General features: G+C 55.4%; 51 protein-coding genes and 1 other annotated feature (1 of these 52 running past the window's edge). Of the genes, 13 read left to right on the top strand and 38 right to left on the bottom strand.

Annotated elements, in window-relative coordinates; genetic code table 11:
- From rpe to QMG93_RS14930, 17 genes are all read right to left on the bottom strand, one after another.
- On the bottom strand, positions 1–481 hold the 5' portion of the coding sequence (rpe, locus tag QMG93_RS15010) for a ribulose-phosphate 3-epimerase (RefSeq protein ID WP_281937763.1). 188 nt of this gene lie to the left of the window's left edge; 481 of the gene's 669 nt are visible here — the first part of the coding sequence; it begins with the start codon at positions 479–481; its stop codon lies beyond the left edge, outside the window.
- Position 482: 1 nt separating this feature from the next.
- Complete coding sequence (gene rsgA / locus QMG93_RS15005; RefSeq protein ID WP_281937761.1) at positions 483–1,394, bottom strand: ribosome small subunit-dependent GTPase A; 912 nt, start codon at positions 1,392–1,394, stop codon at positions 483–485.
- The gene (pknB, locus tag QMG93_RS15000; protein WP_281937759.1) at positions 1,394–3,598 is read right to left on the bottom strand and encodes a Stk1 family PASTA domain-containing Ser/Thr kinase; all 2,205 of its coding nucleotides are present in this window, start codon (positions 3,596–3,598) and stop codon (positions 1,394–1,396) included. Before pknB ends, rsgA begins: the two co-directional genes overlap by 1 nt.
- A 7-nt stretch (positions 3,599–3,605) precedes the next feature.
- Positions 3,606–4,376 (bottom strand): Stp1/IreP family PP2C-type Ser/Thr phosphatase, encoded by a 771-nt coding sequence (locus QMG93_RS14995; protein WP_281938109.1) that lies wholly within the window; start codon positions 4,374–4,376, stop codon positions 3,606–3,608.
- A gap of 8 nt (positions 4,377–4,384) precedes the next feature.
- A complete protein-coding gene (gene rlmN, locus QMG93_RS14990) occupies positions 4,385–5,470 on the bottom strand; it encodes a 23S rRNA (adenine(2503)-C(2))-methyltransferase RlmN (RefSeq protein WP_281937757.1) in 1,086 nt (361 codons plus the stop codon).
- Between the two features lie 93 nt (positions 5,471–5,563).
- A complete protein-coding gene (rsmB, locus tag QMG93_RS14985; RefSeq protein ID WP_281937755.1) occupies positions 5,564–7,048 on the bottom strand; it encodes a 16S rRNA (cytosine(967)-C(5))-methyltransferase RsmB in 1,485 nt (494 codons plus the stop codon).
- 25 nt (positions 7,049–7,073) lie between these two features.
- Complete coding sequence (fmt, locus tag QMG93_RS14980) at positions 7,074–8,030, bottom strand: methionyl-tRNA formyltransferase (protein WP_281937754.1); 957 nt, start codon at positions 8,028–8,030, stop codon at positions 7,074–7,076.
- Positions 8,027–8,509, bottom strand: a complete 483-nt coding sequence (gene def / locus QMG93_RS14975; protein WP_036688883.1) for a peptide deformylase — start codon at positions 8,507–8,509, stop codon at positions 8,027–8,029. The genes fmt and def overlap by 4 nt, the downstream gene beginning before the upstream one ends.
- A gap of 96 nt (positions 8,510–8,605) precedes the next feature.
- On the bottom strand, positions 8,606–11,110 hold the full coding sequence (priA, locus tag QMG93_RS14970) for a primosomal protein N' (protein ID WP_281937751.1): 2,505 nt from the start codon (positions 11,108–11,110) through the stop codon (positions 8,606–8,608).
- Positions 11,111–11,117: 7 nt separating this feature from the next.
- Positions 11,118–12,323 (bottom strand): bifunctional phosphopantothenoylcysteine decarboxylase/phosphopantothenate--cysteine ligase CoaBC, encoded by a 1,206-nt coding sequence (coaBC, locus tag QMG93_RS14965; RefSeq protein WP_281937749.1) that lies wholly within the window; start codon positions 12,321–12,323, stop codon positions 11,118–11,120.
- 75 nt (positions 12,324–12,398) lie between these two features.
- On the bottom strand, positions 12,399–12,614 hold the full coding sequence (gene rpoZ / locus QMG93_RS14960) for a DNA-directed RNA polymerase subunit omega (protein WP_054974465.1): 216 nt from the start codon (positions 12,612–12,614) through the stop codon (positions 12,399–12,401).
- 1 nt (position 12,615) lies between these two features.
- Positions 12,616–13,257, bottom strand: coding sequence for a guanylate kinase (gmk, locus tag QMG93_RS14955; protein WP_281937747.1), 642 nt, complete (start codon positions 13,255–13,257; stop codon positions 12,616–12,618).
- Positions 13,247–13,507 carry an extracellular matrix/biofilm regulator RemA gene (gene remA / locus QMG93_RS14950; protein WP_009672664.1) on the bottom strand — a complete coding sequence of 87 codons (261 nt, stop codon included), beginning with the start codon at positions 13,505–13,507 and terminating at the stop codon, positions 13,247–13,249. Before remA ends, gmk begins: the two co-directional genes overlap by 11 nt.
- Positions 13,508–13,777: 270 nt before the next feature.
- A complete protein-coding gene (locus tag QMG93_RS14945; RefSeq protein ID WP_281937745.1) occupies positions 13,778–14,659 on the bottom strand; it encodes a YicC/YloC family endoribonuclease in 882 nt (293 codons plus the stop codon).
- 29 nt (positions 14,660–14,688) lie between these two features.
- Positions 14,689–16,584, bottom strand: coding sequence for a bifunctional homocysteine S-methyltransferase/methylenetetrahydrofolate reductase (locus QMG93_RS14940; protein WP_281938108.1), 1,896 nt, complete (start codon positions 16,582–16,584; stop codon positions 14,689–14,691).
- A 32-nt stretch (positions 16,585–16,616) separates the two neighbouring features.
- Complete coding sequence (dapF, locus tag QMG93_RS14935) at positions 16,617–17,453, bottom strand: diaminopimelate epimerase (RefSeq protein ID WP_281937744.1); 837 nt, start codon at positions 17,451–17,453, stop codon at positions 16,617–16,619.
- A gap of 149 nt (positions 17,454–17,602) precedes the next feature.
- Positions 17,603–20,395 (bottom strand): calcium-translocating P-type ATPase, SERCA-type, encoded by a 2,793-nt coding sequence (locus QMG93_RS14930; RefSeq protein ID WP_281937743.1) that lies wholly within the window; start codon positions 20,393–20,395, stop codon positions 17,603–17,605.
- 191 nt (positions 20,396–20,586) lie between these two features.
- Here QMG93_RS14930 and QMG93_RS14925 point away from each other — a divergent pair, with 191 nt between their 5' ends.
- From QMG93_RS14925 to QMG93_RS14915, 3 genes are all read left to right on the top strand, one after another.
- Positions 20,587–21,222 carry a TetR/AcrR family transcriptional regulator gene (locus QMG93_RS14925; RefSeq protein WP_281937741.1) on the top strand — a complete coding sequence of 212 codons (636 nt, stop codon included), beginning with the start codon at positions 20,587–20,589 and terminating at the stop codon, positions 21,220–21,222.
- A 6-nt stretch (positions 21,223–21,228) separates the two neighbouring features.
- Positions 21,229–21,735 (top strand): hypothetical protein, encoded by a 507-nt coding sequence (locus tag QMG93_RS14920; RefSeq protein WP_281937740.1) that lies wholly within the window; start codon positions 21,229–21,231, stop codon positions 21,733–21,735.
- A 155-nt stretch (positions 21,736–21,890) separates the two neighbouring features.
- Entirely contained in the window at positions 21,891–23,660 is a 1,770-nt protein-coding gene (locus QMG93_RS14915) for an NFACT family protein (protein WP_281937738.1), read from the top strand.
- Positions 23,661–23,721: 61 nt separating this feature from the next.
- Here the strand turns inward: QMG93_RS14915 and QMG93_RS14910 are convergent, their stop codons facing one another.
- The 6 genes from QMG93_RS14910 to QMG93_RS14885 all read right to left on the bottom strand — a co-directional run bounded on the left by QMG93_RS14910 (position 23,722) and on the right by QMG93_RS14885 (position 30,885).
- Complete coding sequence (locus QMG93_RS14910; RefSeq protein WP_281937736.1) at positions 23,722–26,799, bottom strand: CheR family methyltransferase; 3,078 nt, start codon at positions 26,797–26,799, stop codon at positions 23,722–23,724.
- 217 nt (positions 26,800–27,016) lie between these two features.
- On the bottom strand, positions 27,017–27,883 hold the full coding sequence (gene galU, locus QMG93_RS14905) for a UTP--glucose-1-phosphate uridylyltransferase GalU (RefSeq protein ID WP_281937734.1): 867 nt from the start codon (positions 27,881–27,883) through the stop codon (positions 27,017–27,019).
- Positions 27,880–28,728 (bottom strand): PHP domain-containing protein, encoded by an 849-nt coding sequence (locus tag QMG93_RS14900; protein WP_281937732.1) that lies wholly within the window; start codon positions 28,726–28,728, stop codon positions 27,880–27,882. Before QMG93_RS14900 ends, galU begins: the two co-directional genes overlap by 4 nt.
- A 38-nt stretch (positions 28,729–28,766) precedes the next feature.
- Positions 28,767–29,678: a selenium metabolism-associated LysR family transcriptional regulator gene (locus QMG93_RS14895; protein WP_281937730.1), complete on the bottom strand. Its 912-nt coding sequence runs from the start codon at positions 29,676–29,678 to the stop codon at positions 28,767–28,769.
- Between the two features lie 273 nt (positions 29,679–29,951).
- Positions 29,952–30,392 (bottom strand): hypothetical protein, encoded by a 441-nt coding sequence (locus QMG93_RS14890; protein WP_281937727.1) that lies wholly within the window; start codon positions 30,390–30,392, stop codon positions 29,952–29,954.
- A gap of 226 nt (positions 30,393–30,618) precedes the next feature.
- Entirely contained in the window at positions 30,619–30,885 is a 267-nt protein-coding gene (locus tag QMG93_RS14885; RefSeq protein ID WP_010498293.1) for a YlbG family protein, read from the bottom strand.
- 53 nt (positions 30,886–30,938) lie between these two features.
- Between QMG93_RS14885 and QMG93_RS14880 the strand changes: the two genes are divergently transcribed.
- A complete protein-coding gene (locus tag QMG93_RS14880; RefSeq protein WP_281937725.1) occupies positions 30,939–31,958 on the top strand; it encodes an asparaginase in 1,020 nt (339 codons plus the stop codon).
- 41 nt (positions 31,959–31,999) lie between these two features.
- Here QMG93_RS14880 and QMG93_RS14875 read toward each other — a convergent pair whose 3' ends face one another.
- From QMG93_RS14875 to QMG93_RS14865, 3 genes are all read right to left on the bottom strand, one after another.
- Positions 32,000–32,446 carry a YlbF family regulator gene (locus QMG93_RS14875; protein WP_281937724.1) on the bottom strand — a complete coding sequence of 149 codons (447 nt, stop codon included), beginning with the start codon at positions 32,444–32,446 and terminating at the stop codon, positions 32,000–32,002.
- Between the two features lie 89 nt (positions 32,447–32,535).
- The gene (locus QMG93_RS14870) at positions 32,536–34,587 is read right to left on the bottom strand and encodes a helicase-associated domain-containing protein (protein ID WP_281937723.1); all 2,052 of its coding nucleotides are present in this window, start codon (positions 34,585–34,587) and stop codon (positions 32,536–32,538) included.
- Positions 34,584–36,278: a DNA repair helicase XPB gene (locus QMG93_RS14865; protein WP_281937722.1), complete on the bottom strand. Its 1,695-nt coding sequence runs from the start codon at positions 36,276–36,278 to the stop codon at positions 34,584–34,586. Before QMG93_RS14865 ends, QMG93_RS14870 begins: the two co-directional genes overlap by 4 nt.
- A gap of 171 nt (positions 36,279–36,449) precedes the next feature.
- On the opposite strand from QMG93_RS14865, the gene QMG93_RS14860 reads away from it, so the two are divergent.
- Together QMG93_RS14860 and QMG93_RS14855 are read left to right on the top strand one after the other, a co-directional pair.
- Positions 36,450–36,728: a thermonuclease family protein gene (locus QMG93_RS14860; protein ID WP_281937720.1), complete on the top strand. Its 279-nt coding sequence runs from the start codon at positions 36,450–36,452 to the stop codon at positions 36,726–36,728.
- Positions 36,729–36,760: 32 nt separating this feature from the next.
- Positions 36,761–36,997 (top strand): thermonuclease family protein, encoded by a 237-nt coding sequence (locus QMG93_RS14855; RefSeq protein WP_281938107.1) that lies wholly within the window; start codon positions 36,761–36,763, stop codon positions 36,995–36,997.
- A gap of 87 nt (positions 36,998–37,084) precedes the next feature.
- Here the strand turns inward: QMG93_RS14855 and QMG93_RS14850 are convergent, their stop codons facing one another.
- The 3 genes from QMG93_RS14850 to QMG93_RS14840 all read right to left on the bottom strand — a co-directional run bounded on the left by QMG93_RS14850 (position 37,085) and on the right by QMG93_RS14840 (position 40,139).
- Positions 37,085–38,251 carry a Gfo/Idh/MocA family protein gene (locus QMG93_RS14850; protein WP_281937718.1) on the bottom strand — a complete coding sequence of 389 codons (1,167 nt, stop codon included), beginning with the start codon at positions 38,249–38,251 and terminating at the stop codon, positions 37,085–37,087.
- Positions 38,252–38,387: 136 nt separating this feature from the next.
- The gene (locus tag QMG93_RS14845) at positions 38,388–38,825 is read right to left on the bottom strand and encodes a CBS domain-containing protein (protein WP_216796892.1); all 438 of its coding nucleotides are present in this window, start codon (positions 38,823–38,825) and stop codon (positions 38,388–38,390) included.
- A gap of 126 nt (positions 38,826–38,951) precedes the next feature.
- Positions 38,952–40,139: a M20 metallopeptidase family protein gene (locus QMG93_RS14840; RefSeq protein ID WP_281937713.1), complete on the bottom strand. Its 1,188-nt coding sequence runs from the start codon at positions 40,137–40,139 to the stop codon at positions 38,952–38,954.
- Between the two features lie 245 nt (positions 40,140–40,384).
- On the opposite strand from QMG93_RS14840, the gene QMG93_RS14835 reads away from it, so the two are divergent.
- Positions 40,385–40,732 carry a YugN family protein gene (locus tag QMG93_RS14835; RefSeq protein ID WP_281937711.1) on the top strand — a complete coding sequence of 116 codons (348 nt, stop codon included), beginning with the start codon at positions 40,385–40,387 and terminating at the stop codon, positions 40,730–40,732.
- 13 nt (positions 40,733–40,745) lie between these two features.
- Positions 40,746–41,891, top strand: coding sequence for a putative lipid II flippase FtsW (ftsW, locus tag QMG93_RS14830; protein ID WP_281937710.1), 1,146 nt, complete (start codon positions 40,746–40,748; stop codon positions 41,889–41,891).
- A gap of 21 nt (positions 41,892–41,912) precedes the next feature.
- Here ftsW and QMG93_RS14825 read toward each other — a convergent pair whose 3' ends face one another.
- Complete coding sequence (locus QMG93_RS14825) at positions 41,913–42,302, bottom strand: Asp23/Gls24 family envelope stress response protein (RefSeq protein ID WP_281937709.1); 390 nt, start codon at positions 42,300–42,302, stop codon at positions 41,913–41,915.
- A gap of 155 nt (positions 42,303–42,457) precedes the next feature.
- Positions 42,458–43,243, bottom strand: coding sequence for an SDR family oxidoreductase (locus QMG93_RS14820; protein WP_281937707.1), 786 nt, complete (start codon positions 43,241–43,243; stop codon positions 42,458–42,460).
- Positions 43,244–43,345: 102 nt separating this feature from the next.
- Here QMG93_RS14820 and cax point away from each other — a divergent pair, with 102 nt between their 5' ends.
- Positions 43,346–44,398, top strand: a complete 1,053-nt coding sequence (gene cax / locus QMG93_RS14815; RefSeq protein WP_281937705.1) for a calcium/proton exchanger — start codon at positions 43,346–43,348, stop codon at positions 44,396–44,398.
- 45 nt (positions 44,399–44,443) lie between these two features.
- Here the strand turns inward: cax and QMG93_RS14810 are convergent, their stop codons facing one another.
- From QMG93_RS14810 to QMG93_RS14795, 4 genes are all read right to left on the bottom strand, one after another.
- The gene (locus QMG93_RS14810) at positions 44,444–44,731 is read right to left on the bottom strand and encodes a YlaN family protein (protein WP_281937703.1); all 288 of its coding nucleotides are present in this window, start codon (positions 44,729–44,731) and stop codon (positions 44,444–44,446) included.
- 241 nt (positions 44,732–44,972) lie between these two features.
- Positions 44,973–45,221 carry an HPr family phosphocarrier protein gene (locus QMG93_RS14805; protein ID WP_010498192.1) on the bottom strand — a complete coding sequence of 83 codons (249 nt, stop codon included), beginning with the start codon at positions 45,219–45,221 and terminating at the stop codon, positions 44,973–44,975.
- A 100-nt stretch (positions 45,222–45,321) separates the two neighbouring features.
- A complete protein-coding gene (locus tag QMG93_RS14800) occupies positions 45,322–46,440 on the bottom strand; it encodes an aminopeptidase (protein WP_281937700.1) in 1,119 nt (372 codons plus the stop codon).
- A gap of 30 nt (positions 46,441–46,470) precedes the next feature.
- Positions 46,471–47,058, bottom strand: coding sequence for a TVP38/TMEM64 family protein (locus QMG93_RS14795; RefSeq protein ID WP_281937698.1), 588 nt, complete (start codon positions 47,056–47,058; stop codon positions 46,471–46,473).
- Between the two features lie 366 nt (positions 47,059–47,424).
- Here QMG93_RS14795 and rpsD point away from each other — a divergent pair, with 366 nt between their 5' ends.
- Positions 47,425–48,024: a 30S ribosomal protein S4 gene (gene rpsD / locus QMG93_RS14790; protein ID WP_281937695.1), complete on the top strand. Its 600-nt coding sequence runs from the start codon at positions 47,425–47,427 to the stop codon at positions 48,022–48,024.
- Positions 48,025–48,278: 254 nt separating this feature from the next.
- Here the strand turns inward: rpsD and QMG93_RS14785 are convergent, their stop codons facing one another.
- Together QMG93_RS14785 and tyrS are read right to left on the bottom strand one after the other, a co-directional pair.
- Positions 48,279–48,572: a hypothetical protein gene (locus QMG93_RS14785; protein WP_163768020.1), complete on the bottom strand. Its 294-nt coding sequence runs from the start codon at positions 48,570–48,572 to the stop codon at positions 48,279–48,281.
- A gap of 175 nt (positions 48,573–48,747) precedes the next feature.
- The gene (tyrS, locus tag QMG93_RS14780; RefSeq protein WP_281937690.1) at positions 48,748–50,004 is read right to left on the bottom strand and encodes a tyrosine--tRNA ligase; all 1,257 of its coding nucleotides are present in this window, start codon (positions 50,002–50,004) and stop codon (positions 48,748–48,750) included.
- Between the two features lie 56 nt (positions 50,005–50,060).
- Positions 50,061–50,362 (bottom strand) — a binding site (T-box leader).
- A 188-nt stretch (positions 50,363–50,550) separates the two neighbouring features.
- Between tyrS and QMG93_RS14775 the strand changes: the two genes are divergently transcribed.
- A complete protein-coding gene (locus tag QMG93_RS14775) occupies positions 50,551–53,742 on the top strand; it encodes a transglycosylase domain-containing protein (RefSeq protein ID WP_281937688.1) in 3,192 nt (1,063 codons plus the stop codon).
- A 140-nt stretch (positions 53,743–53,882) separates the two neighbouring features.
- Here the strand turns inward: QMG93_RS14775 and acsA are convergent, their stop codons facing one another.
- Positions 53,883–55,607 carry an acetate--CoA ligase gene (acsA, locus tag QMG93_RS14770; RefSeq protein ID WP_281937686.1) on the bottom strand — a complete coding sequence of 575 codons (1,725 nt, stop codon included), beginning with the start codon at positions 55,605–55,607 and terminating at the stop codon, positions 53,883–53,885.
- A 148-nt stretch (positions 55,608–55,755) separates the two neighbouring features.
- Between acsA and QMG93_RS14765 the strand changes: the two genes are divergently transcribed.
- Both QMG93_RS14765 and QMG93_RS14760 read left to right on the top strand, forming a co-directional pair.
- On the top strand, positions 55,756–56,388 hold the full coding sequence (locus QMG93_RS14765) for a GNAT family N-acetyltransferase (protein ID WP_281937684.1): 633 nt from the start codon (positions 55,756–55,758) through the stop codon (positions 56,386–56,388).
- 16 nt (positions 56,389–56,404) lie between these two features.
- On the top strand, positions 56,405–57,583 hold the full coding sequence (locus tag QMG93_RS14760; protein WP_281937682.1) for an acetoin utilization protein AcuC: 1,179 nt from the start codon (positions 56,405–56,407) through the stop codon (positions 57,581–57,583).
- Positions 57,584–57,671: the final 88 nt, after the last annotated feature.

Genomic DNA, 57,671 nt, shown 5'->3' with positions numbered 1-57,671 from the left:
GAAGCCCGGCGATTTTGGGCAGCACCGCGGAGATAAACTTTTGCCCGCCGAAGCCGGGGTTAACCGTCATCAGCAGCACGTAGTCGAGCAGACCTTCTTCAAGCACATACTCCAGGGCATGGAGCGAAGTGGCCGGATTCAGCACGACGCCGGCCTTCACGCCCTGCTCCTTAATATAGTGAAGTGTTCGGTGCAGATGGACGCATGCCTCGGCATGAACCGATATAAGGTCAGCGCCGGCCTGAACGAACGAGGCGATGTAGCGGTCCGGCTGCTCGATCATCAGATGCACGTCGAGCGGCAATTTCGTTATCGGACGGATCGCCTCCACCACCAGCGGTCCGATTGTAATATTCGGCACGAAATGTCCGTCCATCACGTCGACGTGAATCCAATCGGCCCCGCCGCGCTCGACGTCGGCAATTTCTTCGCCCAGCTTGGCAAAGTTCGCGGATAAGATCGAAGGAGCGATACGCAGCATCTCAGTACCTCCTTTTTTTGTCTTTGATCTCGTTCAAAAATTGAATGTAATGGTCGTACCTTGATGCGGCGATATGGCCCGCTTCTTTGGCCTCCTGAACCTTGCAGCCCGGTTCGTGCAGATGCAAGCAGCCGCGGAAGCGGCACGCTGCGGCATAAGGCGCGAATTCCCGAAAAGCCCCGCTGAGCCCTTCCGCATCCACCTGCAAAAAATCGAGCTGGCTAAAGCCCGGCGTATCGGCGATAAGTCCGCCGTTCTGCAGCCGGATCAGCTCGACGTGGCGCGTCGTATGCTTGCCCCGGCCGAGCTTCATGCTGATTTCGTTCGTTTCGAGCGACAGCCCCGGCACCATAGCATTGAGCAACGACGACTTCCCGACGCCGGACTGTCCCGCAACCACCCCGATGCGGCCCGCAAGCCGGTCGTATACTTCGCTCACGCCGACGCCTTCCTTGGAGCTTGTTACAAGCACCGGATAGCCGATCGACTCGTAGAGCCGGATCACCGGCGCCAATTTCCCGGAAACGCCGTCAGGCGAGCTTCCTTCGGACATGAGATCATGCTTGGTCAAGCAGATCAGCGTATCGAGTCCGGCGCTTTCCGTATGTACGAGAAACTTGTCCAGCAGTGGCAAATTAAGCGCCGGCTCGGTTACCGAGAACACCAGTACAGCCAAATCGATATTTGCCACCGGCGGCCGGATCAGCTCGGAGGAGCGGGGAAGAATTTCGTCGACCGTTCCTTCCCCGTTCTCCGTCAGCCCGTACACCACGCGGTCGCCGACAAGCGGCGAGATGCCGCGCTTCTTGAAAATCCCCCGCGCCCGGCATTGCACCGCTTCAGTCGTCTGCGCGTCGTCGGCAAGCACGTAATAATATCCGCTTAGCGCCTTCACGATTAACCCGGTTGGCATTATGGATTCTTGCCTCCTGTGCCCGTCGTATTCCCGGCCGGAGGCGTTGCTGCGCCTCCGTTCTGCCCGGTCGGCGTCGTCGTCGTTCCGCCGATTCCCTGCTGCGTCTGCTTGCCGCTCTCGGCCCCCGTGCCGGAAGCCGGAGTTGCCGGTGGCTCGGTCTTGCCGCCGCCGTTCGTCCCGGTGCCAGCATTCGATGGCGTACCGGTACCGTTCGACTGAGACTGAGTCTTGCCGCCTTTTTGATCCTGATAATCCTTATAGGTGATCGTAATCGAATCATTCTGAATGTTATCCCCGCGAATCTGGATCGTCGCATCTTTATCCGGCGAGACGACCAGCTTCACCTCAAGCGTTTCCGTCTTGGTCACGTTCGTAAGCTTCTGGTATTCCGAATTTTCGACCGCCGCATCGCTCAGAATGACTTTAGCCGTACCCGCCTGCCCTTCCTTGGTCGGCTTAATTTGCACCGGTACGGTCATCTGTCCCGCTTCCGGCGGAAGGCCCGAGCTGACGGTCAGCGTAATTTCCGTACCCGGCGTTACGTCGTCGTCCGGCTCGAACGGAAATTGCTTCGTCACACGCCCCTTGCTCTGCTTGTAGCTCGGCTGGCGGACAATCCCGTCCTTGGAAAGCTTCAGATTTTTTTCGCTAAGGATCGATTTGGCTTCGTTTTCCGTTTTGCCGATCAGGTTCGGCATTTTGAACGTTTCTCGTCCTTTGCTAACGGTAAGCTCGACCTTAACATCGCCCGGCAACGTGTACTCCTCATTCACCGCAGGCTTTTGAGACGTCACCGTTTCCGGCTCGGCTTCCAGAAACTTTTGATCGATCTTTATATTTTCCGACTTGAAGCCAAGAGAGATCAGCTTTGTTTTGGCATCCGCCAGCTTCAGCTTGGTAACATCGGGCATTTTTTTACTTTCGGGCCCATCGCTGACAGTCAGCTTGATCGTCGCACCCGCATTAACCTGCATATTCGACTGGCTCTGCCGAATGACGATATCTTTCGGCTTCGCCTCATCATTCTGGCGCTCCACTTCCACCCGAAGCTTGTTGTCCTCTAAAATCTTCGTTGCTTCAGCAAGCGGCTTATCCACCACATTTGGGATATCGACCCGCTGTACTGCCAATTTCTGCTGCACGTACTGGACCGCATACCACATACCGCCGACGAGCGCCATGAGCACAACGAACCAGACCAACGGCTTGACCCAGCCCTTTTTCTTCGTCTCAGGCGGCGCCGTTTCCTTCGCGCGGGGCTGCGGATCGTCGTCGTCATCCACAACAGCGTATTGTCCCGGCCGCAGCGCGGGCATGACCCGTGTCTTTTCCTCATCCAGCTCATCGTCGTCCATAAAGTTGACTTTCGGCTCGTTGCGACGGTGCGGCAGCAGGCACGACTCGAGGTCGCTCAGCATGTCTTTGGCCGAACGGTACCGCTCGGACGTGCTTTTGCGCATCGCGCGCAGAATGATGTTTTCCACGCTTTGCGGGATGAGCGGATTCACCTTGCGCGGTTCTTCGACATCCTCCTGCAAATGTTTCAATGCTACACTGATCGGACTTTCGCCGAGAAACGGCAGCCGGCCAGTCAGCATCTGGTACATGACAATCCCGAGAGAGTACAAGTCCGATTGCTCGCCGGTCGGCGTTCCTTTGGCATGCTCGGGCGAAAAATAATGAACCGAGCCGACGACGGAGCCGGTTTGCGTAATCGTGGAAGAAGTGACGGCGCGGGCGATCCCGAAGTCGGTCACTTTGACGCGGCCGTTTTTGCCGATCAAAATGTTGTGAGGCTTAATATCGCGATGAATAATTTGATTATGATGCGCGTGATCGAGAGCGTCGCAAATCTGGCCCGCAATATGAACGGCTTCCTCCACCTGCAGCGGTGCCCTTTCCTTAATCAGCTCGTTCAAGGTCGTTCCCTCGATGTATTCCATCACGATGTAATGGATGTCTTCCTCTTGGCCGACGTCGTATATGCTGACCACGTTCGGATGCGACAAGGAGGCTGCGGCTTGCGCTTCGCGGCGAAAACGCTGAATGAATTCTTCGTCGTGCACGTACTGCTGACGCAGCACCTTCACGGCGACATGCCGATGCAATAAAATATCGAGTCCTTTGTATACGATGGCCATTCCGCCGCCGCCGACGCGTCCCAAAATCTCGTAGCGTCCTCCAAGCTGCTTACCGATCATTCCTTCCTCACCCCGCTTCTCCGTCGTCATCTACCGCCGAACCCGGCCCGTTCTCAATCAGCAATACCGTTACGTTGTCGTCGCCCCCGGCAGCCAGCGCAGCCTGGACCAAGCGGTCCACCTTACGCTCCAAACCGTCCGTCTCCTCCACGGTTTGGAGCATTTGGCCCGGCTCAACCAGGCTGCTTAGTCCGTCGCTGCACAGCAGCAGCAAGTCTCCGGGGCCCCAACCGATTTCCTGCACATCCACCTCGATCGTCGGCTCGGTGCCGAGCGCCCGCGTCAGAACGTTGCGCCGTGGATGGTGGCTCGCTTCCTCACGGGTGATTTGGCCGCTTTTGACCAGCTCGTTGACAAGCGAATGATCCTCCGTTAACTGCTCGATCTGCCCGTCGTGAATCCGGTATACGCGGCTGTCGCCGATATGCGCAACGACAGCCCGCTCGTCGTTTGCCAGCACGGCAACGACGGTCGTCCCCATCCCGTGGTAATTTTCGCGTCCGGACGCAAATTCGAAAATGTTATCGTTGGCGGCTTCGATCGCTTCTTTCAATTTATGCTGCCTCTCCTCGGACGACCGGTTCGGGTCCAAGGACTTCACCTTCAGCGGGATAAGCTCCACCGCCATTTGACTTGCGATATCTCCGGCCTGATGGCCTCCCATGCCGTCTGCGACAATGGCGAGGGTCCAGCCGTTCAAGCCTTCTTGAACGGCCGCGCGGTCCTCATTGACCGCCCGCACCCGGCCGATATCGGATTGATAAGCCAATCTCAGCATCGCTTGCTTCACCTCGCACCCGACTCCATATGCTTCGCCCGCAGCTGCCCGCAGGCGGCCGCGATATCACTGCCCTGCTCCCGGCGTATGGTGGCGTTGATTTTGTTGCGTTCCAGAATGCGTTGGAACGTAAAGATATCATTCCGCGGCGTACGCACATAGTCGCGCTCGGAAACGAAATTGACCGGAATCAAGTTCACGTGCGCCATCGGAAATGCTTTTAATACTTTCGCCAGTTCCTCCGCGTGCTCGGCCTGATCGTTCACGCCGCCCATCAGCGCGTATTCGAACGTAATACGCCGTCCGGTTTTTGCGACGTAATATTGACAGGCTTCGATCAGCTCGGCAAACGGATACCGGCGGTTGACCGGCATCAGCTTGGAACGCAGCGCATCGTTCGGCGCATGGATCGAAATCGCCAGATTGATCTGCGTATCCTCGTCGGCAAACCGGTAAATGTTCGGAACGATGCCGCTCGTCGATACTGTAATGTGCCGCTGGCCGATATTCAGCCCCTTCGGATGGATCATCACCTTGAGAAACTTCATCACCGCGTCGTAATTCTCGAACGGCTCGCCGATTCCCATGATGACGATGCTGCTGACCCGCTCCTGCGTTTCGTCCAAGAGCTGCTGCGCCTTGACGACCTGAGCGATGATCTCGCCGGACGTCAAATTCCGCTTCAACCCGCCGAGCGTCGAGGCGCAAAACGTACAGCCGACCCGGCAGCCAACCTGCGTCGTTACGCAGATACTGTTCCCGTAGCTGTGCTTCATGATGACCGTTTCGATCGCATTCTCGTCGCTAAGCTCGAACAAAAACTTGACGGTCCCGTCCTTCGAACGGTAATGCGCCACTTCCGTGAGCGTGACGAAGTCGAACTGCTCCATAAGCCGATCCCTGAGCGTTTTCGGAAGATTCGTCATCTCGTCGAAGCTTGAAACTCTTTTCACATACAGCCAATCGAAAATTTGGCCGGCGCGAAAGCCCGCCTCTCCGTTGTCCTTGACCCACTGCTGCCAATCCTCCAGGGTAAAGTCGTAGACGTACGGCTTTTCGTTTTTCGGCTGCCATCTGCTTTCTATTTCGTTCATTGTATGCATCACAACCTGTTTAGTCTATAGTGAGGCCCTTTCGGGGACAATCCGCCGAAAAGGCCACGTTTTATTTTACCACATTTTGCGGTTCTATGCTCGCTTGCGCAGCCGGGCGATGAAAAAGCCGTCCGAACCGTAATCGTACGGCATAATCCGCACCGCGGCAAGCTCCTCGTCCAGCCGCTCTTGGAGCGCCTCCGACACTTCGGGCAGGTCCGGCGCAAACGAAGGATGGCGCTCTAAAAAGGCTCGGATCATGTCTTCATTCTCGGCCTTCTCCACCGTGCACGTGCTGTACACCAGCACGCCGCCCGGTTTAAGCAGCGGATGCACCGCCTCCAGCAGCTCCCGTTGGATATCGCAGATCTCCGTTAGCTCCACTTCGCTTTTGCTCCACTTCATATCCGGCTTCCGGCGGATGACGCCAAGCCCCGAACAGGGGGCGTCGAGCAGGATGCGGTCGAAGCTTTCCGGGGCAAACTGCTCCGCCAGCCGGCGGGCGTCCGCCGTCAGCGTCCGAATCGACCGCAGGGCGAGGCGCTCCGCCTGCTCCTCGATGAGCTTTCGCTTATGCTCGTGCACATCGCAAGCGACGATTTCGCCGCGGTCGCCCATCTTCTCCGCAAGGTGCGTCGTCTTGCCGCCAGGCGCGGCGCAGCAGTCCAGCACCCGCTCGCCCGGCTGCGGGTCCACCCATTCCGCGACAAGCATGGAGCTCTCGTCCTGGACCGAATACAGGCCCGCCGCATAGTCCGGCGAGAGGGCCATGTTGCCGCCGCCGCGAACGATCACGCCGGCGGGCGCAACGGCGGAGGGCTCCGCTTCGAGCCCTCCATGCCGAAACCGCTCGGCCAGCTCGCCCGGGCCGAGCTTCAGCGCATTCGCGCGCAGGCTCACGCGCGGCGGCGTGTTGTTCGCCTCGCAGAGCCGCTCGGCCGTCTGCTCGCCGAACTCGCGGACCCAGTGCCGCACCAGCCACTCCGGGTGCGACTGCGCAAGCGCGATGCGCCGCTCGGCCGGCAGCCCGGCAGGCAGGACAAGCTCGCTTTTGCTGCGGAACACGCTGCGCAGCACGCCGTTGACCATGCCGGAGATGCCTTGATGGCCCCGCCGCTTCGCGATATTGACCGCTTCGTTGACGATCGCATGGTCCGGAATCCGGTCCAAGTAGTGAAGCTGGTAAAAGCTCAACCGCAGCAAGTTGCGAACCCAGGGCTGCAGCTTCGCCAGCCCTTTGCTGACGAACCGCTCCAGGAAAAAGTCGATCGTGCCGAGCCGCTGCACCGTTCCGTAGACGATTTCGGTCGCGAGCCCCGCGTCCGGCTTATCCAGCTTGTACTTTTGCAGCGTCTGGTTGAGCAGCAAATTGCTGTATGAACGGTCCTGCTCGATTCGCACCAGCACGTCTAGGGCCGCTTCCCTGGCCGAGCCTTGAGCCGGGCCTTTGCTTGCCCTGGGAACATTCCCGTGACGGCTTCCCCGGGCTCCGCCCGAAGCCCCACCGTCGGTTCGTTTGCCTCCTGCCGCCCCCGCCTGCTTGGTCCGTCCGGAGGACGGTTGATTCGTTTCGCTCATAATTCCTCCGCTTTTCTTCTATAGCTCAAACGTCCGATGTCCCAAGCACGGTGCCCGGCGCCAGCTGTCCGCTTCGCGCGAACGCGGCGGCGTCCATGGCCTTCTTGCCCGCCGGCTGCAGCTCCGTGATCCTCAGCACGCCTTGTCCGGCAGCGACGGCGATCCCGCGTTCTCCCGCTTCCAGCACGGTACCCGGCTGTACGCCTTCAGATGCCTGATCCGACTCGTCGGGCTTGGCGCACGTCCATATTTTCAATACTTCGCCGTTCCACAGCGTGTAAGCTCCCGGACGGGGATGCAGCCCCCGCACCAGATTCCACAGCTGCTCCGCCGGCTTTGTCCAATCGATAAGTTCCTGCTCGCGGGTGATGTTCGGCGAATATACCGCTTCCGCATCGTTCTGCGGCTCCGGCTGCACGCGGCCCGCCAGCAAATCCGGCAGCGTCCGCTCCAGCAGCTTCGCTCCGGCCAAGCTCAGCTTGTCGAACATCGTACCGGTCGTATCGCTGTCCTCGATCGGCACCTCGATTTTGCTGATCATGTCGCCGGTATCCAAGCCTTCCGCCATATACATGATCGTTACGCCGGTGACGGCGTCGCCGTTCATCACGGCGTAGTGAATCGGCGCTCCGCCGCGGTATTTGGGGAGCAGCGACGCATGAATATTAATACAGCCCAGCTTCGGCAGATCGAGTACCGATTTCGGCAAAATTTGTCCGAAGGCGGCCGTCACGATCAGATCCGGCTGCAGAGCGCGGATCTCCTCGACGGACTCCGGGCGGCGCAGCCGTTCCGGCTGAAGCACGGGCAAGCCGTGCTTCTCCGCCTCGACCTTGACGGGGGTCGGCGTCAGCACGCGTTTGCGCCCGACCGGACGGTCCGGCTGCGTGACGACCCCGACGACCTCCAGATTTCTATCGTTCAGCAGCGTCTGGAGAGACGGCACGGCGAAATCCGGCGTGCCCATAAAGATCACTCTCATGCGTCATCACGATCCTCTTGCTCGCTGCGATACATTTTTTCCGCCAAGTCCGTATACAGCACCCCGTTTAAATGATCCACCTCATGCTGGATGCAGCGGGCCAGCAGTTCGGTCCCTTCGATAACGATCTCTTCGCCGTCGCGGTTGAGGCCCTTGACCTTCACTCGGGCAGCCCGCTTCACATCGCCCGTAAATCCGGGAATGCTTAAGCAGCCCTCCGGTCCGAACTGTTCCCCTTCCCGTTCAATGATCTCCGGATTGATCAGCTCGATCAAGCCATGCTCATCGCCGACGTCCATGACGATGACCCGCTTGAGAATGCCGATCTGCGGCGCGGCCAGTCCTACGCCCTCCGCATCGTACATCGTATCCGCCATATCGTTCAGCAGCTTATGAATGTTCGGCGTAATTTTAGGAACGGGCTTGCATTTTTCACGCAGCACCGGGTCCGGGTCCTTCACGATAATTTTGATTGCCATTTCGTGCACCATCCTTTTCAGTTCAAGAGAATGAACCGGCTTTTCACAGCCGGACTGATACGTTATGTATATTCCGGCCACACGGGCCGGTTGCACTTACATTAATACTTGGGGATCGACATCGATCGACACCGTCAGCTTTTGCTGCTTCGCGATATCGTCAAGCACGGCGGCCGCTTTCTGCACCAAGGCGGAGATGTCCGTCTCTCCCCGATATTTTATCATGCATTGAAACCGATATCTATCTTTGATCCTTGAGATCGGCGAAGCGACGGGCCCCAGCACCTCCAGCTCGGTTCCGTCCGCCTGCATCGTCTGCGCCAGCTCCTTGAGACGGGAAGCGAGCATTTCGCCTGCGCGAAGCAGCAGCTGTACCTGCTCGTGCGACAGCGTAATCAAAACCAGCCGGTGAAACGGCGGGTAATTATGCAGCTTGCGCATCAGCATCTCTTTGCGCATAAAGCCCATATAATCATGCTTGCTCGCGCTCATAATGCTGTAATGCTCCGGCGTGTACGTTTGCACGAACACCTCGCCAGGCAGCTCGTGCCGCCCGGCGCGTCCCGCCACCTGCGTCAGCAGCTGGAACGACCGTTCGGCTGCGCGGAAATCGGGCAGGTTCAGAACGGAATCGGCAGCTAGCGCGCCGACGAGCGTCACGTAAGGAAAATCAAGCCCCTTAGCGACCATTTGCGTTCCGAGGAGCACGTCGGCCTGACGGTTGCGGAACATCGTGAGCCATTTTTCGTGCGAGCCCTTTTCCGTCGTCGTGTCGACGTCCATGCGAATGACGCGAATGCCGGGAAACAACTTGCCGAGCTCCTCCTCGACCCGCTGCGTTCCCGTGCCGAAGTGGCGGATATGCTCGCTGCCGCAATCTGGACAGACGGCCAATTCACGCTCCGCGTAGCCGCAGTAATGACAGCGGATCGCCTTGGAGCTTTGATGGTACGTCAGCGAGATATCGCAATGCGGACAATCCGCGACATAGCCGCAGGTGCGGCACATGACGAACGTGGCGTACCCGCGCCGGTTCAGCAGCAGGACGACCTGTTCCTTCTTGTGTAACCGATCTTCGATCGCTTTATACAAGGCGCGGCTGAACATCGACCGGTTGCCGTTTTTCAGTTCCTCGCGCATATCGACGATGTTCACCCGCGGCAGCGGCCTTCCCTCGACGCGCGAAGGCATGGAGAGCAATTCGAATGCCGGACGATCCGGGGTTGCTAAAGCCGTGGCCTCGACGGAAGCCCGGTACATGCTTTCCAGCGAAGGCGTAGCGGAACCCAGTACGACCGAGGCTCCATGTTCGCCCGCCCGGGCGATCGCGACATCACGGGCATGATATTTCGGGCTTTCTTCCTGCTTATAGGTTGATTCGTGTTCTTCATCGATAATTATGAGTCCAATATTCGTAAATGGCGCAAAAATCGCCGAGCGCGCGCCGATCACAACGCTGACTTCCCGGCGCACGATTTTGCGCCATTCGTCATAGCGTTCTCCGTTGGAGAGACGGCTGTGCAGTACGGCGACCCGGTTGCCGAACCTTCCTTTGAACCGTTCGACCATCTGGGGCGTTAGCGAAATTTCCGGCACGAGCACAATCGCTTCGCGGCCTTGATCCAAGCAGGATTGGATGGACTGGAGATAGACCTCCGTCTTGCCGCTGCCGGTCACGCCGTGCAGCAAAAAGACGCGCCGCGTCCGTCCTTGCGCCGCTTCTCTGATCCGTTCGAACACCGATTGCTGCTCGGGCGTCAGCGGGAGCGGCGAGGTCGGCTTAAAGGTCCGCGACGCATAGGGATCGCGCTGTACTTCGGTTTCCTCCAGCCGAAGCCAGCCTCGTTCGACGAGCCCCTTGACCGCTGCAGCGGTGATTTGGAGCTTCGTCAGAAGCTCCGTCAACTTGATCGGCTCGGGATGCTCCTGCAGAAAAGCGAGCACCTGCTTTTGCTTGGCCGCACGGGCCGGTAGTTCGGCTTGCCACGCTTCCATCTGATCGGGATCGTTCGGCGGAAACACATACAGCGCTTTTTTCGTAGACATCCGATCTTTGACCATTTGAATTTCCGTCAGCCGGCCGTCCTCCAGCAGCTGCTTGATCAGTGCGCCTTTTTCCGAAAATGTTTGCAGGAGCGATTCCAGCTCGACCGATTCGTGCTTGCGGACATAAGCGAGGATTTCTTCCTGCTCGGGGAGGAGCAGAGGCAGCAGCTCCGGCTGCTTTTCTTCGTTCTCCAGGTCATCGGCCGCCTTAACATGCCGTTCGTATTTGGCCTTAAGCGCGCCGGGGATCATCGCTTGCAACGCAATAATTTCGTGGCAAAGATATGTTCGGCTGATCCAGCGGCCCAGCTTTACCAGCTCGGGAGTTAGCGGGGGAGTGACGTCCAACGTCTGACGGATCGGCTTCAGCTTCTCCGGGTCAAGGTCGGTTCCATCGTGAAGCTCCACGACAAACCCCTGTACGGTCCGCGGGCCGAAGGGAACGCCTACACGGCTCCCTACGGCGATGTAGTCCTGCATCATTTCCGGCACAATATAGTCAAATGCCCGGTTCGTAGGCCGGGCCGGGACATCCACAATGACTTTGGCGTACATTCGTCGGTCATCTCTCCTTTCCGAGACGATCCGCAACTAGCGCGAGCAATCTGGCCGCGACTTGTCCTTTCGACATCAGAGGCAGCGCTTCAACCAGCCCCCCGGAATCATAAATCCGTACGACGTTCGTATCCGTGCCGAAGCCAGCGCCTTCCATCGTCACGTCGTTGGCTACCAACAGATCGCAGCGCTTCTTCTTCAGCTTTTCCTGCGCAAACGTCTCCAAATGCTGCGTTTCAGCTGCAAATCCGACGAGAAGCTGCGACGGCTTCTTCCGTTCGCCGACCGCTTGCGAGATATCCGGATTTTTCACCAGCCGCATCGTCATTTCGTCTTCGTTTTTCTTGATTTTGTGCTCCGCCTGCTCCGCAGGCCGGTAATCAGCCACAGCCGCCGCCTTAATAATTACATCCTGCTCGGGCAGCCGGGAAAGGACCGCTTCCATCATCTCCACCGTGGATTCGACTTTGACCACGGTCACGCCGGCAGGTGCGGCAATCGAAGCTTTACCCGTGACGAGCGTTACGTTTGCCCCCATCCGCTGCGCTTCCTCGGCGATCGCGTAGCCCATTTTGCCCGAGGAATCGTTGGTCAAGTACCGCACGGGGTCGATCCGTTCCACCGTCGCGCCGGCCGTTACCAGAACACGCTTCCCTTCAAGCAGCCGTTTCTCTTGGAAAAACCGTTCGACCGCAGCCACAATCTCTTCCGGCTCCGCCAGGCGGCCCTTGCCCACATAGCCGCAAGCCAGCTGCCCCGTGCCGGGCTCGATGAACCGGACGCCGCGTTCCGCAAGCTTCTGCATGTTGGCCTGTACCGCAGGGTGCGCATACATATGTACGTTCATGGCGGGAGCAACGAGAATCGGCGCCGTGGTGGCCAATAGCGTCGTGCTGAGCATATCGTCGGCGAGGCCCAGCGCAATTTTGCCGATGACATTGGCGGTGGCCGGGGCGATCACGACGACGTCCGCCCTGTCGGCCAGATCAATATGAGATACGACGGAAGCGTCCTTTTCGTCGAACGTATCGACGATGACGTCGTGTCTCGACAACGTTTGAAACGTCAGCGGCGCTACAAATTTGGTTGCCGATTCCGTCATGATCACACGCACGTCAGCTCCCGCCTGCGTCAGCTTGCTGCATACCGCCGCCGCTTTGTAAGCGGCAATGCCGCCGCTTACCCCGAGCAAGACCGTTTTTCCGTTCAACATGGGGCTTCGCTCCTTTCCCTTACGGGCAATGAATCGTATCCTTGCGAAAAAAATAACAACCACGAGGGTTGTTGTTTACTTTAAGGACTCTTTGTTTTGCAATTTCTCGTAGGAAATATGGTCTTCATAGATTTCTTCCAGAGCCAGACCTACATATTTATGCGACTTCTTTTGCTTTACTTCAGTTTTGGAACCGTCACGCAGCATGCGCGCCCGCTTGGCGGCCGCTACTACGAGCGAATACTTGCTATCTACCTTGTCCAAAAGCTTGTCGATTGAAGGATACAACATGTTATTTTTTCACCTCAGCCATCCAGTGTTGAATTTTGGAAACCATCCGGTCTTTGCGGCAGTGCTCCGCTGTCAGAATGCTGCGGATACGGGAACAGGCGAGATCTACTTGATCGTTGACGATAGCGTAATCGTAATGCTCCATCATCGCGATCTCGTCGACCGCCACCGACATACGGCTGCGAATCGTTTCCTCGGATTCTGTACCGCGTCCGACGATGCGGCTTTCAAGCTCCGGCAGCGACGGTGGCAGCAGAAAGATGAATACCCCTTCCGGGAACTTCTGCTTCACCTTCAGCGCACCCTGCACTTCGATCTCCAAAATAATGTCCTTGCCTGCGTTCAGCGTGTCTTGTACGAACTTGCGCGGTGTTCCGTAATAATTGCCTACGTATTCCGCCCATTCCAGCATCTGGTCCTGCGAGATCATTTGCTGGAATTGTTCCCTGCTCTTAAAAAAATAATTGACTCCATCCACTTCGCCCTGCCGCGGAGCCCGCGTTGTTGCGGAAACCGAATATACAATATCCGGCGCACAGCCCCGCAGCGCTTTACAGACGGTACCCTTGCCGACGCCGGAAGGACCGGAAAGCACGATCAAAATTCCCTTATCCGCAGGAGTATAACCTACATTACTCGTCATGATCATCGTCCTTATTGGAAAGTCGATGCGCCACCGTTTCCGGCTGTACCGCGGACAAAATGACATGATCGCTGTCCGTGATAATGACGGCGCGGGTGCGGCGACCGTAAGTCGCATCGATCAGCATATGGCGGTCGCGCGCTTCTTGGATGATCCGTTTGATCGGTGCCGATTCCGGGCTGACAATGGAAATAATTCGATTCGCAGATACGATATTCCCGAAACCGATGTTGATTAGTTTGATCGCCATTGTTATAGGTTCCCCCTGGAACTTTCTTTTAAAATGAGAGGTTGTTTGTCAGTGGCTGCGAATCAGCAGCATCTGCCTCCAGCCGCTCTTGAAATCGGGTTCTTCATGAACTTCCTTTGTGGTAAGAACCCGATTTCAAAGGCGGCACGTAAACTACAAGTTTTCCGCAAAGGAAAACTGCATCGGAAGCATATGCTCCGGCAGATCCTCTGTTCTCCGCCAACCGCAACAAACAAAAATCATTTCAAAAGAAAGAGTTAATTACTAAAATTACTCGATATTTTGAATCTGCTCCCGCATTTTTTCGAGCTCCGCTTTCATGTCGACCACCACGGCGGCCAGCTGGGCGTGATTCGCTTTGGAACCGATCGTATTCGCTTCCCGATTCATCTCTTGAACGAGGAAATCGAGCTTGCGGCCCACCGGCTCGGAAGATTTCAACAGTTCCCGGAACTGCTTGCAGTGGCTTTGCAGACGGGTCAGCTCTTCGGCGATACTGGCACGGTCGGCGAAAACGGCGATCTCCATGGCAAGCCGCTGCTCGTCCGGAGGCGCTTGCTGCAAAAGCTCTTCGATCCGGGCGCGGAGCTTGCCGGCATAGTCATGGACCACTTGAGGCGCAATCCCCGAAGCTGTGCTGCAATAATGCTCCATCGTCCCGATACGCTGCAGAAGATCGCTGTGAAGAAAGGCGCCTTCCTTCTTGCGCATGTCCGAAAGCTCCCTTGCCGCTTCGGCTGCGCAGGCAACGAGCTCGGCTTCCATCCGCTCCTCGGCCATCTCCTGATTCTGCCCGATCGCAACCAGGCCGGGAATGGCAATCAAATCGCGCAGGCTCAGCTCGTCCTTGAGGGATAAGCGCTCCCGCAGCTGTTCGGCAGCCTGAACATAGCCCATCGCCAAGCTCCAATCGATCTCGACGGCTTGCGGTACGTCGCGGTCGCGTTCGACCGTAACGAACGCATCGACACGCCCGCGCCTTACATGCTGCTGAACGGCGGCTTTAACCGCGTTCTCGTAACGGGCAAATTCCCGGGGCATCCGTACCACGATCTCGCAGTAACGGTGATTGACCGATTTCAGGTCAATCTGGATCCGGAAGCCGTCCGTCGTACGTGCGGCTTGTCCGAAGCCGGTCATACTGATGACCATGGCCTTCACATCCATTATCCTATTCTAATTCATTTTGATAGTGGGTACAAGTGGGAATCAAGCCGATGCGCTTTCTCCCAAACGTACTCCGTCAGCTGTACGGTCATCTCGTAGGCAAGGAACGGCGTCATCAGATAGATTCCTTTAAAATAACGCATCGCCGCATCGAGAAGCTCCTTGGCGATCTGCACGCCCATGGCCCGTCCTTCCTCGCCCTTGAGCCCGTTCATCCGCTGCCGGACTTCGTCCGATAGCTGAATGCCCGGAACCTCGTTATGCAGGTATTCGGCGTTGCCCCCGCTGGCGAGCGGCATAATGCCGATGAAAATCGGAACGTCCAGATGCTTTGTGGCCTCGTACATCTTCTCGATCAGCTCCGCATTATAGACCGGCTGGGTCATGATATAATCGGCACCGGACTCGATTTTGCGCTCAAGCCGCTGCACCGCTTTATCCAAATGCTTGACGTTGGGATTGAAAGCGGCGCCGACGACGAAATTCGCTTTTTTCTTCAGCGACTTGCCGGAAAAAGCGATTCCCTCGTTCAGTTGCTTGATCATCCGAATGATCTCGAACGATGTAAGATCGTATACGGAACTCGAGCCCGGCAAATCGCCGAATTTGGCCGGATCGCCTGTCACGGCCAGCACATGGTCGATGCCGAGCGCATGAAGCCCCATCATATGCGATTGGGTACCGATCATGTTGCGATCCCGGCACGCGATGTGAATGAGCGGCTTCATGCCGATTCTCTCTTTTACCAGACTGCCGAGCGCCAAGTTGCTCATCCGTGTGACGGCGAGCGAATTGTCCGCCATCGTCAACGCGTCGACTCCGGCATTTTTGAGCGCCTGCGCCCCCTGCATGAACTTCTCGATGTCCAGATCGCGCGGCGGGTCAAGCTCCACGATGACGGTATAGCGCTCCTTCGCGAGCTCGGCGAGATTCGGCTCCGGAGCAGAAGGCGTCGGTACGGGCTGCAGACGCGTCACAATGCGGCCGGTCTCGCTTCCCTCGCCGGTTTCCTGCAGCAAGCGCAAAGCATCCGGGTCGGGCGCATAGTTCTGAAGCGACTGCGCCATAGCGGCGATATGCTCGGGCGTCGTGCCGCAGCATCCGCCGACAATGCGCGCTCCCAAGTCGACGAATTTCCGGGCGGTTTCCCCGAAATATTCCGGAGTCGCTGCATAGGTGTAGCGTCCGTCCACATAGTCGGCGATCCCTGCGTTCGGGAACACCGAGAATGGCGGCGCGCCCTCCATGCCGGCGACCCGCTGGAGCGAACGCATCAGCCCGTTCGGACCGCTCCGGCAGTTGAAACCGACAACGTCCGCCCCGGCCGCCGTCAGTTTCCGGAACGCTTCCGTCAACAGGATGCCGTCATGCGTCGAGTCCGTTCCTTCGGTCGCAAACTGGCAAATGACCGGAAGCTCGCTGACCTTGCGGATCAGCCTCAAAGCGATCAGCATTTCCTCCAGATCGTAGAACGACTCGAGCAGCAGCCCATCCACCGGCGTATCGACAAGCACCTCGATTTGGTCGCGCAAATCTTCCTTAACCTTGACGGTGCGGACATTTTTGCGTTTGCCCGCCCGGATCGAGCCGATAGCGCCGACAACATAGGCGTCGTCTCCAACCGCTTTTCTGGCCAGCTCGACGCCGGCGCGGTTGATCGCCTCCATCTCTTGCTCCAGCCCGTATTTGGACAGCTTTTCGCGGTTCGCCGAGAACGTATTGGTCTCGATTAAACGCGCTCCGGCTTCGTAATAGCGCCGATGCACGTCCATAATGACATCGGGCTCCAACAAATTTAATTCTTCATAAGAAATGCCGACAGGAAAACCCATCTGATACAGGTACGTACCCATGGCCCCGTCCCCTACCAGCACCTGACGTCTGAGAGCTTCTCGCAAATCCGGTTTCACCAACGGCATCTCCCTTCTCTCCATGATGGACCTTACAGCGTTCCTTTAAACACGATTTCCGCCGGTCCGGTCATATAGACATGATTATTCGATTCGCTCCATTCGATCCGAAGCTCGCCGCCTTTTAAGGAAATGACCGCTTCCCGGTCCATTTGTCCGGTAAGCACCCCGGCCACCAGCGTCGCGCAGGCGCCCGTTCCACAGGCAAGCGTCGGACCCGCACCGCGTTCCCACACCCGCATATCGGCGTAATCGCGCCTTTGGACCGTCGCAAACTCTACATTAATTTTACGTGGAAACAAAGCGTGTGTTTCGAGCTTTGGGCCCCAGGCGTACAGATCCGTTCCGACGGCGTCCTCGACAAAAATGACGCAGTGAGGGTTGCCCATCGACACGGCGGTGAACCGGAATTCGCGTCCGTCGACGGTGACCGGATACCCAATGACCTGCGGCTCGTCGATCATCGTAGGAACTTCGAGCCCATTCAATACCGGCGCGCCCATATCGACGCGTACCGCAGTGACGCGCCCTTCCTTGACCGTCAGCTGCACCGCCTGCGCCCCTGCTCCGATCGTTTCGATCGTCAGTTCCGTCTTGTCTCGGGGAACAAGCTCGTGATCGTAAATATATTTGGCCGCACAGCGGATGGCGTTGCCGCATTGCTCCGCCTCCGAGCCGTCGGAATTGATGATTCGCATCATATAATCGGCTTTTGCCGAAGGAAGCAGGTAGACAAGACCGTCCGCGCCGATGCCGAAATGGCGGTCGCACAACCGGATCGCTTGCCCGGATGCGTCCGTAGGAAGCTCCTTGTGGCCGTGCAAGACGATAAAATCGTTGCCTAACCCTTGCATTTTCGTGAAATTCATCGTTTTGGCTCCCATTTCAGCGTTTTACACCCTACTATATCGCAAATTCGCAGCCGTGCATAGCGGTTCCGCAAAATTTTATCCGAATTCGGGCGAAAATGCAAATCGCCGAACCCTCTGCTTTCGCAAGGGTCCGGCTCTTGTCCTCTTTACCGTACGACCGGCTTCATCGCCTTCGCCCCGCCGCCTCCGTAAGAAGCAGGCTTGCGTTTCCGCGGCTTGCTCATCAGGCTTCCGATGCCCATCAGAAATGTCGGGATACCCGCAAATACGAGCACAAGCACCCAATCCATAACCCCGAGCGGCACCGTCTTGAAAATCGGCTGAAGCTTCTCTACATAGAGTACCGGCAGCATCAGCAGCAGCGACGAGACGACCGCCATCACCAGCCACTTGTTCTGCAGCGGGTTCCGGTGGAAAATCGAGCGTGAGCTGCGGCAATCGAATACGTGGATGAGCTGCGCCATCACCAGCGTGACGAAAGCGACCGACTGCGCCTTGACGAGCGCGCCCGGGCCGTCCCCGCCCTGCTTGAGCGTAATGTAGAACGCCGCCAGGGTGCACAGTCCGATCAGAATGCCGCGGCTGATAATTTTCCACCCAAGGCGGCGAGCGAAAATATTTTCTTTGGCCAGGCGGGGCTTCTGCTGCATCAGATCCTTCTCCGCCTGATCCACGCCGAGCGCCATGGCTGGCAGGCCGTCCGTCACGAGATTGACCCATAAAATCTGAATCGGCACGAGCGGCAGCGGCAGTCCGGCCAGCATGGCGAGGAACATCGTCAAAATTTCGCCGACATTCGAAGCGAGCAAGTAGCGGATAAATTTGCGGATATTTTCGTAAATCCCGCGTCCTTCCTCGATGGCCGAGACGATCGTGGCAAAATTATCGTCGCTGAGCACGAGCGCGGACGCTTCCTTCGATACGTCCGTCCCGCTGATCCCCATGGCGATGCCGATATCCGCCGCCTTGATCGCCGGCGCGTCGTTCACGCCGTCGCCGGTCATCGCCACGACGTGGCCTTGGCGCTGCAGCGATTTGACGATGCGCAGCTTATGCTCCGGCGACACGCGCGCGTACACGTACACCTCGCCGATTCGCTTATCCAGGTCGTCGTCGCTCATCGCGCTAAGCTGCTGGCCGTTCAGAGCGAGGCCGTCCTGCGGCAAAATACCGATCTGCCTGGCGATGGCCTCCGCCGTCGTCTGGTGATCGCCGGTGATCATGACCGTTTTGATGCCGGCCTTGCGGCATTTGAGAATCGCTTCCCGCGCTTCTTTGCGCGGCGGGTCGATCATCCCGGTCAGACCGACGAAAACAAGCTGGCTTTCCACCGCCGTCTCTTCCTCGCTCCGTTCCGTCGGCTTCAAATCGCGGTAAGCCAGGCCGAGCACGCGGAGCGCGTTTTTGGCCATCCCTTCGTTCGCCGCCATCACCTTCTGCTTGAGCGTCGGAGTGAACGGGATGATTTTGTCGTCCCACAGCACGTAGGCGCACTGCTGCACCAGAACGTCGGGCGCTCCTTTCGTGCAGACCATCCGGCCGCCCTGATGCTCGACGATGACCGACATCCGCTTGCGCTCCGAATCGAACGGGAATTCCACGACGCGCCGGTACAAGCCTTCGAGCGATTGCTGCGTAACGCCGGCTTTGGCCCCGAGTACGACAAGCGCTCCCTCCGTCGGATCGCCCTTAATGCTCCACACGCCCTCCTGCTCGGCTTCCGGCTGCTTTGTTTTGGATTCCGTCCGCTCCTCCCGCAGCTCCGCGTTGTTGCAGAGCACGGAAACCTGCAGCAGCCGGCGCAGCATCTGGTTTTTCCGCACATCGACGTGCTGCCCCTGCTTCAAAATTTCGCCGCGCGGGTCGTAGCCGTTCCCCGTCACCTCAAGCAGCTCGCCGCCCGTCCATAAATGGGTCACGGCCATTTTATTTTGCGTCAGCGTGCCGGTTTTGTCCGAGCAGATGACCGAAGCGCAGCCGAGCGTCTCGACGGAAGGCAGCTTGCGGACGATCGCCTTGCGCTGAATCATCCGCTGTACCCCGAGCGCCAGAGCGATCGTCACGATCGCCGGCAGCCCCTCCGGAATCGCGGCGACCGCCAGGCTCACCCCGGCGAGGAACATGCCGTACGGCTCCTGTCCGTGCAGGATGCCTGCAACCACGACCATCACCGTCAGCGCCAGCGCGACGACGATCAATATTTTGCCGAGCTGCTCAAGCCGGTGCTGCAAAGGCGTCTCGGTGGCATCGGTGTTTTGGATCAGGTCGGCGATCTTGCCCATCTCCGTCGCCATGCCGGTACGGACCACGACCCCTTTGGCCGTTCCTCTCGTCAGCATCGTCCCCATAAAGCCTACATTTCGCTGATCCCCCAGAGGGATGTCTTCTCCCTCCAGCGGCGCCGTATGTTTGGCGACCGGCACGGATTCCCCTGTCAGCGCGGACTCTTCCGCATAAAGGCCATTCGTCTCGATGAAGCGGATGTCTGCCGGCACCCGATCGCCGCTTTCCAGCACGACGATATCCCCCGGAACCAGCCATCGTGCCGGTATGAGCTCCACCTGGCCCTCCCGCAGCACCTTGGCGTTCGGCGCCGACAGCTCCTTCAGCGCCCGCAGCGATCGTTCCGCCCGGAATTCCTGCACGAAGCCGAGAATGCCGTTCATGATAATAATCGCAATGATCGCGACCGCGTCCAAATATTCGCCCAGCAGACCCGAGACGAGCGTCGCTCCGGCGAGCACGAGCACCATGAAGTCTTTGAATTGGTTCAAAAACAGCGTCACGGGAGACACGCCCTGTCCTTCCGCCAGCTCGTTTTTGCCGTGTGCTGCCAGACGCTTTTCCGATTCCTCCATAGTCAGCCCTTTTGAAGGCTCTGTCCCGGACGACTGCAGAGTTTCTTCCGTCGACATTTGATACCACTTCTTCTGACTCATCTGCTTTTTCCCTCCCAAAAGGTTGTCTACGTTAAATGTATTCAGACAAGCTGGAAATTAGCACCTGGGAAAGGAATACCGGGGCCACTCTCCGTTCGCCCTACAGATCATTGAAAAAATGCGGAAACGATGTATAATGTGACTATATAGTCATATGACCGTATAGTCACATCCAAAAGGAGCTGTGTTTGATGCCGCATCCGACATTTTTTAATTTGCCTTTCGACAAGCGAAACCTGATCTTCGAAACGGCCGTGGAAGAGTTTTACGAACTCGGGTACGCCAAAGCCAGCATTTCGCGTATCGTCGCGAAAACCGGCATTGCCAAAGGCAGCTTCTACCAGTATTTCGAAGACAAAAAAGACCTCTACAAGCATGTCCTGGAGGTCATAGGCGGGCAAAAGGCGGACTTCTCGGCCGCAGCCTTCCGCGATCTCGAACGGAATGATCTTCTGCAAACGGTGCGAGGGCTGTTTGTCTCCGGCATTCGCTTCTACCGGGCGCATCCGAAGCTTGCTTCGATCGCGGGAGATTTCGCCAAGCTTCGCGATCCCGGGCTGAAACGGGAAATAACCGACGATGCCTCGGCCAAAAGCAACGAATTTTTCATTCGGCTCATTGAGCGTCAAAAGGAGTCGGGCCGGATCGCCCCCGACGTCGATGCGCCAGTGCTTGCCGATTTGATTGCGTTCCTAAGCGTGTACGTCGCAGAGCATTACGCCGACCAAGCCTTGTCCGGCAGCGAGGAGCAGGCTATGAAGACGATCGACAGCCTGCTTTGGATCGTGGAAAACGGCATCGCCGCAACGAATCGTTCGAGGAGGTAAATACAAATGCTGGAGGAATGGTTTTTCTGGGCTTATGAAAGGCATCAAAACGTGTTGAGCTGGTACATTCGTCCGTTATTTCTTCTACCGTTCTGTTTCTTCGCCTATAGGCGCAGCCTCAAAGGAATCGCTGTCGTGCTTCTTCTGCTGCTGAGCAGCATGTTCTGGTTTTCGAAGCCGGCCGTGATTAACCCGCACGTGCGTCAATTTTTACAGATGGAGCAAGATTACTTGTTGGGTCAATGGAACTTGGCGAAAATTTTGATGACTCTGCTGGTGCCCGGGTCGCTGGCCGCTCTCGCGTATGCGTTTTGGAAACGATCCTGGCTGTACGGCCTACTCGTTCTGAATCTGATCGCTGTGCTGAAGATCGTCTGGAGCATTTATTTCGGCGGCGATTCCGGCTTCGCGGTCGTCGCACCCGCGCTGACGGGTCTTGTGCTTTGCAACGCGGTCATCGCGGCGGCGCTGTATTGGCTTCGGAAGAAGAAACAGCAGCCTCGCCAATATTGACACGACACCGTCCCTCTTCCCGTCGGCTCAGGCCACAAAACGGTCCCGAAAACGGCATCCGGGTCTTACAGCTTAAAATTTGCTTCAAAATATGGCATGATAGAAGGTAGCACTCAAAAATCGCTTTTTGCGCATGAAGAATGGAGTTGTCCCGCATGTCTTTCGACGGTCTCGTCGTTCACAGTCTGGCCCGCGAGCTGCAATGCTGCGTAGGGGCCCGAATCAATAAAGTGCAGATGCCATCGGAAAACGATATCATCCTGCAAATCCGCGCGGCCGGCCGCAACCTGAAGCTGCTGCTGTCCGCCAATCCCACCTACCCCCGGGTGCATCTCACCGAGCAGAGCTTCCTGAATCCGCTGGAAGCGCCCATGTTCTGTATGCTGCTGCGCAAGCATTGCGAGGGAGGCATCATCGAAGCGATTGAGCAGCCCGGTCTCGAGCGGATACTGCATCTGAACATCCGGCAGCGCGACGAGCTCGGAGACCTCAGCCTCAAAACCATCGTCGTGGAGATTATGGGCCGCCACAGCAATATTATTTTGAAGGACCCGGCGACCGGGATCATTACCGACGGCATTCATCACGTCACGCCGGCGATCAGCAGCTACCGCATCGTCATGCCGGGCAGCGTCTACACGGCGCCGCCGGAGCAGCACAAGCTGCTTCCGTTCGGAATGAGCGAGGAGCGGTTCACCGCTCTCCTTGCCGAAGCGGCAGAGGCGGCCGATGAGCCCGCTTCCCCACGCTTCTGGGAACAGGCGCTTGTCGCGCGTTTCAGCGGGTTCAGCCCGCTCGTCGCCCGCGAGCTTGTGTACCGCGCCGCCGACGGGAGCTTGTCTTCGCCTTCCGCAATGCCTGCGAAGCTGTGGGCTCCGTTCCGCGAACTCACCGAAAAGCTGCAAACCGGAGTGACGGAAGCGGTTATTGTCGAAGAAGCGTCGACGGGCAAAACGTTTTTCTCCATTACGGACCTGAGCCACGTGCAGGGCGAGACGCAGCGTTTCGCCTCGATTAGCGCCTGCCTCGAGGCGTATTACGGAGACAAGGCCGAGCGGGATACCGTGAAGCAGCGTGTAGCCGATCTGTTCCGGCTGCTCAGCAATGAACGCAGCAAAAACATCAAGAAGATGGAAAAACTGGAAGATACGATGGAGGACGCCCGCGGAGCGGACCGCTTCCGCATCCTGGGCGAGCTGCTTACCGCTTCGCTGCATCAAATCCGCAAAGGCGATAAGCAGATTGAGGTCGTGAACTATTATGATGAAGAGCAGCGCCCCGTCATGATCGAGCTTGATCCGCTGCTGACGCCGTCCGAGAACGCCCAGCGGTATTTCAAGAAATATACCAAAAGCAAGAACAGCTTGATTGCCGTTCAGCAGCAAATGACCGAGGCGCACGAGGAAATCCGCTATTTAGACAATTTGCTGCAGCAGCTTGCCAGCGCGGGATTGGCCGATATCGAGGAAATCCGCGAGGAGCTGACGGAGCAAGGCTACGTGCGGGACCGCGGCAAAAAAGGGCGTAAAAAAAAGCCGAACCAAAAGCCGGCTCTGGCCTGCTACACTTCAAGCGAAGGTATCCCGATCTATGTCGGCAAAAACAACACGCAGAACGAATACTTAACGAACCGGCTCGCCCACCCCGGCGATACGTGGCTGCACACGAAAGATATTCCGGGCTCTCACGTCGTCATTCGCAGCGCCGAGTACGGCGATGCTACCTTGCATGAAGCTGCCCAGCTTGCCGCCTGGTTCAGCCAAGCCAAGGAATCGAGCCAGGTGCCGGTGGACTATACCCTCATCCGGCACGTGCGCAAGCCTAGCGGAGCCAAGCCCGGATTCGTGATTTACGATCATCAAAAAACACTGTTCGTCACGCCCGACCCGGGGAATATCAAGCAGCTGCCGGTAGCCATAAAATAAACCCGCGCAGCGAGTAAAAGCACCTGAATCCGCAATATTGCGAATCAGGTGCTTTTTCATTTTACGGTACCGCCGGGAGTTCAATTACAACCGTCGTCCCGACTCCTTCCTTGCTTGTTATGGTCATAGACCCGCGATGGTTTTCAATAATTTTGTAGCTGACCATAAGCCCGAGACCCGTTCCTTTGTTTTTCGTCGTATAAAACGGTTGTCCCAGCTTCGCCAGCTTGCTCTCCGGGATGCCGCAGCCTTGGTCGATAAAGCTGATGCGTATGCTGCCCCGCTCCGACTTTTCCGCCTTGACGAGGAACGTGCCGCCTCCCGACATCGCTTCCACCCCGTTCTTCAGCACGTTGATGAAAACCTGCTTCAACTGGTTTTCTACGCAGCTTGCCAGCGGGAGCTCATCCTCGATGTCTGTTTCAATGGTTACCTTGCTGATGATGGCTTGCGTTTCGAGCAGCATAATGACGTCATGCAGGATCGAAGCCACGGATTTCGGCAAAAAGTCGATCGCCTGCGGCTTCGCCAGCACGAGCAGCTCGCCGACGATCTCTTCGATCCGCTCCAGCTCGTCCGCCATGATGGACAAATAGTTTCCGTGCTGCCCGCCTGAGCCCATCAGCTTGGTAAAGCCTTTGAGCGCGGTCAGCGGATTACGAATTTCATGCGCGATACCTGCGGCAAGCTGGCCGACGGCCGACAGCATCTCCGATTTCCGCAGCAATTCCTCCGTTTGCTTCCGTTCCGTAATGTCCTCGGCGATTTTAACATAATAAATAATACGGTTATCCTGATCTTTAATCGGCAAAATTTTGACGGATTCCGAATAATTCGGCCCGTTTTTGCGCCGACATTCCAACTCGCCCTTCCACTCATGTCCGGACGAGAGCATGCTCCAGATTTCCTCGAACGAGGTTGAAGAGGCGTTCCAATGATTCAACTCGCGAAGGGAACTACCCGCCACCTCGGCCATTTGGAACTCGGTCATCTCCGTAAATTTGGGGTTCGCGTACTGGATCTTTCCTTCCGCATCGGCAATGACGGTGACGGAGGGACTTTGCTCTATGGCATATGAAAGCTTGAGCAACTGCTCGTTGGCCGATTTCAGCTCCGTAATGTCCGCGAATGTCAGGACAATGCCTTTGATCACATGATCGCTCGTGCGGTAAGGCAGGACGCGCATGCTGTACCACAGCCCGCTGCGGCTCCGAATCTCCCGCTCGACGGGAATCAGCGTCTTCAGCACGTTTTGGGCATCACGCACGATGCCGTCGTCATCGAAGTTATGGGAAATATGTCCGAGTGGGCGCCCGCAATCGACCTCAAGTAAGTTGATTTCCTTCGTGATGGCAGGCGTAAACCGGCGAATGCACAGGTTGGTGTCCAAAAAGACAGTCCCGATGTTGGCAGTGATCAAAAAATTGTTCATATCGTCGTTCGCTTCGCTCAGTTCCTGAAGCTTAAACTGATATTCCGAGTTCACCGTAGCCAGCTCTTCGTTCACCGATTGAAGCTCTTCATTCGTGCTCACGAGCTCTTCATTGGCCGCCGCCAGCTCTTCGTTGGTCGCTTGAAGCGCCTCGTTGGACGTCTCCAACTCTTCGATCGTCGCCTGAAGCGACTCCTCCGCTTGTCGCAGTTCTTGCTCCAGCTCGATCATCCGATGGTTGACGTTCGGTTCGACTTCAAATTCGTCGGCGGCCCGGACCGGATTGCCAAAATGCTCCGGCTTCTCGAACAAAACGAGTACCAGCTTGTCGAACTTTTTGTTTTTCAACGAAAACGGCTTCACGATCAAATTAACGGATGTCGGAGGCTCCGGGCTGCTTACCTTCATGTTTTTATAATAAACGGTACGATTTTCTTTGCGGACTTTTTGTATGGCCGTTATAATCGCCACTGCCAGGCGACCCTCGACGATTTTGTAAATGTTCCAGCTCGGCCTTCCCTTCGCCAGCGTTACATAAGGATTCACGTTGCCGCTGAGATGGATCACTTCATTGTTTTCGTCGATCACCATACAGGGCGGCATGTGCTCGTCCACGAAAGCCGTGTACAATTCGTCCGTTTTCATGAAGCTTTGCAAATCCTTAGACTGCCGATGCCCCCGCTTGGCCGCTGCCATCGGACGTGTCCGGGAAGCCTCAGAATTGCCCCTGTCGATCTCGCTTGCGAACAGCGGCCCCGGTCCCGGCGGCGGCTGCTGCCTGAAAATATTCCACTTGCGGTCATAAGGAACAAATAAATGCGTAAGCCGGCCGATCGTTTCGTTCGGTCCCAAAAACATAAACCCATCCGGATTAAGCGCGAAATGAAACATCGACAGTACCTTCTGCTGCGTCTCGGATTGCAGGTAGATCAACAGATTGCGGCAGGCGATCAGGTCCAGACGGCTGAACGGCGGGTCCTCAACCATGTTGTGATGCGCAAACACGACCATCTTGCGAATGTCTTTATCGATGTGATACAGGTCTCCGGTTCGGGTAAAATACCGCCTCATCCATGGTTTCGGCAGGCTTGTCATCGCCGCTTCAGGATAGATGCCTTGACTGGCCGCAGCGACCGCGTCCTTGTCCAGATCGGTGGAGAAAATTTTGACAGAGTAGGGCTCCGCCGAACGCTCGTTGAATTGATGAAACAGCATAGCGAGGGTGTACGCTTCTTCGCCGGTTGAGCATCCCGCAACCCAGACGCGGATATGCCGTTCGTGCCGCCTGCTTTCTGCGATGGCGGGAATGACCTTTTTCTGAATCGTCTCGAATGCCTGCGGATCGCGAAAGAAATGCGTCACCCCGATAAGCAGATCTTTGCCCAGTGCGAGCAGCTCGTCCGGTTCGTCTGTCAACAGTCGCGCATAATCCTCTATCTCTGCCAGGTTCAGCCTGCCCATGCGACGTTCGATGCGCCGAATGAGGCTGCTTCGCTTGTAGTTCTGGAAGTCGATTCCGCATGCTTTGTTCAGCAGCCCAAGAATCCGCTGCAGCGTCTGTTCGTCACACACAAACTCCAGTTCGCCGCCTTCCGGCCTAAATTGCGGCAGTGCTTCAAGTCCTCCAGCCGGCGCTCCCCTTCCGACGATCTTTCCCCCCGATTCGTACGGACACAGCCTGTACTGCAATGCTTGATTACCGTTCATTCATTTCAACCTCTTTCCCAGCCGGTACATGAATCCCGGTTCCCTTCCACGTTTTACCCGTTACGTCCACAGGATTCCGTATCAAGACTAAAGCTACAGCTCAAGTATACCCGTTTTCTTCCAATTTCGCTCACTTTTTTTGACAGCACGATGCAACGGTATTCTAAACTAAAAACCGCCCTTCGGCGGATACGTTTCCGCTAGAAGGACGGTCTTCCTACATACCTAATCTCTTGCGCAAATAACTTTCGAACGGTCCGCGAAGCTCCTCCCGCTCCAGTGCCATCTCGATCGTCGCTTCGAGGTAACCCAGCTTGTCGCCGACATCAAAGCGCCGGCCCGGTACGGGAAACATCACCATATGCCGCAGCCGGTTCAGCACTTGCAAGGCGTCGGTCAATTGAATCTCGCCGCCGCGGCCGGGCTCGCTACGCTCGAGTATATCGAAAATATCCGGAGTGAGGATATACCGCCCGATAATCGCCCAGTTGGACGGGGCTTGTCCGCGTTCCGGCTTCTCGATCAAGCCGTCGATATAACGATGCGAATGCTGCCCAGCCAAGGGCGCGATGATACCGTATTTGTCCACGTCGTCCCAGGGCACTTCCTGGCAAGCGATCACCGATGTGTTCGTCGCCTCGTGCAGGTCGATCATTTGCTTCAGGCAAGGCGGCTCCGATTGAATGATATCGTCCCCTAGCAGCACGGCGAACGGCTCATTGCCGATAAATTTACGGGCGCAGAGCACCGCGTGACCGAGTCCGAGCGGCTGCTTCTGACGAATATAATGAACGTCAGCCAGATTTGATACAGACTGAACGATGTCGAGCAGCTCCCGATTTCCTTTTTCTTCGAGAATGGTCTCAAGCTCCATCGATTTGTCAAAATGGTCTTCGATGGCCCGCTTATTGCGCCCGGTAATGATCATTATATCTTCGATACCGGACGAGATGGCTTCCTCTACGATATATTGAATCGCCGGCTTGTCGACAATCGGCAGCATCTCCTTCGGCTGCGCTTTGGTGGCCGGCAAAAATCGGGTACCGAGACCCGCGGCCGGAATAATCGCTTTGCGTACGGTCATGACCGCATCCCCCTCCGTTCGAATAGCCGGTCTACGACGTCCGCTGCGACGCGGCGCGCCCCGATCGGCGCATGAAACACGACGCCGCCTCGTTCACCATGGTAATCCGATCCCGCGGTTACCAACAAGCCGTACGCGGCGGCCAACGCTTCATAGTGCGCTTCCTGCTCCGGCGTATGGTCGGAATGGAATGCTTCCACACCGACGAGCCCGACTTCCGCAAGCAGCGGGATCAGCTCGTCCTGTCCGTACAGCCCCGGATGGGCCAGCACCGGAGCTCCGCCGGCCTCCAAAATCCACTCCACCGCCTGCTGCGGTGTGATGCGGGGCGGATTCACATAGGCTGCCGCCCCTTTGGCCAAATAACGGTCGAACGCTTCGGCCATCGAGTTTACATACCCTTTCCGCACCAAGGCATCGGCGATATGCGGACGGCCTACGGTGTCGCCCGCTTTTTTCGAGGTCCGCAGCGATTCGAGCACGTCGTCCATTGTGACGGACAGTCCCAGCTCCTGAAGCTTGTTCACGATCATTTCGTTACGCCGGTTGCGCACTTCTCTCAGCTCTGCAAGCCTCGCCAGAAACTGAGGATCCGTATCGTCGATCCAATAGCCGAGGACATGAATGTCCTGTCCGGCGTGGACGGTGCTGATCTCCACGCCCGGCACGACAGCGATGCCGTATTTCAAGCCCGCTTCCATCGCCTCCCGGAGTCCGCCCACTGTATCATGGTCGGTGATTGCTACCGCCGCGAGTCCCGCTTCGGCGGCCAGCCGGACATTGTCGGCAGGCGGCCCCGTACCGTCCGAGGCCAGCGTATGCGTATGTAAATCTGCAAATGCCATAGAACCACAGACCTCCCTTTTTTTCTCACACAAGTCTGTTATAACCACTGGCTTAAATCGCGCTCCCGCAAAAAGGTCATGAAAGTCACGGCCGAGATGGGAAGCAGCGTAGAGTTCAAGTAAATGGCATGAAAGCTGCGGGCGAAGGAAACCCCTTCGACGTTCTTCACCTGCAAGACGCCAAGTGCAGCTTCATGCTTGACGGAGGATTGCGACACGATCGAAATACCGAGTCCGGCCTCTACGGCTGATTTTACCGCCCCCGTGCTGCCAAGCTCCATCACGATTTTCAGGGCGGACACATCGCAGCCGGCCCGAGCCAGCTCCTCCTCCATCACCTTGCGTGTTCCCGAACCCTGCTCCCGCAAAATAAACGGATATTTTGCAAGCTCCTCCAGACCGACCTGCTCACGTTCGGCAAGCGGATGACGCCTAGGCACGATCAGCTTCAATTCGTCATTCAGCACGGCTTCCGTGTGCACGTCCGGATGATCCACCTCAGCCTCCACCAAGCCGAAGGTCAACTGATGACTCAGCACTTCCTCCAAAATTTGCTTCGTATTGATGACCTTCATGCTGACGGAGATGTTCGGATATTCTTGCCCGAACGGTCCGAGCAGCCGGGGCAACACGTATTCCCCCACCGTTAAGCTCGCGCCCAGGTGCAGCCGGCCTTCCAGCATATGCGTGAATTTGGACATGCGGAGGTCCGTTTCCCTCATCAGCTCAATGCTGCGGAACGCAAACGGCAGCAGCGTCCGGCCGGCTTCGGTCAGCTCGACCCGCTTGGTCGACCGCACGAACAACTTCGTTCCGAAGTAGTCCTCAAGCGACTGCACCTGCATCGTCACTGCCGGCTGTGTCATATGCAGCGCCTGAGCGGCATAGGAGAAGCTCCCCTTCTCCGCAACGGTATGAAAAATATGAAGCTGATGAAAGTTAAGCGCCATAACGACTCCTCCGCAAGCGTTGTAGCCTCATTATATAAGAAAACCTTCATCGAAGCTAATTCAAGGATGCGCGACCGCGGATCAGCGGTTGGTTTTCTTGTGGGCGGGAAAGCGTTCGGCTTCGCCGAAAACTGCTGCTTTCCCGACCGTTAAGAAAACCTTCATCGAAGCTAATTCAAGGATTCGCGACCGCGGATCAGCGGTTGGTTTTCTTGTGGGCGGGAATGCGCTAAAAAAGCATGCCGACTCCCGGCATGCTTGAATCTTTGCAGCTTATCTTCGCTTACGGCTGTTCTTGATCAGCGTCATGCGCCGCGAATGGCGAAGCCATGAGTAGTAGGAGCGCAAATCCCGCAGCTCCATCGTCTCCGACATCCTCCCGAGAAACGTGACGACGATCATTTTGTACGCCTCCGGTTCCCCCGCCGATTCCGACGTGTCCATCTTGACAAATTCGGCGACCATGACCAAATCCTCATCGATCAGGTAAACATCCTGCTCGTTTTTGTAGTAGGGTTGGATCGAGTTCGACTTCAGCTTGCTCCACAAAAAAGCCGTTATGTCGTGAAAGCCTGTCTTTTCCGTTTCCACCCGGTCGACCCATCGGCTGCGAGCGTGATGGGTGACGACGATATCCGCAATCGGCTTTCCTCTAAGCAGCCCGTCGCGCGATACGTTTTTTCGTTCCCGGCCGTCGACTTTCCCTCCGTTCAACTTCCCAACCCCTTTCCTACAAAAATAGTTCCGTTACCCTATGTACACATGAAGCTACCTATTATTGTGCCTTATTCCAACTCGAGAATCAAATTAAAAAAACTTTAGAAACCGGAGGAAGAATTTGCTGCTTGCCTAAGGTGCGCATACCCCAAAAAAGAATGGAGCCTCTGCGCACAGAAGCTCCATTCCTATCGTAAGCTATGATCGTATATTCGCTCCGAAATTACAGGGAATAGAATCTTGTCTTATCCGGAACGTTACTGTTATACTCGGTTTTGATCTCGTTTCGATACGAGCGTTCCACCTTTTTTACAAACGGCAGCTTCTGAAGCTGCTTCATCGTTTCGTCCAAACGGCTGGAATAAACGTACATCGCGGCATAGTGCAGTCTTTTGGAAATAAAATGGACATTCCCATATTTCTCCAAATGTTTGCCGGCCGCTTTCAAATCGCTTACCCAGACAATAATGCCGCTTCGCTCGGTAAACATGGACAATGACCTTCTTTCTGTTTGCTATAGGATCAGGAAAGGACCGATGAACGATGGGTGCACCGGAAAACGAATTGTTAGTCGAAATCTCCCGCGGATCGATGACCGAAAGCGTACACCGTGGTCATATCGCCGTTGTGGATCACGAGCGGAAACTGCTGGCGTATGCCGGGAATCCGGAATTTTACACGTTTACCCGCTCGACAGCCAAACTGCTGCAAGCCATCCCGCTGCTGGAAGCCGGCGGAAGCGACAGGTTCGAGTTGACGCCATCGGAGACGGCGCTGCTTTGTGCCTCGCACGGAGGAGAACCGGAGCATGCGGCAACCGCTCTGGAGATTTTACGAAAGCTGGGACTGGATGAAAGCGCTCTAAGCTGCGGCCCGCAGGAGCCGATGTTTAAGCCCGCGGCCGATGCGATAAAGCGGGAGCGGCGCGATCCGGGACAGCTTCATAACAACTGCTCCGGCAAGCACGCCGGCATGTTGGCGCTTGCCAAGCTCATGAATGTTCCTATACAACAGTATATCGCACCCGAGCATCCTGTCCAGCAAAAAATGCTCCGGACGATCGCCGACATGTGCGGGGTCTCTCCGGAAAGGATCACGCTTGGAACCGACGGCTGCGGAGTCCCCGTATTCGCCGTCCCGCTGGCCTCGCTCGCCTTCGCTTACGCGCGGCTCGGGCGGCCGGACGACCTGTCTCCGGAGCGGGCGGAGGCCTGCCGTGCGATCATCGGAGCGATTCGGCAAGCGCCGTTCTATGTAGCCGGCAGCGAAAGATTCGATACCCGCCTCGCCGAGCTGACGCAAGGCCGCATCATCGGCAAGATGGGAGCCGAAGGTTTATATGCGGCCACCGTGCCGGAGCAGGGCATCGGCATTGCGGTCAAAATCGAAGACGGCGCCGAACGTGCCATCTATCCCGCCGCAGCCGAAACGCTGCTCCAGCTCGGTTTGCTTAACGCCGAAGAGGCAGCGCAGCTTGCCGGCTTCCACCAGCCGGCGGTGAATAACCGCCGCGGCGATCAGGTTGGCATCGTCCGGCCGGTCTTCCGTCTTCATCGCGCCTAAAGCACGGGCCCGGGATATCCCCGGGCCCGTTTTATCGCTTGTTAACCGCACTTGCCGCTGCAGCTTCCTCCGGAGGAGCAGCCTCCCCCGGCTGCAAGCGGATCGTTCGAAGGCACCTTGATCGTATCCGATACGGAACGCGCGATGATCTCCGATACGTCGTGCAGCAAGTCGTCCAGCCGTTTCTCCGCATCCTTGAAGCGCCGGACGGATTCTACGGCATCAAGCCGCTCCTGAACCGCCTTGACCCGGTCAAGCGCCTCATGATAATTCGGATGAAAATGCCCGAAGCGTTCGCACTCCTCGAACAATTCCTTGGCTTTGAGAAACTCCTTCACCAACTGCCGAACTTCCTCGTCGGTATCCTTGCGCTGTTTCCAATATAAATAATCCGCCGTTTCCGCGGAGAACTTGATGCGGTCAGCCAGCTCATATGACCCAAGCAGTATGGCAGACATGTCGAGCGTATGCGTCTCCGTTACCGCCATGCAGCAGCACCGTCCTTTCATTTGGGTATGGTTCGTCAGACCATGTCAGACATGTTTATCATACCATACTTGAGGACGGTCGTGCTGAATTAATATTTATCGTTGATCCCGGGAAGAATGAGCCTCATTTCCTGCCACTCCTCCGCCAGCCATCGGACCTCCGACGTTTCGTCCTGCGCGCCGCCGGACAAACCGAGTCCGGTCATGCACCAGGTTCCCCGCGTTTCCTGCACTTTACGGGGAACGATGCGAAAATCGGTGCCATTTTTGCGGATTTGCAGCACTGAACGCATCTCGATCGCCTTTTCGACGATTTCTTTGCGCGTCGATAAATGATAGTTTCGATAATCCCGGAGCCACGTGGGCGGTATATCCTGCAAGGAAGGATAAACGTCGGAAGCTTCCGGCAGCCGTGCCTGCAGTCTAAGAAAGCCGACGGAATTTCTTGAGTAAATCAGCCCTTTGTCCAACGGCTCGACCGAAAGCAGCTTCTTCCCGGATGCGGTCCGTTCGGCAGACAGCTTCGGGAAGCGGCTTGAGCTCGTTTCCCCATCCGTTCCCGCTTGCACCACCGGGATAGCGGGCAGCCCGGGCATATAGCCCGCTTTTTCCAAAACAACAGCAAGCGGTTTCGCGTCTGCGGCCGCAATAAGAAAATCCCGCTCATTCAGCATTTCCTTCACGTACGGAGAAGCGGCGGGCAGCTTGGCTACCGTTCGGGCGGTTTCCTCATCGGCGCAGCGAAGCAGCAGCGCTTGGGTAAAAACGGTCTTGCCGTACGGCTTCGCCCACTGCCCGATGCTTAACCGGATGTGGTCCGGCACGCCGTAGAGCGCATGACACTCCAGAAAATCGCACATCTCGGCAGCCGTACGGCCATTCTCCAGAGCCCGCTTGACGCTTTCCTTCGATAATTTATAGATACTTACCTGATCCCGCGCCACCAGATCGGCCAAGCAGCAAAGCTCCCAGCGCACTTTGCCCGCGACATCCGGCGGCACCAGAAGTTCAAAGTCGGGCTGAACTATAAAGCCGCCGTCTTCCGCTTCGTCCTCCCCGGCCAGCTCGTCCCGCAAACCGAGCGAAAATGTCCATCGGTAGGCGCCCGGCCCGCAGAACGGATCGGAGCTTTGTTCCAAAAATCCCAGTGCAGCGAGCGGCTCCAGCCACAGCCTGAGCAAATACCCGGTGTGCTCGCCCCTTTCCCCGCTCTCTAACGTCCCTGACAGTAGACCGAACGCTTCCAATCGCTCCAGCAATTGCTCCGCCGTTATCCATGTTCCGCCGTTTAAGCGCTCCAGAAGGAGCACGGCATGCTGCAGCCAAGCAGCGGCAGGAAGCGTCAGTGTTTTCCACAGCCCGTACAAACGGCGCACCTGCGCGGCCAGCGGCTGATCCAGAAAAATGTCTGCAGCTTCGACGCCCAGCTTAAGCTCTTCGTCTTCCGAAACGATAAGCTGTAGCCGCAAAAGCATATCCAGCACCAACGCGATCTTCGGGGAATACGTATCGGCATACGCATATTTCAGCGAAAGCGGTTCAAGAGCCTCTTCCCGGAGCCGCACACGTTCAGACAATTTTTGAAGCTGCTTTTTGTGCAAAGTTCCGTTTTTGGTCAGCTTAAGCCCTTGTTCCGCAGCAAATACCAGCGAATGAAACAAATCGTGCGCCAGATTCGGCTCGCCGGGGAAGGCAGGTACCGGGCTCAATCCTCCGCTTCCCGGCGCTTCGCCGAGCCCGAAGGGCAAGTCGGGAAATAAAACGGTTTGCCAGCAAGCAAACCCGTCCTCGGGCATTAAATACAAATGCTCTCCCCATGTTTTGAGAAACGAAAATACGACGCCTTTGCGAAGCAATCCGGCCAGGCCCATCTTCACCTCGGCCCCGGATAAGGGACCGACTGCCGCCCGTTCCAATTCCGCATCGTCAAACGGCTCGCAGCCGATCCGCCGCACAATCGCCTCAAGCACCGTACGCTCGGAACGGCCAAGCCGGTTGTAGACGGTCTCCATCACGACGGGGTCGGTCCATAGTTGACCAAGGGATACGCCTTGGCCAAGCCACGGCGCGTAGATCGTTTCGGCTTCCAGCCGGCTCTTCAGCTCGCGGGGCATCCTCGCCAGCAATTGCGCATAATTCATATCGAGACCGCCTCCTTCGCTCCGTCCGCCCATTCAATCCGGTAGCGGTAACCCTGCTCGATCAAGAACAGCTGCCGGTTCAGAGCGAACTCCTGCTCTTTCGTCTCCTCGCTGACGAGCGTATAGAAGACCGCCCGGTTCATGCCCGCCTTGGGCCGCAATATCCGTCCGAGCCGCTGCGCCTCCTCCTGTCTCGATCCGAAGCTGCCCGATATTTGGATCGCCACTGTTGCATCGGGCAGATCGACCGCGAAGTTGGCTACCTTGGATACGATCAGCGCCGGAACCGTTCCGCTGCGAAAGCCGGAGTACAACGCTTCTCTCTCCTCATAAGGCATTTCGCCGCTTATCATAGGAAGCTTCGTAGCTTCCGCAAGCTGGCGAAGCTGCTCCAAATATTGGCCGATAATTAAAATTTGCTCGCCGTCATGCTTGTCCAGCAGCTCGCGGACGACCTCCAGCTTGCCCGGGTTGACGCTGGCTTCCCGCATTTTCAGCCTTGGCGCCGCGGCAAGATAGGCTTCCTTCACTTTGTCCGCCATCGGAACCCGGATCTCGACGCACTCGACCGAGGCAATCCAGCCTTGCGTCTCCAGCTCCTTCCAGGGCATCTCGTAGCGCTTGGGCCCGACGAGCGAGAACACATCCTCCTCCCGGCCGTCTTCGCGGATCAGCGTCGCGGTCAAGCCAAGCCGCCGCGTCGCCTGAATGTCGGCCGTAACCCGGAACACCGGAGCCGGGAGCAAATGCACCTCGTCGTAGACGATCAGGCCCCAGTCGCGCTTATTAAACAGGTCCATATGGACGAACGGGTCGTCCTTCGATTTGCGGTACGTCAAGATTTGATACGTGGCCACCGTAATCGGGCGCACTTCCTTCTGCATTCCCGTATATTCGCCGACCAATTCTTCCGTAATGTTTGTTTTATCCAATATTTCCCTTTTCCACTGCCGAACCGAAGTGCTGTTTGAGGTCAAAATCAGCGTCGCACAGTTTAGCTTTCCCATCGCCGCGATGCCGATCACCGTTTTCCCGGCGCCGCAGGGCAGGACCAGTACGCCGCTGCCTCCTTGCAAGCTCCCTTCCCGATAAAAGGATTCGACAGCCGACCGCTGATACTCCCGCAGCTCGAACGCCTGCCCTCCGGCCTCTTCGGTCCGGAGCCGGATAGGAAGCGATTCCCCCCGGCTGTAGCCTGCCAAATCTTCGACCGGAAAGCCGAGCTTAACGAGCTCCTGCTTGAGAAGCCCCCGATACCGGGCGGAAAAACGAAGCGTTTGCGAATCGACCTGACACAGCCCGTACGAACGCAAGGAACGGAAAGAAACCATCTCCTTGATCGCTTCCACGTCTTCCGAAATGAGAAGCAAATCGTCGCCTAGCCTTTCCATGCGAACCAGCCCGTACCGCTCGACGAAGCGCCGGATATCTTGTTTTACGGCGGCCGGAACGCCGAATTTCGCATGGCGGTCCAGGAAGCCGATAATCTCCTCGGACGTCAGTCCGGCTGCCGCGGCATTCCAGAGAGAAAGCGACGACATACGGTATGTATGAATGTTTTCCGGCGATTTGACGAGATCCGCAAACTTGGCGAGTCCGGTCCGCGCTTCTTCGAAAGCCGAGTGCCGCACTTCGAGCAGCACGCAAAAGTCGGTTTGCACGATCAATGGGCGGTCTTTATGAAATGTCATCTACCGATCCCTCCACTTGTAGCTGTCAGTTTTAGTATGAGGGTTGCAAGGGGGATTTAAACATCCGCGGGATAATCCCGCCACAGCCTCATTTGCAACAAGGAGCCGGAAGCTCTACAATAGACGACGTGCCTTTTTATGATTGGAAAAATGAGAGAGGAGTATGGAGTCATGGGAAGCATGGGGAGAAAACAGACAATAGCGGGGCTGCTCATTTTGGCAATCATACTGCTGCTTGCGGCCTGCTCGAAATCGGGAGCAGACGGCGATGCCTTCGCCAAGGAAATCTTAAAGCAGTATCCGGCATTGAAAGACCATAAAATGACGGTCATCGAGGTCAAGCGAGTTGTCGACGGCGATACGTTCGAGACGAAGTCGGGGGAAAAGGTGCGCTTAATCGGCGTCAATACGCCCGAAACGGTGAAGCCGAACAGTCCTGTCGAGCATTAGGAAAGGAAGCCAGTCAATTCACAAAATCGAAGCTGACCGGCAAAACGGTATACCTCTTTGCAGACGCGGGAGACAAAGACAAGTACGGGCGGCTTCTCCGGTATGTCTTCATTCAAGGCGATCCCGCAATGTTCAACGAAACGCTGATCCGCGAAGGCTACGCCAATACGATGACCATTCCACCTAACGTAATGTTCCAGGACAGCTTCGTCAAGCTGGAGCGGGAGGCGCGCAGCAAGAAAAAAGGACTGTGGGCCGACAATAAATAAAATAACGGCTATCTTAACTGAAAAAAAACGGTCCAGGCGCATTTGCCCGGACCGTTTCGTTATGTGGCTGATACAAATTCTGTAAAATTAATGAGTTCCTCTGACATCCATATGGTCCAGCTTGCGGGTTTCTTTTTTATACGTGGAGCTTTGAATCCGCTCCTGCAGCTTTTCGTAATACAGGTCTTCGTTGATCGGAAGATCGACCCAATTGTCGGTCCAGGAGGACAAATGCATCGCGTTCGAAAGGGTTAGTCCTTTGATCCCTTCTTCTCCCGGCGCCAGCAGCGGCGTACCGTGCAAAATGTGATCGACGAAATTTTGTGTAATCCCTTTGTGCTGCCCCCCCTCCGAGGAGCTTACCGGAATCTCGCATTTCCAGCATTCCGGCGCACCGAAGCCGCCCTTGAAGTTACGGTTAAACTCAGACTCTGGCACCCGCAGCCGCCAGAATGTCAGCTTGCCGTCTTCGATGACGATTTTGCCGCGGTCGCCGCTCACTTCGAACCGGTTCGTTCCCGGGGCTTCGCCGGTCGTCGTAACGAACAAACCGGTCGCTCCGTTCTCGTATTCTACGTAAGCGGTCACGTCGTCCTCGACTTCGATATTGCGGTATTTTCCGAAATGGCAAAAGGCGCGAACCCGTTTGGGCATCATATCGATCGTCCACTGCCACAAATCGAGCTGGTGCGGGTCTTGGTTAAGCAGCACGCCCCCGCCTTCCCCCGCCCAGGTCGCCCGCCAGCCGCCGGAATCGTAATAGCTCTGGGAGCGGTACCAGTTCGTGATGATCCAATTCGTGCGGCGGATTTCGCCAAGCTCTCCGGAAGAGACGAGATCGCGGAGCTTTTGATACAACGGGTTCGTGCGCTGATTGTACATGATGCCGAAGGCTTTTCCGGACCGGGCGGTAGCTTCGTTCATCTCGCGAACCTGTTTCGTGTAGACACCTGCCGGTTTCTCGACCAACACATGGTAGCCGCGCTCGAATGCCGCAATCGCCAAGTCCGGGTGGTCGTAGTGCGGCGTGCAGATAAGAACGGCATCGAAGGCTTGCGAAGCAAAAAACGAATCCAGATTGTCAAACAGCTGGAACCGGTCTCCGTACTGTTGACGAACCCACTCGAGACGCTCTGGGTTCGTGTCTACAATGGCAGTCAGCTCGCCTCCGGCCACTTCATTTTTGGCAAAATAATTCGTATGGCCCTTCCCCATATTGCCGATTCCGATAAGTCCGAATCGCACCTTGCTCATCGCTTCCCCGCCTCTCATGACATGTCTTGCCTAAATTAACCTTCTTTTCGACTCCTTCATTATACAGTGCACACGTGAACAAAACAATACAAAAAAATCGTTCCTCCGGCCTTACGGACGAAAGAACGATTGTTCATTAATGCACCGTTTGCTTATCCTGTTCGGAAATTTGGCTGAGCGCTTCGCCCGCTTCATCCTCGAATTTGTCGCGAACGGCCAGGTCTCCGATGGATACGATCCCGACGAGATCACCGTTCTCCACAATCGGGAGCCGGCGGATTTGTTCTTTAGCCATAATTTTGGCCGCTTCGTCTACCGTGGTCTCAGGCGGAACAGACACAACTCTTTCGCTCATCACCTGCTTAATCGCCGCGGAGCCTTCCCGTTTCTCCGCATACCCGCGGATGACGAGGTCCCGGTCCGTCAATACCCCGATCAGCTTCCTTCCTTCGACCACGGGAATAAAGCCCGTATCCTCCTGCTTCATCTTAACGGCCGCCTCGTATACGTTATCCTTCAACGTGACCGTCGAACAATCGGTCGTCATAATTTCCCGAAGCGTTCTGGTGCTCATGGCAAATAACCTCCTGAGAAAAGGAATTGGCAGCCTGTTACCGTTCCTAGGCCGCTGCAGGCTTAGAATTCCCTTTTTCCCGGCTTCCCATTCGTCCCGGCCGTTGCTACTTCCCGGGAGACGAAGTCAAGCTCTCGTCCCGGCTTCCTTCATATAATCTTGGATCATCGCGATAAATAAACGGGCCGCGTGCTCCATCGACGTTTCGTCAATATCGAATTTCGGATGGTGATGCGGATGCACGACGCCCTGCGCTTTATTACCCGCGCCCACGAACATAAAGCACCCTGGAATTTTTTCCAGATAATAAGCATAGTCTTCACCGGCCATAATGAGCGGCGCCGTCCGTCCGCCTTCCGTGCCCATAGCCCATGTTGCGGCGCGGTAAAACCGTTCCGCTTCCTTCGCATCGTTGACCACGGGAGGATAACCAAGCTTGTAATCAAGCGTATAGGCTGCTCCGTTCATCAGACATGTCTGCTCTACGATCGTCTCAAGCCGTTCTTTCACCTGCATGCGCAGGGCGGCATCGTAAGTCCGAACCGTCCCTTTAAGCACGGCGGATTCGGCGATCACGTTAAAGCTCGTACCGCTGTGGATCGATCCCACGCTGACGACACAGGGCTGTGTAGGGTCGGTGTTGCGACTCACGATCGACTGTAAATTGACAACCAGCTGCGAGGCGACGTACACGCTATCCACCGTCTCATGAGGCAGACCGCCGTGGCCGCCTTTTCCTTTGATCTCGATCACAAACTCATCCGCCGCCGCCATCATCGGACCGGGCTTGCAATAAGCCGCCCCGACCTCAAACGGCGTCCACAAGTGAATGCCGTAAATGACATCTACCCCGTCGAGCGCGCCTTCCTTGATCATGCCGAGCGCCCCGCCCGGGGTCATCTCTTCGGCAGGCTGAAAAATAAATACGATGCTGCCGCTCAGCGCTTCCTTGTGCTCACTCAGGGTTCTGGCGACACCGAGCAGAGTCGACGTATGAGCGTCATGGCCACAGGCGTGCATCACGCCCGGCACCGAAGATGCGTACTCGCAGCCTTTTTCATCCTGAATCGGCAGCGCATCCATATCGGCTCTCAGCGCCACCGTCGGCCCGTCCGACGCTCCACGCAGCTTGGCCACGATCCCGTGCCCGCCTACGCCCGTCCGAACTTCCAGTCCCCACTGCTTCAACAAATCCGCGACAAAAACCGCTGTCTTCGATTCCTCGAACGAAAGCTCGGGATGGCGATGCAAATAACGGCGCCAAGCGATCATATCGGGCACTGACGCTTGCAGCGTTTCTTCTATCGATTTCATAGGGTACCCCTCCGTCTCTCTCTTGCCACTGTCCGGCGCATTGAAATTTAGCGAGCGCTGAAATGTAGTACCATTTTATCAAATCCTTGAAACGGTTTCATCCATGTGTCACAAGAATTTCACAACTTTATTCGGACGGGCAATTTCCCTCCGTGCATTAGGCTTGCACAAGAAAGGGAAACATACTATCATGAATAAAGGGTTTACTGTAGAGTCGAGGTACATATTTCTAGGAGGGTTTTGTTGTGATTATTGAAAATAGCGGAATTAAAGGCATAAAAAGCGACCTTGCGCATTTGGACGAAGTGATGGAGCAGCTCGGCTTCGTGCGTTGGCAGTGGGAATATTACCGCGCGACATACGATCTGCAATTGCCGGATCGCGAATCTACGAACGATTATTTCCTACGCATCAATGCCCGGGTTGAATCCGGGAAGCTGGAATCGCCTTATGCCATTCTTTATGTCGAGGATGTCTACATCGGCCAAGCGTCGTTCCCACACGGTGTCAACTATCAGGCCGCCATTCCGGACTACATTATGAAAACGGCTAGCGGCAAGCTCGCTGAACTGAAAGTCAAGCTGACTCAATAAGCGGAGGACTGTTATGACAACCCCGCGTCGAGGAACGCCCGATTTTTTGCTGCTATTCTTGACGTTTTCGCTCGTGTGCTTCGGGTTGGCGTTTGTCTTTAGCGCAAGCATGGCTTACGAACCGAACGATCCTTGGTACATGGCAATCCGCCAGGCTATATATATTGGACTCGGCACGATAGCCATGTTTTTTTGCATGAATGTGGATTTCCGGAAGTTTCAGAAATGGGTCGTACCGGCCCTTTTCGTTGTTGTCATTCTTCTGCTCCTCGTCCCGATAATCGGTACGGGAGTCAACGGCGCCAAGAGCTGGATTAGAATCGGCGGCTTCTTCTCCGTGCAGCCGACCGAATTCGCCAAGCTTGCGGTTATCATTTATTTGGCTTCGATTATTAGCAAAAAAGGCGACCGGTTCCAAGACTTCAAACGAGGGCTTGTGCCGCCGCTGGTCGTTATCGGCTTTATCTGCGCGCTAATCATGCTGCAGCCGGACCTCGGTTCTACGATGGTGCTGGTCCTGTGCGCCATGCTGATCATCATTGTCGGCGGGGCGCAGCTCAAGCATGTCTTTTATCTTAGCGCTGGCGGAGGCGTGTTCCTGACCTTGATAGGAATGATTTATTATATCGCCACTGATGGCAACAGCCATCATTTCGCCCGTTTTTCGGCCTACTTTAACCCGTGGGCCGATCCGAAGGGAAGCGGCTTTCATCTTGTGCAATCGCTTTATGCGTTCGGACACGGCGGTCTGACGGGTGCCGGCTTCGGACAAAGCATTCAGAAGCTGCACTATTTGCCGGAAGCGCATAACGATTTTATTTTTGCGATAATTGGAGAAGAACTCGGTTTTATCGGCACCAGTCTGTTTCTGCTGGCCTATCTTGCATTTTTGTGGCGGGGATTGATCGTGGCTCTCCGCTGCCAGGATACGTTCGGAATGCTGCTTGGTGTGGGGATCGTCGGAATGATCGGCGTTCAAGCGTTCATTAACATGGGCGGGGTAACGAATACGATTCCGCTCACTGGCGTGACACTGCCGCTAATCAGCTACGGGGGCACCTCGATGCTGACGTCGCTAGCCGCCCTCGGTATTCTGCTCAGCATATCCAGAGAGTACAATAAGCCGGAAAAAGAACGAGAAACGAAAAAGAGAGCCTGATCCTGGCTCTCTTTCTTGCTTTTACTTGACCCGGTTATTCGGGTCCTCCACGATGGCTTGCTCTTCCTCACGAAATGCGACGCCCTCAACCTTAATATTGACTTCAACGACCGTCAGACCGGTCATGTTCTCTACCGCATCGCGCACATTTTCTTGAAGATCGCGACAAACCTCATGGATCTTACTTCCGAAATTGACAATCACTCGAAGATCGATAGCCGCTTCCACTTGGCCCACTTCCACCGAAACGCCCTTTTGTACGTTTTTGCCGCTCAGACGCTTCGCCAATCCTTCGGAAATACCTCCGGACATACCGGCAATCCCTGGAGTCTCCAGCGCAGCCAATCCTGCAATAGTCGCTACAACGTCATCTGAAATGCGGATAAGACCTGTTTGAATTTCTTCGCTCATGAGGATCACTCCTTCAAGGATTATAGCTCTATTGTAATAACTTCCAAGCGGGAAAGCAAATGTACCGCGCAACCATTTGACAGTTTTCGACATCACCCGAATTCGCGGGAGCTGTAAGCTGGAACAAGCCGATAACGGGCCGCCTGATAATACCTCTAAATGGCCTTAACCGACCCGCCGTCGACATAAAAAACCGAACCGGTCATATAGCTGTTGCGCGGCGAAAGCAGGAATGCCGCCGTGGCAGCCAGCTCCTCCGGCTCGCCGTAGCGGCCGAGCGGAATGTCCTTGACCATGCTCTCCTGTATCTTTTCAACCGTCACCTGATCGCGGGCCGCTTTGGCCGAATCCAGCTCAACCAGACGTTCCGTGCTGATTCGGCCGGGAGATACGGTGTTCAACAAAATTCCGTCCGGGCCCCACTCGACCGATAGCGTCTTCATTAGACCGACGATCCCCGTCCGCAGCGTATTGGACAGCACCAAGCCGGGGATCGGCATTTTCACCGACGACGAAGCGATCGTGACGATCCGTCCTCCCTGTTCCTTCATCAGCGGATGGAAGCCTTTGACAAGCCTGACAACGCTCATGAGATTCAATTGAATGGCATGGAGCCACGCCTCCTCGTCCAGCGACAGAAAGCTGCCGCTTGGCGGCCCTCCGGCATTGCATACGAGAGCGTCAACCCGGCCGAATCGGTCGGCAGCCTGCTGGACGAGCCAGCCGATTTGCTCTGGGCTGCTTAGATCGACAGCCATGCCTGTAGCCGATACGCCGTATTTTTGCGCCAGCTGGGCCGCTACGTCGCATACGGCCTGTGCATCGCGGCTGCAGAGCAATAAATCGGCTCCTTCCGCCGCCAGCTGCTCAGCGATTGCCCGCCCCAAACCCTTGCTGGAAGCGGTGACAACGGCTTTTTTACCTTTTAAATATAAATCCATGAAAAACTCCTCCCTAAAAGTATTTTACTTTGTCCAAAAATTGATTATATTAGAATAGGTTTTATTCGAGTTAGGTATACTTTACCACATGAGGTGATCCTTTTGAAACGCCACGGTTTTACGATCGGTCTGCTTGCAAGCTTCGCCCTAAGTGCAGTGGCTCATTATGTCGGAGCTCCCACATTCAGCCCTACGGTGCAATTCTTAATCTCGGCGGTAGCGATCGTCTTTGTCGCCGGCTTCCTGGGAAAAGCTACGGAAAGTGTGGCGCATTATGCCGGGGAAAGACTGGGCGGTTTTTTGAACGCGACGTTCGGCAATGCCGCAGAGCTTATCATCGCCATCTTTCTGGTGAAAGACGGGATGTTCGATATCGTCAAAGCCAGTATCACCGGCTCCATTATCGGGAATATGCTGCTGGTGCTCGGACTTAGCGTGCTGCTCGGCGGCTTGAAATTCAAGGAACAGACCTTCAACGTAAAATTGGCCGGTCACAACGGATCGCTCATGCTATTGGCCGTTATTGCGCTGTTCATTCCTGCCGCTTTCGCCCGGAGCTTCACCACTCATGAAACGTCCAATCTGAGCATCATCGTATCCGTGATCCTGATCATCGCTTACCTGCTCTGGCTCGTCTTCTCCATGATCACGCATAAGAACGAGCTGTCGGACGAAGTCGTCGAGCACGGGGAAGCCGCATGGTCCAAAGGCATGTCCATTGTATTTCTGATTATCGCTACCGCCATGGTCGCCTTTCAGAGCGAGTGGCTAGTACATACGCTGGAGCCGTTCAGCCATCAATACGGACTGTCCGAGCTGTTCGTAGGCGCCTTCCTGATTGCCATCGTCGGCAATGCCGCGGAGCATAGCGCCGCCGTTATGATGGCCCGGAAAAACAAAATGGGCGCCGCCGTCGAAATCGCGGTCGGCAGCAGCCTGCAGATTGCCCTGTTCGTCGCGCCTGTGTTGGTGCTGCTCTCGCTTCTTTTCGGCAAAACGATGGATCTCGTCTTTACGACCTACGAGATCATAGCCATCGGCGTAGCCGCGTTTATCGCCAAATCGATCTCCAAGGACGGAGCCACAACGTGGTTCGAGGGCGTGCTGCTGCTGGTGGTCTATATCATTCTGGGCATTGCGTTCTTCTTAGTGTAGAAGCCATACGATACAAAAAACAAAGAGTAACCTTCCCAGTGAAGGTTACTCTTTGTTTTGACTCATAGCCTCATAGAGCTGGGCCATATTCCGTTCCAGCTTCATCAAGATCTGTTTGCCCGCCGTCTCGGTAATCAGCTCCGCCCGGATCGCAAAGTCAATCTCCCGCGACAACCCGTAAATTTGCGTATCTAACACCTCTTCATACAGAGGACATTTGCGCGTGGTTAAGTTTTCCATCTGCACTTCGATCAGCTTCTCGATCTTGTCCGCATCTTCTTGCAGCAGATGCAGAGCCTTCTGCGACAAGCTGAGCAGCACATCCGACGACATGGTGCTCCCCCCCTGTAATCCAACCATTTGCGTTCTCCGGCGGTCAACCGGACGAACATGCGGCCCCGGTACTTATCCGAAGCAGGCGCTTAAACGCCGATAGTTTTATATTAGTCGAAAACGACGCAATACACAAGTCGATAGACCAAGATAGACGCCGGACTTTGAGAATTATTCTCAAAAAAATAAATAAAGGCATCTTCGCCTGTGCGAAAATGCCTTTACCTGGAAATCGTATGGATTAGTCTTGAATGCTGTTGATCTTAAGACCATGCTTCTCGAACACTTCGGCCATCGCTTTCTTTGCTTCGTCGGCATCCGGACCGTGAACATGAAGATCATAGTTGCTGGATGTGAGCAGCGTCGTAAACAAGCCGAGGATGCTCTTCACATCGATATACTTGTTATCATACTGAAGAACAATGGAAGATCTGAATTTATTGGCGGTTTGAGAAATTTCCACAATTGCGGCGTTATTGGCGTTTGGCATACAAAATCCCTCCATGCGTCTAGTGACGGACAAGATAAATCGCTTTCTTCAAATATGATACCGTGGAAGGGAATAACATGCAACACTATTTTCGTTACGATTACTTTAAATTTTCCGGGTTAAGCCCTTCCAGCTCCGGAATGACGAATCGTCCGTCCTTGCGGATCAGCCGGTCGTCAAAATAAATCTCGCCCCCGCCAAATTCCGGTCGTTGAATAAGCACCAGGTCCCAATGAACGGCGGAGCGGTTGCCGTTGTCCGCCTGCTCATACGCTTGGCCGGGTGTGAAGTGGAGACTGCCATCGATTTTCTCGTCAAACAGCGTATCCTTCATCGGGTATAAAATATGCGGGTTAAACCCGAGGCTGAATTCCCCGATATAACGGGCGCCTTCATCCGTGTCGAGAATTTTGTTCAGCCGGGTGGTATCGTTTGCGGTAGCCTCGACGATTTTGCCGTTCTCGAACCGGAAGACGACGTTCTCGAACGTAACTCCGGAATTTTCGGAAACCGTATTATAGGCGATGACGCCGTTCACGGAATCGCGTACCGGGGCGGTATACAGCTCGCCGTCCGGGATGTTGCGACGGCCGCAGCATTTGACGGAGCCGATGCCTTCGATCGAGAAGGAAATATCCGTTTCCCCCGGCCCCACGATGCGCACGCGGTCGGTACGGTTCATCAGCTCCTGAAGCGGAGTCATCGCATCGGACATTTTAGCGTAATCCAGATTACAGACGTCGAAGTAGAAATTTTCGAATTTTTCCGTGCTCATGCCGGCGAGCTGCGCCATCGACGCGTTCGGATAACGCAGCACGACCCAACGCGTATGCTTGATCCGCTGCTCCATGTGCACCTTTTGGCTGTAAATTTTTTTGTAAAGCTTCATCTTATCCTCAGGCACGTCGGACAGCTCGCTTACGTTTTCGCCGGCGCGAACCGCAACATAACAGTCCATATCCTTCATTCGCGACAGGTGCATATCGGCCCAGTGCTCCAGAAACTCGGGCGTCGCAGAACGCAGCACTGCCGCCGTAATCGCATAGTCCGTCAGTTCCACGTAAGGATGGCCGCCGCGGGCATGCACCTCTTGTACGAGACATTTGACGATTTCCCGTTCGGAGCCGATCATCTCGATCAGCACCCTTTCGCCGGGCTGTACATTCAAAGAATAACCTACAAGATTGCGAGCCAATTGTTCTAAACGGGGATCACGCATCGAATCTTCTCCTTTTTCCATTTACCAATGTTAAAATTTGCTGCCGCTTTTGGTCCATTTGTTTTTGTAATAATTCCCGATGATCAGCAGGACGAAAAACAAGGCTAATGCGGCAAAAAGTCTTCCTTTATATCGGCCGAGATGGAGCAAGTCGTGCCCGATTACCGATTCAAGGAAAATCATCGGCGCTTTGCCGATCAATGTACCGATCACAAAATCCCTTGGTTTGACCTTCATGACCGCAGCGCCCAGGTTAATGCCGAAGGAAGGTATCACCGGAATAATCCGGCTGGCTGCGATGTACCAAAGTCCGTGCCGCTCCAGTCTCCCGCTCCATTGCTCGATGAAATCGTACTTCGCGAGCTTGCCCTGCACCCATGCCCTTCCGTAATTTCTCGCCGTATAATACGCAATAAACGCTCCAAGGCAAGCAAACACATAGTTGACCAGAAACCCTCGCCACAACCCGAAAATCAAGACGTTAGCCCCGGCTACCAAGACAAAAGGCACAACGGGGAAAAGCGTCTGCAGCACAACGAGCAGCGCCCCCGCGACATGACCTATCCATCCGAGAGAACGGAGCGCTTCCGACAACTGGTGGACATTCCAATTGGCCAATGGTCAAGCCTCCCTTCGCATATCATATTGTACCAGAAATTGCTTCCGATCACGAACGTATTGGAGCGATAGCTTGCAATAAAAAAGCATATTTTCGTAAACCGTCCCCATATTCCTATGCTTGACACAACCATATCCATCTTATAAAATAAGAAGTCGAGAATAAGCATCGGAATTACTGCTCTGGCAGCCGTGCTTATGGTGGAAGCTTGCGTCACCCTCTGTAAGATTTTGCTGCCGACAGGACCGCGGCTGGTTCTTCTTGTCGGGTGCGGATCGTTAAGAAACGCTTCAGGCAAAATCGGGCACACGCTTCACCCGTTTATTAACTTAACCAAATTATTGATAAAAGGAGCTTCCCAACTTATGGCACGCTACACTGGTCCTAAATTTAAATTAAGCCGCCGCCTCGGCATTTCCTTGAGCGGTACTGGTAAAGAATTGAAACGTCCTTTCCCTCCGGGGCAGCATGGCCCGGGACAACGCAAGAAGATGTCCGGCTACGGCGTTCAATTGCAAGAAAAACAAAAACTTCGCCACATGTACGGCTTGAACGAGAAGCAATTCCGCAACCTGTTCAACAAAGCTACCAAGCTGCAAGGGATCGCGGGCGAAAACTTTATGTTCCTGCTTGAAAGCCGTTTGGACAACCTCGTATACCGTCTGGGCTTCGCCAACTCCCGCGCTGGCGCGCGTCAATTGGTTTCCCACGGTCACGTAACGGTTAACGGCAAGAAAGTCGACATCGCTTCTTACACGGTAAGCACTGGCGACGTGATCGGCCTTCGCGAGAAAAGCCGCAACATGTCTTCCGTTAAAGAAGCTTTGGCAAACCGCAACTACCTGCCGGCTTACCTCGAATACAACGAAGGCGCATTGGAAGGCAAGTACGTTCGTTGGCCTGAGCGCTCCGAGCTTGCTCAAGAAATCGATGAAAAACAAATCGTCGAGTTCTACAGCCGCTAATAGAATTAACGCGCAAACTACTACGAAAAAAAGCCCAAAAACCCTTATTTATCAAGGGTTCCGGGCTTTTTTTCATTCAATCAATATTGCAAGTTAATGCACTATAATGCACCCATTTGGGGCTAAATAGGGCTTGGTTTGGGGCTAAAAATAATGTGGGTAGACGCTCTTATATTCCAAGTGCCAGATAAAAAAAAGAACCCAGCTCTATTCTCTGGGTTCTTTGGTTTGTTCAATTATTCCTTAAACTTAACTCATGCCCTAACCAACTCCACGCGCCCAGCGTTACTATACAAAACAGGCTTATTATGAGATATGGAAATTTCGCAATAGTCACCAGTATGGTCATAAATAAGTTCCTCACCTAAGTCATTTTCTGCTACTACATAACCTTCAGGTAAAACATATTCAACGCCCTCGTCACAATCTACGAAATCATAATGGCCACAATACCACATAGAGAAACTACGTTTTACCTTCCAATCACTATCCGCCTGTAAATTCTCCCATTTATAAAGCTTAACGGTTTTCGTATTATCCACCTCCAATGTGCGTTACCACATTTCTAATATAAATATACCACGTCAAGGGCAGTTTTTTCTTTCGAGTAAAATCTTTTTCAGGGGCTTCGCCACACTTCCATCCGCTTGTCAAGTTCTTTTTTTAAAAAAGGATGCCCCCGCCGTCGATACCGACTTGCGGAGCATCCTTTTGTTATATGGCTTAACCTAACTTAATACGGGCAAATTTGCGTTTGCCGACCTGCACGATTTCGCCGCCCTGCGGCGCGAGCTCGGCGTTAGGATCGTCAATTTTCTCCTCGTTGATCTTCACTGCGCCCTGCTGTACGCTTCGGCGCGCCTCGCTGCCCGAGCTCTGCAGACCAAGCGTAACGAGCAGCTTCACAATACGGATTTTGCCTTCTTCCAGCGCCTCCTGCGGAAGGGCTACTTCCTGGATATCCTCCGGCAGTGCGCGCTGCTGGAAGACGGTGACGAAATGCTGCTGCGCTTCTTCCGCAGCCTGCTGCCCATGATACATCCGGACGAAGGTGTAAGCGAGCCGCATCTTCGCATCCCGCGGATGAACGGTGCCGTTGCCGAGCCCGTCGCGAAGCTGCTGCAGCTCTTCGTTCGAAATGTCGGTTGCCAGCTCGTAATATTTGAGCATCAGCTCGTCCGGCACGGACATCGCTTTGCCGTAAATCTCATTTGGCTCTTCGTCGATTCCGATATAGTTGCCGAGACTCTTGCTCATCTTCTGCACGCCGTCCAGCCCTTCGAGCAACGGGTTCATGACCGCTACCTGCGTATCGACTCCGTATTCCTTTTGCAGCGTGCGCCCCATCAACAGATTGAACTTCTGATCCGTTCCGCCCAGCTCAATATCGCTCTTCAGCGCCACCGAGTCGTAGCCCTGCATCAACGGGTAGAAAAACTCGTGGATATGAATGGGCTGGCCGCCGGAGTAGCGCTTGGAGAAATCGTCCCTCTCCAGCATGCGCGCCACCGTCAGCTTGGCCGACAGCTCAACGACATCGACGAACGTGAGCGGTCCGAGCCATTCGGAGTTATAGAACAGCTGTGTTTTTTGCGGGTCCAATATTTTATAAATTTGCTTCTGATACGTCTCCGCATTGCGCTTGACGTCTTCTTCCGTCAACTGCTTGCGCGTCTCGGATTTGCCCGTCGGGTCCCCGATCCGCCCGGTGAAATCGCCGATGATGAGCTGCACCTGGTGCCCGAATTCCTGAAACTGGCGCAGTTTGTGCAGTACGACCGTATGGCCGACATGAATATCCGGAGCCGATGGATCGAGTCCCAGTTTTACTTTCAGCGGAGTTCCCGTTGCGACGGAATCGATCACCTTCTGCTTCAACTCATCCTCAGGTACGATCTCCACGACTCCGCGGCGAATCGTCTCCAGCTGACGGTTCACCTCCTGCTGCTGCTCCGGTGTCAATTGTTCCCATTTTGCCATTGCCTGTTCCTCCTGCTTAGTCTCTAAATTTGCAAAATAAAAAAAAGCCTCTCATCCCAAGGGACGAGAAGGCTTTGCTCGCGGTACCACCCTAATTAAAGCCCGGCAAACGAAACGGTATCGTAGGAAGAAACTGCGAGTCCTTCACCCAAGACCGTTGCCAAAGCTTTCACTTCATCGGATAACGGGCTGCTGCCCGATCGGAAGCTACTGACGGGCGGCTATGGTATGCCGTTCCGCGGTTCCCTTCCGCTGCTCCGGACGGTAATTCGGTCTAAGGTCGGCTGCCGGTTCGCACCATCCACCGGCTCTCTGCAAGCTTAGTTCCTTATCCTACTAAGTCCATCACTGCATTTCAGCGGTATACAATTATCCCTAGTTATATCACAAGGCCAAAACGATTGTCAAACCCCCGGGTTCGAAGCGGCAAAATCAGGCTGAAATCAGCAAATCGTCATAGAGAACGATTTTGCGGCGGTGTGTAGCGGAGCGCTTTTATGCTATAATGTTTAAGGAATGTTTTCCAATCAGGAGGAACTCGCTTTCATGGAGAAAGAGACAACAAAAAAAAGGCCGAGATATCAAGTCATCTTGCTTAGAACTGGCAAATATACTCTACATACGATCAAGTGGCTTTTTATCGCCGGTTTGTTTGCGGGGTTGCTGGGGGCCGGCGCCGCTTTCGGTTATGTCAGCGCACTAATTAAAGATGATCCGATTCGGAGCAAGGAAACGATGATGGCGCAAATGCAGGACGACGCCTTGACCGGATTCGTGTATTTCCGCGACGATACGGTAGTCGGCCAGCTTCGTACCGAGGAAGACCGGCGGATGGCGGGCTTGAAGGATATTCCCAAGCCAGTGCTGGACGCCGTATTGGCGATTGAGGACAACGACTTTTATCAGCATCACGGCGTAGACCTCAAAGGAACAGTCCGCGCGGTGCTCCAAAAGCTGATGAATGAAGACATTCAGACCGGCGGCAGCACGATTACGCAGCAGGTCGCAAGGCGCGTCTTTCTAACGCTGGACAAGGCCGATAGCCGGAAAGCCAAAGAAATTTTGCTCGCCATGCGCATGGAGCGCCTGATGTCGAAGGACGAAATTCTGCTGGCCTACTTAAACAAAATCCCTTATGGCAACGGCTCGTCCGGCTACAATCTGTACGGCATTAAAGCCGCTGCCAAAGGGATCTTCAACATCGACGATCTGAGCAAATTAAATATCTCGCAAGCCGCCTACCTGGCCGGCGTCCCCCAGCAGCCGAGCAACTTCTCAGCCTTCACCAGCAAAGGCGAGGTCGACGGCGCCGCATTCAAACGTGCGGTTCAGCGCCAGCAGCTCGTGCTGAAGCGAATGCTGGAGGAAGGTAAAATCAACGAGCAGCAGTACCAGGAGGCACTGCAGTTCGATTTGAAGGGCTCGCTTGCCGAGCGGGTCAAGAAAGCTTATTCCACCTACCCTTTCCTCATGATCGAGGTAGAGAAAGAAGCGGCCAAGGCGCTGATGTCAGTCCAACAGCCGAAGCTGGACCCGCAAGCCAATCCGGAGACGTACAGCGAGGCGCTGAAAAGCGTACAAGCCCAATTGTCCCGAGGCGGCTATCACGTGTATACGACGATCGACAAAGACATCTACGAGTCGATGCGCGACATCGCGAAGGATGGCAATAACTTTACTCCTGACGATAAAGTCAAAGGAACCGAGCAAATCGGCGCTGTCATGATGGACAGCAAAACCGGGGCGATTCTTGGCATGATGGAAGGCCGCGACTTTTTCAAGGAGCAGTTGAATCACGCGACCCAAGCACTTCGCCAGCCCGGTTCGACCATGAAGCCGATCGCCGCTTATTTGCCGGCCATGGAGAAGGGCGCCATTCAACCGGCCTCGGTCATCGACGATGTCCCGATCATTCTCAAGGACGGCAGCAGAGGCTTTCACATCCCGGAAAACTGGGATGACGGCTACCACGGACTCGTCACGGCCAGACGGGCGTTAAACCAGTCGTACAACATTCCGGCAATCAAATTGTTCGTCGATGTCGTCGGCATTAAAGAAGCCTGGGAATTTGCCAAAAAGATGGGGATCGTCTCCATTACCAAGGACGATTATCAAGCCCAGACAGGCGTTATCGGCGGTTTGAAATACGGAGTAACGGTCAAAGAGCTGACCAATGCCTATGCGACGATCGGCAACAAGGGCGAGTTCAACGAAGCGTTCATGATCCGAAAAATTACTGATTCCAACGGAAAAGTCGTCTACGAGCATCAGCTTAACCCGACAACCGCTTTTTCCGAGCAAACGGCTTATCTGATGACCGATATGATGCGCACCGTCATTACGTCCGGTACGGCAACCGATCTGATGAAAAATTACAAGCACTATGGCAAAATGCCGATCGTCGGCAAAACCGGCTCGACCCAGGACGATGCCGATGCTTGGTTTATGGGCTATACGCCGGACATTACACTTGGCGTCTGGGTCGGATATGATCAGCCAATTCATAAACTGAGCAAGAAAACCGGCGGAACGAACCGGGCCAAAAATATTTTTGCACTTGTTCTAGATGACGCGATTAACAAAAAACCTGAACTGTTCCCGACAAAAGAGTTCAAACGGCCGGAAAATATCGTCGAGGCGACCGTCTCAAGCCTTTCCGGGAAGCTGCCGAGCGAAGCGACTTCGAAGGCGGGTAAGCTCGTCACGGACGTATTCAATAAAAAATTCGTTCCGACCGAAGAAGATAACGTCATGGTAAGCTTGCCGATTATTACGTATAACGGAATCAATTATATCGCACAAGACGGAACGCCAAGCGAATTTGTTCAGCAGAAGGGCGTGATCAAGCGGGAAAAACCGCTCGGACCTTTGTTTAAAGAACTGGCGAACGCCATGGAAAGAGTCAAAGCGGACCGCCGCCGCAGCCTGGATTTTTATCGTCCAAAAGATTACCAGGACGATGCGCCTTCCGAGACCGATCCACGAACGGATGACGGAAACCCGCCGGCAGCGCCTACGACGGTCGTCGCAACCCATGCAGGCGACACCAGCGTCATCACGTTCCAAGCGAGCTCAAGCGCCGATACCGTCGGCTATCGGTTATACCGTTCCGTCAATCACGGACCGTACCAACGGGTAAGCAAAGTCGTGATCGCCGGCGACGAGGCGAAGTTTACGGATTCCGTCAACGGAGGAAACCTGTACGGTTATTATGTGACCGCTGTCGATGTTGCCGGTAACGAATCCGTACCAAGCAAAGCGGCTTACACGGACGGGACGTCCGTCGATCTATCGTCGCTTCCCGCGGGTGGAGGTCAGAAGACCACTCCTCCGGACGGCAAACCCGGCGATGGAAAAAATAACGAGAGTACAGGCGGTTCGGAAACGGGCACCGGCTCTGAACCGAATAAGGAGCATAACGTCGGCAGCGGATCTACCGGCAAGGAAGATCAGACACCCGTCAAGACGCCTCCGGCTGCGCCTACCGGCTTATCGGCCAAGTCCACCGGCGGAGGCGTCGAGCTGAACTGGAAGGACAATGCCAGCAAAGAAAAGGTTAAGGAATATACGGTATACTATAGCGAAAAAGAAAACGGCAAGTTCGAGAAAATCGGTACGGTAGCGAATGCAACGCAATTCAAATACTATGCCGTCTCCTATGACGGCTATTACAAAGTTTCCGCCACAAATGAATTCGGCGAATCCAAGCTTTCGGCGGCGGTGAAGTTCAAGAAATAGCAGTAAGGAAAAAGGGATACGGACCGCTTGCGCGGTTCGTATCCCTTTTTTAGATAATAAAAAAGAGGACTCCGCCACTTGAAGCAGCAGAGATCCTCCCTTGATGATAAACGATATAAAGCCACTACCGGACGAGCTTCCTAGTCCTCGATGGTCGACAAGTCGCCTGTCGGCAAATTAAGCTCCCATGCTTTCAGCACGCGGCGCATAATTTTGCCGCTGCGGGTTTTCGGCAGCTTGTCTTTGAATTCGATCTCACGCGGCGCGGCGTGGGCAGACAAGCCTTCTTTGACGAACTTGGAAATATCCGTTTTCAGCTCTTCGGATGGTGCATAGCCTTCGCGCAGGGCAATGAACGCTTTGATGATCTCGCCACGCATCGGGTCCGGTTTGCCGATAACCCCCGCTTCCGCAACTGCCGGATGCTCTACCAGCTTGCTCTCCACCTCGAAAGGACCTACGCGCTCCCCTGCCGTATTGATGACGTCGTCGACGCGGCCTTGGAACCAGAAATAGCCGTCCTCGTCCATATAAGCGGAATCGCCCGAAATGTACCAGCCCGGAATCCGAAAATACTCTTCATATTTCGCCGGATTGTTCCAAATTTTGCGCATCATCGACGGCCAAGGCGTCTTGATCGCCAGATTGCCCATGCGGAACGGCGGTAACACGTTGCCTGCATCGTCGATGATCGCCGCTTCGACGCCCGGAATCGGCTTGCCCATCGAGCCCGGACGGATCGCCATGCTCGGATAGTTACAGATGAGATGTCCGCCTGTCTCGGTCATCCACCACGTATCGTGAATGCGTTGATCGTACACCTTCAGTCCCCAGCGGACGACTTCCGGGTTCAGCGGTTCGCCTACGCTGAGCACATGACGAAGGGAGCTGAGATCAAACTGCTTCACCGTATCGTCGCCAGCGCCCATCAGCATGCGGAATGCCGTCGGTGCGCTGTACCATACCGTGACCTTGTATTTCTCGATCGTGCCGTACCAGTTCTGCGGAGAGAAGCGGCCTCCGCGGATGACGTTAGTCGCACCGTTGAGCCACGGCGCAAAAATACCGTAGGACGTGCCGGTGACCCAACCCGGGTCCGCCGTACACCAATAAATGTCCTGCTCCTGAAGATCCAGCACGACACGCCCGGTATAATAATGCTGCAGCATGGCATTATGGACGTGGAATACGCCTTTCGGCTTGCCGGTGGAGCCGGATGTATAGTGAATGATCAACCCGTCTTCGCGGTCCACCCACTCGATCTCAAGCTCTTCGGAAGCGGTGGCCATTTCTTTATAATAATCGACTTGGCCTTCGGATAATGACAGATCTTCTCCGACCAAGATCACATGCTTCAAATGCGGGAGGTCTTGAACGGGTACACGCGAAAGCTGCGAAGGCGTCGTAATGATCGCCACGGCCTCACTGTCCTCCAGACGATCCTTGACGGCCGTCTCCATGAACGCTTCGAACAACGGACCGACCACGGCTCCGACTTTGATCGTGCCGAACAAGGCAAAGTAAAGCTCCGGTGAGCGCGGCATGAAGATGAAGACCCGGTCGCCCTTCCCTACGCCAAGCTTGCGCAGAATGTTGCCGAACCGGTTGGACTGGGCTTTCATTTCCTTGAACGTGTACTTTTCGTCGCGGCGGTCATCGCTGTAGTACAGAGCGATCTTGTCTCCGCGCTGCGAATCGGCGTGGCGGTCAATCGCTTCATAAGCGACGTTCACCTTACCGGTTTGGGACCATGTGAATGCTTTCTCGATATCCGCCCATTGAAATTGGACGCGTTCTTCCTCGTAGTTTTTCATGTTGGGCGATGTTGCTACGGGTGCTATGATTTCGACATTCGTATGATCCATGACCATTTCCTCCCCAAAGCTCTCTTTTTTTTCACTTTGATGAAACGCTTTCATACGCACTAAAACATATTATACCACAACACTTTTTATCCGACTATTTTTTTGTTATTCTTAAAGTGAAGTTCTGGAAGGGAGTGAATCGCCGCAGATGGAGCATGTTAAATTGTATCATTCCCAAGTTATTCCGTATCAGAACGGCGAAATCATTCTGGAGGGCCCTGTGCCTCCCGAGCAGCTCCGCGACTATTCGATGCATCCGGATCTGGATGCGTTCCGAAGGCCCAAAGAGCAGTTCGAGGCGCTTGTCGAAATTGCCGGGCTACCGGAGGGACGAATCGTTCTGGCGAGGATTTCGACGCAGATTGTCGGCTACGTCACATTCCATTATCCCGACGAGATGGAACGCTGGTCGGAGGGAAATATGGAAGATTTGGTCGAGCTGGGCGCGATCGAGGTGGCGGACGACTATCGGGGGCTTGGCCTTGGCAAGAAGCTGATCCGACTGGCCTTCGAGGACGGACAGCTTGAGAATGTCATCACGTTTACGACCGAATATTACTGGCATTGGGACTTGGAAAAAAGCGGACTTACCGTTTGGCAGTACCGGGATATGATGGAGAAGCTGATGAAAAGCGTCAATATGGTCTGGTATGCTACCGACGATCCGGAAATCTGCTCTCATCCGGCCAACTGCCTGATGGTGCGCATCGGCAAAAAAGTGCCGCTGTCTTCCGTGGAGCAATTCGACCGGGTCCGATTCCGGCAGCGGTTTATGTACTGATGGGAGCGCGAATAGCATGAGTGCAAAAGCTTTGTTTGTTTACGACGAGAATGAAGTCGCCTACAAGTTCAACGACAGTCACCCGTTTAATCAGCAAAGACTGGTGCTGACGGTCGACCTGCTGCGCAAGGCGAAAGCGTTGTCCGGCGACAGCTTGATCCGGCCGATACCGGCCGACGAAACGCAGCTTTGCTCGGTGCATTCGCAGGAATATGTCAATGCCGTCAAGGCATTAAGCGCCGACCAGCCGACGGAAGAGTGGCTGCATCAGGCAGGAAAATACGGGCTGGATACGGAAGATACGCCCTTTTTCCCGGGAATGCACGAGGCCACGTCCATTTTGGTCGGAGGCTCTATTCGGGCGGTCGATGCCGTGCTCGGCGGAGAAGCCGGGCACGCGCTGCATTTGGGAGGCGGACTGCACCATGCCATGCCGAATAAAGGAGCGGGCTTTTGCGTCTACAACGATGCGGCCGTAGCCATCGCGCATGCCAAGAGCAAGTATGGCGTGCGCGTCCTGTACATCGATACCGACGTGCATCACGGCGACGGCGTCCAATGGAGCTTCTACACCGATCCGGATACCTGTACGTTCTCTATTCATGAAACGGGCAAATATTTGTTTCCCGGTACGGGGGCGGTGAACGAGCGTGGCGACGGGACGGGCTTCGGAACGACGATCAACGTGCCGATGGAGCCTTTCACCGAGGATGAATCGTGGCTGGAATGCTTCGAGGAGGTGCTTGTCAAGACGGCCGCGCAGTTTAAACCGGATCTTATCGTTTCCCAGCACGGCTGCGATGCCCATGCCTACGATCCGCTGGCACATATTCACTGCAGCATGGAAATTTACCGGGCGATGCCGCGCATCATCCACCGACTCGCACATGAGCACTGCCAAGGTCGGTGGGTAGCGCTCGGCGGCGGAGGCTATGATATTTGGCGCGTCGTTCCGAGGGCCTGGAGCCTCCTCTGGCTGGAAATGAACGAGCATCCCCTGCTCCAACAGCTGGAGCAAAATCCGGAAATGGCCCTGCCGGCCGACTGGGTAACGAAGTGGCAGCCGTATTGCGGTGAAGCGCTTCCAACGACATGGCTGGACGCGGTGCACACCTGGGACCCGATTCCGAGGCGACGGGAAATTACCGAAAAGAACCGGCATACCAAAGAAATTGCTTCGCTTTATTTGGCCTAATCCTTTGACTTGCAGCGCTGTTTTAGAGGCATAACTGCCTTACAAGTACCTTGATTCGTTCTATGAAAATGCAAACAGCCCGCGGCCG

It is taken from the genome of Paenibacillus tyrphae (assembly GCF_027925525.1).
In the GTDB taxonomy this organism is placed as follows: Bacteria; Bacillota; Bacilli; order Paenibacillales; family NBRC-103111; genus Paenibacillus_G; species Paenibacillus_G tyrfis_B.
Note: the sequence above shows the minus strand (reverse complement) of the source record. Positions and strands in the feature narration are given on the sequence as shown.

What these genes read in the sequence shown, in the direction of transcription:
- QMG93_RS14920 (WP_281937740.1), top strand. Translation starts at nt 21,229, where the DNA reads ATGCTGGAGGAATGGTTTTTCTGGGCTTATGAAAGGCATCAAAACGTG.
- QMG93_RS14820 (WP_281937707.1), bottom strand. Translation starts at nt 43,243, where the DNA reads ATGGATTTATATTTAAAAGGTAAAAAAGCCGTTGTCACCGCTTCCAGC.
- QMG93_RS14925 (WP_281937741.1), top strand. Translation starts at nt 20,587, where the DNA reads ATGCCGCATCCGACATTTTTTAATTTGCCTTTCGACAAGCGAAACCTG.
- remA (WP_009672664.1), bottom strand. Translation starts at nt 13,507, where the DNA reads ATGGCGATCAAACTAATCAACATCGGTTTCGGGAATATCGTATCTGCG.
- QMG93_RS14845 (WP_216796892.1), bottom strand. Translation starts at nt 38,825, where the DNA reads ATGAGCACCAGAACGCTTCGGGAAATTATGACGACCGATTGTTCGACG.
- QMG93_RS14775 (WP_281937688.1), top strand. Translation starts at nt 50,551, where the DNA reads ATGGAGAAAGAGACAACAAAAAAAAGGCCGAGATATCAAGTCATCTTG.
- rsmB (WP_281937755.1), bottom strand. Translation starts at nt 7,048, where the DNA reads ATGAGCGAAACGAATCAACCGTCCTCCGGACGGACCAAGCAGGCGGGG.
- QMG93_RS14995 (WP_281938109.1), bottom strand. Translation starts at nt 4,376, where the DNA reads ATGCTGAGATTGGCTTATCAATCCGATATCGGCCGGGTGCGGGCGGTC.
- ftsW (WP_281937710.1), top strand. Translation starts at nt 40,746, where the DNA reads ATGACAACCCCGCGTCGAGGAACGCCCGATTTTTTGCTGCTATTCTTG.
- QMG93_RS14900 (WP_281937732.1), bottom strand. Translation starts at nt 28,728, where the DNA reads ATGGCATTTGCAGATTTACATACGCATACGCTGGCCTCGGACGGTACG.
- priA (WP_281937751.1), bottom strand. Translation starts at nt 11,110, where the DNA reads ATGTACGCCAAAGTCATTGTGGATGTCCCGGCCCGGCCTACGAACCGG.
- QMG93_RS14840 (WP_281937713.1), bottom strand. Translation starts at nt 40,139, where the DNA reads ATGAAATCGATAGAAGAAACGCTGCAAGCGTCAGTGCCCGATATGATC.
- gmk (WP_281937747.1), bottom strand. Translation starts at nt 13,257, where the DNA reads ATGACGAGTAATGTAGGTTATACTCCTGCGGATAAGGGAATTTTGATC.
- QMG93_RS14860 (WP_281937720.1), top strand. Translation starts at nt 36,450, where the DNA reads ATGGGAAGCATGGGGAGAAAACAGACAATAGCGGGGCTGCTCATTTTG.
- def (WP_036688883.1), bottom strand. Translation starts at nt 8,509, where the DNA reads ATGGCAATCAAAATTATCGTGAAGGACCCGGACCCGGTGCTGCGTGAA.
- pknB (WP_281937759.1), bottom strand. Translation starts at nt 3,598, where the DNA reads ATGATCGGTAAGCAGCTTGGAGGACGCTACGAGATTTTGGGACGCGTC.
- rlmN (WP_281937757.1), bottom strand. Translation starts at nt 5,470, where the DNA reads ATGAACGAAATAGAAAGCAGATGGCAGCCGAAAAACGAAAAGCCGTAC.
- rpoZ (WP_054974465.1), bottom strand. Translation starts at nt 12,614, where the DNA reads ATGTTGTATCCTTCAATCGACAAGCTTTTGGACAAGGTAGATAGCAAG.
- fmt (WP_281937754.1), bottom strand. Translation starts at nt 8,030, where the DNA reads ATGAGAGTGATCTTTATGGGCACGCCGGATTTCGCCGTGCCGTCTCTC.
- QMG93_RS14810 (WP_281937703.1), bottom strand. Translation starts at nt 44,731, where the DNA reads ATGTCGTCGGATGTGCTGCTCAGCTTGTCGCAGAAGGCTCTGCATCTG.
- QMG93_RS14875 (WP_281937724.1), bottom strand. Translation starts at nt 32,446, where the DNA reads ATGGCGGTAACGGAGACGCATACGCTCGACATGTCTGCCATACTGCTT.
- acsA (WP_281937686.1), bottom strand. Translation starts at nt 55,607, where the DNA reads ATGGATCATACGAATGTCGAAATCATAGCACCCGTAGCAACATCGCCC.
- rsgA (WP_281937761.1), bottom strand. Translation starts at nt 1,394, where the DNA reads ATGCCAACCGGGTTAATCGTGAAGGCGCTAAGCGGATATTATTACGTG.
- QMG93_RS14915 (WP_281937738.1), top strand. Translation starts at nt 21,891, where the DNA reads ATGTCTTTCGACGGTCTCGTCGTTCACAGTCTGGCCCGCGAGCTGCAA.
- QMG93_RS14895 (WP_281937730.1), bottom strand. Translation starts at nt 29,678, where the DNA reads ATGGCGCTTAACTTTCATCAGCTTCATATTTTTCATACCGTTGCGGAG.
- tyrS (WP_281937690.1), bottom strand. Translation starts at nt 50,004, where the DNA reads ATGGCAAAATGGGAACAATTGACACCGGAGCAGCAGCAGGAGGTGAAC.
- QMG93_RS14930 (WP_281937743.1), bottom strand. Translation starts at nt 20,395, where the DNA reads ATGAGTCAGAAGAAGTGGTATCAAATGTCGACGGAAGAAACTCTGCAG.
- QMG93_RS14880 (WP_281937725.1), top strand. Translation starts at nt 30,939, where the DNA reads ATGGGTGCACCGGAAAACGAATTGTTAGTCGAAATCTCCCGCGGATCG.
- QMG93_RS14850 (WP_281937718.1), bottom strand. Translation starts at nt 38,251, where the DNA reads ATGAGCAAGGTGCGATTCGGACTTATCGGAATCGGCAATATGGGGAAG.
- QMG93_RS14945 (WP_281937745.1), bottom strand. Translation starts at nt 14,659, where the DNA reads ATGGTCATCAGTATGACCGGCTTCGGACAAGCCGCACGTACGACGGAC.
- QMG93_RS14865 (WP_281937722.1), bottom strand. Translation starts at nt 36,278, where the DNA reads ATGACATTTCATAAAGACCGCCCATTGATCGTGCAAACCGACTTTTGC.
- QMG93_RS14805 (WP_010498192.1), bottom strand. Translation starts at nt 45,221, where the DNA reads ATGCCAAACGCCAATAACGCCGCAATTGTGGAAATTTCTCAAACCGCC.
- dapF (WP_281937744.1), bottom strand. Translation starts at nt 17,453, where the DNA reads ATGAATTTCACGAAAATGCAAGGGTTAGGCAACGATTTTATCGTCTTG.
- QMG93_RS14885 (WP_010498293.1), bottom strand. Translation starts at nt 30,885, where the DNA reads ATGTTTACCGAGCGAAGCGGCATTATTGTCTGGGTAAGCGATTTGAAA.
- QMG93_RS14760 (WP_281937682.1), top strand. Translation starts at nt 56,405, where the DNA reads ATGAGTGCAAAAGCTTTGTTTGTTTACGACGAGAATGAAGTCGCCTAC.
- QMG93_RS14870 (WP_281937723.1), bottom strand. Translation starts at nt 34,587, where the DNA reads ATGAATTATGCGCAATTGCTGGCGAGGATGCCCCGCGAGCTGAAGAGC.
- QMG93_RS14800 (WP_281937700.1), bottom strand. Translation starts at nt 46,440, where the DNA reads ATGCGTGATCCCCGTTTAGAACAATTGGCTCGCAATCTTGTAGGTTAT.
- QMG93_RS14765 (WP_281937684.1), top strand. Translation starts at nt 55,756, where the DNA reads ATGGAGCATGTTAAATTGTATCATTCCCAAGTTATTCCGTATCAGAAC.
- QMG93_RS14910 (WP_281937736.1), bottom strand. Translation starts at nt 26,799, where the DNA reads ATGAACGGTAATCAAGCATTGCAGTACAGGCTGTGTCCGTACGAATCG.
- QMG93_RS14825 (WP_281937709.1), bottom strand. Translation starts at nt 42,302, where the DNA reads ATGAGCGAAGAAATTCAAACAGGTCTTATCCGCATTTCAGATGACGTT.
- rpsD (WP_281937695.1), top strand. Translation starts at nt 47,425, where the DNA reads ATGGCACGCTACACTGGTCCTAAATTTAAATTAAGCCGCCGCCTCGGC.
- coaBC (WP_281937749.1), bottom strand. Translation starts at nt 12,323, where the DNA reads ATGTTGAACGGAAAAACGGTCTTGCTCGGGGTAAGCGGCGGCATTGCC.
- galU (WP_281937734.1), bottom strand. Translation starts at nt 27,883, where the DNA reads ATGACCGTACGCAAAGCGATTATTCCGGCCGCGGGTCTCGGTACCCGA.